This window comes from Faecalibacterium sp. IP-3-29 (assembly GCF_023347335.1).
GTDB lineage: Bacteria > Bacillota > Clostridia > Oscillospirales > Ruminococcaceae > Faecalibacterium > Faecalibacterium duncaniae.
The window spans coordinates 1,260,262-1,317,932 of record NZ_CP094471.1; the positions used below are offsets into that span (position 1 = coordinate 1,260,262).

Here is a 57,671-nt window from a genome sequence, read left to right on the forward strand (position 1 = left end):
ACCGATGTGGAAGGCGTTTACACCGCAGACCCCCGCAAGGTGCGCAACACCCGCAAGCTGGAAGAGATCACCTTTGACGAGATGCTGGAGCTGGCCTCTCTGGGTGCGCAGGTGCTGAACAACCGCAGCGTGGAGCTGGCAAAGAAGTATAATGTGGAGCTGGAAGTGCTGTCCAGCCTGAATCCCGTGCCCGGTACGGTGGTCAAGGAGGTTACAAAAGACATGGAAGGTATGCTGATCAAGGGTGTTGCAAAGGACACCGATGTTGCCGTTATCACGATCCTGAACGTTCCCGATGAGCCGGGCACCAGCTTCAAGATCTTTGGCCTGCTGGCCCAGAAGAACATCAACGTGGATATCATCCTGCAGTCCACCGGCCGCGACGGCAAGAAGGATATCTCCTTCACCTGCGCCGAGGGCGAGGCTGAGACCGCCATGCGCGTGCTCAAGGAGAGCGGCAAGTTCAAGGATGCCACCTGCGACGAGACCTGCGCAAAGGTCTCCATCGTGGGTGCCGGTATGCAGAGCCACAGCGGCGTTGCCTCCAAGATGTTCGAGGCACTCTCCAACAACAACATCAACATCAGGATGATCTCCACCAGTGAGATCAAGATCTCCTGCATCATTGCCCGTGACGACGCTGACAAGGCGGTCAGCGCCATCCACGATATGCTGTTTGACTGATTGACAGGACTGCTGGTGCTCCGGGGCAACCCCCCAGTCTCGCTTTGCTCGACAGCCCCCCTAGTAGTGGGGCCCTTGGCATGGCGTAAAGCTTTGCCATTTTGCCAAGGCCGCCCCTATCAGGGGCGGTGGCATTGCGAAGCAATGACGGTGGGGTTTTCCGGAGCGCCGCAGTCCTTTTTTGCAAAAGCGAGGGGAAAGTACTATGTTGGAATCGATCAAATGCAGCACCTCGGGTGCATACTACCTGCGGGGGCAGTGGGTGCCCGACGACGCGCAGGCTCCTGCGGCACTGGCAGCCGCGGGCGTGACTGCGGAGCAGGCCGGCCAGGCCTACAAGGGCACCATGGCCTACGGCATCCTCACCGCCCACAACACCAGCGGCAGCGACCGGGATCTCCGGATCAAGTTTGATGCCATGGCAAGCCACGACATCACCTTTGTGGGCATCATCCAGACGGCCCGGGCCTCGGGGCTGGAAAAGTTCCCCATTCCCTATGTGCTGACCAACTGCCACAACAGCCTGTGCGCCGTGGGCGGCACCATCAACGAGGATGACCACCGCTTCGGCCTGTCCGCTGCCAAAAAGTACGGCGGCATCTTTGTGCCGCCCCACATGGCGGTCATCCACCAGTACATGCGCGAGCGCTTTGCGGGCTGCGGCAAAATGATCCTTGGTTCCGATTCCCACACCCGCTACGGCGCACTGGGCACCATGGCCATCGGCGAGGGCGGCGGCGAGCTGGCAAAGCAGCTGCTGGGCCGCACCTACGATGTGGCCCGCCCCGGCGTGGTGGCCATCTGCCTGACCGGCGCTCTGCCCGCAGGCTGCGGCCCCCACGATGTGGCCATTGCACTGGTGGGCGAGCTGTTCAAGAGCGGCTATGTCAAGAACAAGGTCATGGAGTTCGTGGGCCCCGGCATCGCCTCCCTGCGGCAGGACACCCGCAACGCCATTGATGCCATGACCACCGAGACCACCTGCCTTTCCTCCATCTGGGAGACCGATGAAAAGACCCGGCAGTTCCTCACGGTCCATGGCAGGGCAGGGGACTACAAGCCCCTGCACCCGGCAGAGCTGGCCTATTACGACGGCGTGGTGAGCGTGGACCTTTCCAAGATCCGGCCCATGATCGCCCTGCCCATGCACCCCTCCAACGCCTTTCCCATCGAGGAGCTGAACGCCAACCTCAAGGACATCCTCCACGAATGCGAGGAGAACGTCCAGAAGCTGGTGGGCCGTTCTGACGTAAAACTGGATCTGTGCAGCAAGATCGAAAACGGCAGGCTCCGGGTGGATCAGGGAGTCATCGCGGGCTGCGCGGGCGGCCTGTTCGACAGCATCTACGAGGCCGCTTCCATCCTCAAGGGCCATACCGGCGGCTGCGGGGATTACGCCCTCAGCGTTTACCCCGGCAGCCAGCCCATTATGATGGAGCTGAACCGCACCGGCGTGCTCACCGACCTGATGGCCAGCGGTGCCACCATCCGCACGGCCTTCTGCGGCCCCTGCTTCGGCGCGGGCGATGTGCCTGCCAACGGGGCGCTGTCCATCCGCCACACCACCCGCAACTTCCCCAGCCGCGAGGGCTCCAAGCCCGGCAGCGGCCAGCTGGCAGGCGTGGCCCTGATGGATGCCCGCAGCATTGCCGCCACCACGGCCAACGGCGGCATCCTGACCCCCGCAACGGAGGTGGATTACGACCCCACCGTGCCCGAATACCACTACGACCCCTCCAGCTACGAGGCCCGGGTGTATCAGGGCTTTGGCCACGGCGATTATGATGCCCTGCTCAAGCTGGGCCCCAACATCAAGGACTGGCCCGAGATCGCCCCGCTGGGCGACAACCTGCTGCTGAAGGTGGCCTCCTACATCACCGACCCCGTCACCACCACGGACGAGCTCATCCCCTCGGGTGAGACCTCTTCCTACCGCTCCAACCCCCTGGGTCTGGCCGAGTTCACCCTCAGCCGCAAGGACCCCGCCTATGTGGGGCGCGCCAAGGCCGTGCAGGCCGAGGAAGCCGCCCGCCGGGCAGGGCAGGGGGATGCCGCCCTGCTGGCAAAGATCCGTGCCGTGCCCGGCTGCGAGGCCCTGACCTGGGACGATGTACAGCTGGCCTCCACCATTTTTGCCGTCAAGCCCGGCGACGGCTCTGCCCGTGAGCAGGCCGCCAGCTGCCAGCGTGTGCTGGGGGCCGGGGCCAACATCGTCAACGAGTACGCCACCAAGCGTTACCGCTCCAACCTCATCAACTGGGGCATGCTGCCCTTCCAGCTCAACGGTGCGGCTCCCTTCGGCCTGGGGGACTACATCCTCATCCCCCGTGTCCGGGAAGCCCTTAAGGGCGATCTGCAGAACATCCCTGCCTATGTGCTGGGGGAGGAAGTGAAGCCCTTTGCCCTCTATATGGCACCGCTGACCTCCGATGAGCGGGAGATTTTGGCAGACGGGTGTTTGATCAATTATTATAAGCATTAAATAAAGCTCCCCGGGACTAAACCCCTCAGTCACGCTCCGCGTGCCAGCCCCCCTAATAGTGGGGCCCTTGGCATGGCGTAAAGCTCTGCCTCTTTGCCAAGGCCGCCCCTATTAGGGGCGGTGGCATCCCGCAGGGATGACGGTGGGGTTTGACTCCGGCAGCCGCTTACGGCTCAACCCCCCAGTCGCCTGCGGCGACAGCCCCCCTAATAGTGGGGCCCTTGGCATGGCGTAAAGCTCTGCCTCTTTGCCAAGGCCGCCCCTATTAGGGGCGGTGGCATTGCGAAGCAATGACGGTGGGGTTATCCGTTTTATTCTCAGGAGGTTCCATCCCATGCCCGGCGATCTACACAACCACACCACCTATTCCGACGGTTCCGTGCCCGTGGCCCGGCTGCCCCTGATGGCAGCCCGGGTGGGGCTGGATGCCATGGCCATTTCTGACCACGATACGCTGCGCAGCGTGCAGTATGCCTACGACCACCCGGTGCAGGATGGGGTAAAGCTCATCCCGGCCACCGAGCTCACCGGTTACGATTACGAGCGCCAGCACCGGGTCCACCTGCTGGCCTACTGGCCCGACCCCGAGAGCGAGGCCCTGCGCCGCCACTGCGATATCATGCGCCAGCGCCGCAACGAGTGCTGTTTGCAGAGCGCCCGGGAGCTGGAAGCCATTTTCCCCCAGTTCCGCACCGAGCAGGCGCTGGAATACGCCAGAGACAGCGGCGTGCTCTATAAGAGCGGCATCATGCAGGCGCTGCGGGAGCTGGGCCTTGCCGACAGCATCTACGGCGAGCGCTACCATGAGCTGTTCGGCTGGAACCCGCGGGGCAGGGTGCTCCACTCGCCCGAGTATATCCCGGTGCGGGAGGTGCTGGCCACGGCCAGAGCCGCCGGTGCCGTGGTGGTGTTCGCCCACCCCACCGTGTACAAGAGTATGCCCCTGCTCCGGGAACTGGTCAGGGAGGGGATGGTGGACGGCATCGAGATCGACCACCCCAGCAACAGCCCCGAGGACAAGGCCGAGTGTGCCGCCCTCTGTGGGCAGTATCACCTCATCCACACCGGCGGCACCGACTTCCACGGGGCCAACCACAAAAAGGTCTACCCCGTGGGCACCTGCACCACCCCCGATGACCAGATCGCGCGGATCGAGGAGCTGGCGAGGAAGAGAAAAAAGTAAACCGATTTGAGCATTCTTATGAGAACTGCCAAGGCCTCGCCCTTCGGGAGAGGTGGCATTGCGTCAGCAATGACGGAGAGGGTGAGTTCGGTAAAGTCCGTGAGCATCCTCACCCTCTCAGTCTCGCTTTGCTCGACAGCTCCCCCGAAGGGGGAGCCCTTGGCAAAGAGGGCAGGTTCCGCCCCTTGCAGGAACGTTGTTTTTGTAGTATAATGCAGGCAAGTCAAAAAGAGAGGATGTTTTCCATGAGCAAATCTTTCAGCTTCCCCAATGTGGGCACCTGTTCCAAGCAGACCAACATCGTGCTGAACGATGACCACACCATCGAGTCCGTTGAGGTCATCGGCGGCTGCAACGGCAACCTCAAGGGCATCAGCCGCCTGCTCAAGGGCATGAAGGCTGAGGATGCCATCGCCCGCATGGAGGGTACCACCTGCGGCCCCCGTCCCACCAGCTGCCCCGACCAGATCGCCAAGAACCTGAAAAAGGCCCTGGCAGAGATGTAACCATCAACGCAGAGAAAGCGTCGTGCATTGCACGGCGCTTTTTTGCTGTGCAGCGCGATCCATCCTCTCTGCGGGCTGCTGGCGATGTTAAACCCCACCGTCATCCCTGCGGGATGCCACCGTACGGGTTGCGGCTCCCCGCGTCCGCTTCGTGCAAGGTCTTGCACTTGCGTCCTGCTGGCCGCTGCCCCAACAACTCCTCCCTGCTTCCGCCACTGGCGGCGGTCGTCATTGTTGCCTACTAGGGGCGGCCTTGGCAAAGAGGCAGAGCTTTACGCCATGCCAAGGGCCCCCCTACTAGCGGGGGCTGTCGCCGCAGGCGACTGGGGGGTTGAGCCCCAAAGCTTTACCTTTGCGGCCCGACAAAAACAACTGATTTTTTTCCATTCACCGGTCCTATACTTTGCTGTGTATGAAACAATACAGCAAGGAGCAGAGCATGAGCATTTGGGAAGCATTCGGCATGGGCAGACACAAGGGTTTTTCGCGGGAGGCAGGGCTGCTGCTGGACGAAGCCGTGGAGCTTGCGGGCAGCATGGGCTGTGCCCGGGCGGATACCGGGCACCTGCTGCTTGCCATGCTGCAGACCGACCGCGGCCCGGCGGGGCGGTTTCTGGCGGGCAAGAACATCACCGAGCCCGCCGTGCGCCGCCAGCTGGCCGAGGGCCGCACCAGCCCGGCCCGCCAGCTGGACAGAAAGGCGCTGGCCCCAGATCTGCGCCGGGCTATGGATTATGCCCTCATCGGGGCACAGAACGCCCACCTGCCCAAGGCGGAGCCGGAGCACCTGCTCTGCGCCATGCTGGAGGATACCGACTGCGCGGCGGGGGTGCTGCTGGCCTCCATGGGGGTGCAGCTGGCCGAGGCCGTGCGGGAGTGCCGCCAGATCTCGGGGCAGTTCATCCTGCCCGGTACGCCCCGGGCCAGCGCCATGCCCCGGGGCAGCCGCGCCAGCGATAAGTATTGCCGCGACCTGACCCGCCGCGCAGTGGACGGCGAGCTGGACCCGGTGTTCTGCCGGGATGCGGAGCTGGACCGGATGGTGGAGATCCTGTGCCGCCGCCAGAAGAACAACCCCTGTCTGGTGGGGGAGCCGGGCGTGGGCAAAACGGCCCTTGCCGAGGGCCTTGCCCAGCGCATCGCCAGCCGGAACGTGCCCCGGATGCTGCAGGGGCGGCGGCTGCTGGCGCTGGATATGGCCAGCCTTGTGGCGGGCACCAAGTACCGGGGCGACTTTGAGGAGCGGTTCAAGACCCTTCTGGAGGAGCTTGTGCGGGACGGCAGCGCCATCCTGTTTGTGGACGAGTTCCACACCATCGTGGGAGCAGGCGCGGCAGAGGGAGCCATTGATGCGGCCAGCATCCTGAAGCCCGTGCTGGCCCGGGGGGAGCTGCAACTCATCGGGGCCACCACCGATCAGGAGTTCCGCACTCATATCCAGAAAGATGCCGCACTGGAGCGCCGCTTTGGCCGGGTGCAGATCGAGGAGCCCACCCCGGCGCAGGCCGCGGCGATCCTGGAGGGGCTTGCCCCCCGCTACGAGCGCTACCACAGCGTGCATCTGCCGCCCGAGACGCTGCGGGAGGCCGTGGAGCTCTCTGTGCGGTACCTGCCGGGGCGCTTCCTGCCCGATAAGGCCATCGACCTTGTGGACGAGGCCTGTGCCGCTGCCCGCATCCGCGCCGAGCGGGAGGGGAAAGCAGATCCCACCCTCACCCGGGAGGACATTGCCCGGGTGGTGGCGCAGGCCAGCGGCGTGCCCGTGGAGCGGGTGGGGGAGAAGGAGCGGGAACGGCTGGACAAGCTGGAATCCCGCCTCAACGCCGAGATCGTGGGCCAGCAGAAGGCCGTGGCGGCGGTGGCCGGGGCCATCCGGCGCAGCCGCACCGGGCTGGGGGAGCCGGGCCGCCCCATGGGAGCCATGCTATTTCTGGGGCCCACCGGCGTGGGCAAGACCGCCCTTGCCAAGGCCCTTGCCGCCAGCTGGTTCGGCAGCGAGAAGGCCCTGCTCAAGTTCGATATGTCGGAGTATCAGGAGCAGCACACCACGGCCCGCCTGCTGGGCGCGCCTCCGGGCTACCTTGGCCACGATGAGGGCGGTCAGCTCACCGAAGCCGTCCGCCGCCGCCCGTACAGCGTGGTGCTCTTTGACGAGATCGAAAAGGCCCACCCGGATATCCAGAATATCCTGCTGCAGATCCTGGAGGACGGCCAGCTCACCGATGCCATGGGCCGCAAGGCCGATTTCCGCAATACCATCGTCCTGCTCACCTCCAACCTGGGGGCACGCTTTCTGGCCGGGCAGAGCGCCCCGCTGGGTTTTGCAGCGGGCAGCGAAGCCGTGTTCGAGAAGCAGTCGGCCCAGGCCATTGAGGAAGCCAAGAAGTGGTTCCGGCCCGAGCTGGTGGGGCGGCTGGATGAGCTCATCGTGTTCCGTCCCCTTGCAGAGGACAGCCTGTGTGCCATCGCCGAGAAGCTGCTGGGCCAGCTGGAAGCCCGTGCCGCCCGCAATGGGTATCAGCTGACCCATACGCCCCGGGTGGGGGCAGTGCTGGCCGCAAGGGCGCGCTCGCCCTATGGGGCCCGGGAGCTGCGGCGGCAGGTGGACCGCGCCGTGGAACAGGCCCTCGCCAACCAGATCGCCTCCGGCACGGCCCACACCGGCCAGCACTGGACCGCCGACTGCACGGTGGATGGGGCAATCGTGTTGGAAGAGGGGGAAGCAGTAGAGCAAACCATCGGCTAAACCTCTCAGTCACGCTCCGCGTGCCAGCCCCCCTAATAGTGGGGCCCTTGGCATGGCGTAAAACCCTGCCTTTTTGCCAAGGCCGCCCCTACTAGGGGCGGTGGCATCCCGCAGGGATGACGGTGGGGTTTGACTCCAGCAGCAGCTTACGGACTTAACCCCCCAGTCGCCTGCGGCGACAGCCCCCACTAGTAGGGGGGCCCTTGGCATGGCGTAAAGCTTGCCCTCTTTGCCAAGGCCGCCCCTATTAGGGGCGGTGGCATCCCGTAGGGATGACGGTGGGGTTTGACTCCAGCAGTCGCTCCCGGCTCAACCCCCCAGTCGCCTGCGGCGACAGCCCCCACTAGTAGGGGGGCCCTTGGCATGGCGTAAAGCCTATCCTCTTTGCCAAGGCCGCCCCTATTAGGGGCGGTGGCATCCCGTAGGGATGTCGGTGGGGTTTGACTCCAGCAGCAGCTTACGGACTTAACCCCCCAGTCGCCTGCGGCGACAGCCCCCACTAGTAGGGGGGCCCTTGGCATGGCGTAAAGCCTATCCTCTTTGCCAAGGCCGCCCCTATTAGGGGCGGTGGCATTGCGAAGCAATGACGGTGGGGTTGATCATCCCCCTTGCATCCTCCGGCGTTTTCGTTTATCATAGAGAAAGCGAAACGCCCCAAGGAGGAAACCATGCGCTATTTGTTTTTACTGAATCCCGCTGCGGGCAAGCAGGACTGCACTGTCCAGCTCATCCCGCAGATCAGAGCCGCTGCCGCCCGGGCCGGGTGGAGCGAGGCGGATTATACCATCCACACCACCGAATATGCGGGCCACGCCCGGGAGCTGGCCCGTGCCGCAGCCCAGGAGGCCGCGCGGGCAGGGGACAGCCTGCGCATCTGGACAGCGGGCGGCGACGGAACCTTCATGGAAGCCATGACCGGCGTGCAGGGCTTTGCCAACGCCGCTGTGGGCTGCCTGCCCTACGGCAGCGGCAACGACTTCCTGCGCACCTACGGCACCCGGGCAGAGTTCACCGACCTCGATGCCCAGCTGGCGGGCGGGGAAGTGACCATCGACTTGCTGGAGACCAATCTGGGCCTGTCTGCCACCATCTGCGCGGCGGGTCTGGACGCGCAGGTGGCCTACGGCATCCCCAAGTTCCGGCGCATCCCCCTGTGCGGCGGCGAGGTGTCCTACCTGCTCTCCATTGTGGAGCAGCTCTGCGGCCACATCGGCCGCAGGGTCACCTTTACCATCGATGACGAGGAACTGACCGTGGACTGCCTGATGTGCGCCATCTGCAATGGCCGGGCCTATGGCGGCGGCTTCCTTGCCGCCCCCGAGGCCGACCCCGCCGACGGCTGGCTGGACGTGATGATCGTCCGCAGGGTGGGGCGGCTGACCATTGCCAAGCTGCTGGGGATGTACAAGAGCGGTCGGCACTTTGTGAACGGCCAGCTCACCGAGGAGGCAAAGCCCTACTTCCTCTACCGCCGTGCCCGGCGGGTGGCGCTGCGCCCCGCCGATGGCCGCGGCCCTATCGTTGCCACCGCCGACGGCGAGTGCGCCCCCTGTGATGCGGTGGAGGCTGTTCTGCGCCCCCTGAGCGGCCGCATCCTCCTGCCCGCCCCGGCGTATGAGCGGTTTGTGGCGAAACACGCCGTGGTATAAAATTTACAGAAATACGCTTGATTTATGAAGAATTCTATGATAAGATGAACCCGTAAGAAGATGTTTGGAAAAAGCAGGAGGGATGGGGCTATGAACTGGTCGGATGCAGAGAAAAAAGAAAAGCGGCATCAGGAAGACCTTGACCGTCTGCGCAGCTTTCGCCCTATGGATGATACCTTTATGCGAGGGCTCTTTAAGGAAAATCTTCCGCTGGCAGAGTTGGTGCTTCGGATCATTACCGGAAAGCCTGATCTGATCCTGACAAAATGCGAGACACAGGCTGATATGAAGCGAGTGACCGGTGCGCGTTCAATCTGTCTGGATGCCTATGCAACCGACAGTGCGGGCAAGAAGTATGACATTGAGGTCCAGCGCGCGGACAATGGCGCAGACCCGCACCGGGCAAGATATCATTCCAGTGTGATGGACGTGGAAAATCTGGACGAAAAGCAGGATTATAAAGAACTGCCGGATACCTATGTTATTTTCATCACGGAAAATGATTACTACAAGGCTGGCGAGCCGGTCTATACGATCCAGAACATGAATCTGACGCTGAACCGCCCGTTCAATGATGGTGCCCATATCCTGTATGTGAATGGGGAATACCGGGATGATTCAGAGATCGGCAGGCTGATGCACGATTTCAATTGCACCAGCGCGGATGAAATGAATTTTGAACTGCTGGCAGAGAGAACACGCTATCTGAAAGAAAACCCGAAAGGAGTGAGCGAAATGTGTAAAGTGATGGAAGACCTGAGAGTGGAAAGCTATACGGAAGGCCGGGAAGAACAGGCCAGAATGATGGCACAGAAATTGTACCGAAAGGGATACTCCATTGAGGAGATCGCTGATATGGTGGAGTACAGCACCGAGAAGGTGGAGGAATGGCTCACGCCGAAAGCAGGTTGAAACAGGAGAAAAAGCGCCCGGGTATCGCAACGAAAAAATACGATATCCGGGCGCTTTTGCGTTGTCATAAATTCTTAACAAACAAATTTTGAGAAAACCCTTGATTTTTACCCCTGAGATGAGTACAATACACTTAGCACTCAGAGAAAAGGAGTGCTAAACAACCGGAAGCCCGGCAGAAACGGGCCGAAGGTGCCAAAAAAGTTTTCATTATATTTTATTATAGGAGGGCAAGAACTATGAAGATCATTCCTCTTGCAGACCGTGTTGTTATCAAGGCCGTTGAAGTCGAGGAGACCACCAAGGGCGGCCTCATCCTGACCGGCAGCGCCAAGGAGAAGCCCCAGGTGGCTGAGGTCGTGGCTGTTGGCCCCGGCGGCATCGTGGACGGCAACGAAGTCAAGATGACCGTGAAGGTTGGCGATAAGGTCCTGACCAGCAAGTACTCCGGTACTGAGGTCAAGGTGGACGGCGAGGAGTGCACCATCGTGCGTCAGGGCGATATTCTGGCCATCGTGGAGTAAGTTTCCCCTCTGAAATTGAAATTTGAGCTTTGAAGGAGCGATTTGATTATGGCAAAACAGATCAAGCAGGGCGAGGATGCCCGCAAGGCACTGTGTGCCGGTATTGATACCCTGGCAAATACCGTGAAGATCACCCTGGGCCCCAAGGGCCGCAACGTGGTGCTGGGCAAGAAGTTCGGCGCACCCGTCATCACCAACGACGGCGTGACCATTGCCAAGGAGATCGAGCTGAAGGACGAGTTCGAGAACATGGGCGCACAGCTGGTGCGTGAGGTCGCAACCAAGACCAACGATGCCGCAGGCGACGGCACCACCACCGCAACCGTTCTGGCACAGGCCATGGTCACCGAGGGCATGAAGAACGTTACCGCCGGTGCCAACCCCATGGATATCCGCCGCGGCATGAGCAAGGCTGTTGCCAAGGCTGTTGAGACCATCAAGGCCCACAGCCAGAAGGTCAAGGACAGCAACGATATCGCCCGCGTCGGCACCATTTCTGCCGGTGACCCCGAGATCGGCCGCCTGATCGCCGAGGCTATGGAGAAGGTCACCTCCGACGGTGTCATCACCATCGAGGAGAACAAGACCACCGCCGAGACCTACAACGAGATCGTGGAAGGCATGCAGTTTGACCGCGGCTACCTGACCCCCTATATGGTCACCGATACCGACAAGATGGAGGCTGTTCTGGACAACGCCGCCATCCTGATCACCGATAAGAAGATCAGCGTCATCCAGGATCTGGTCCCCCTGCTGGAGCAGGTCATGCAGAACGGCATGAAGCTGCTGATCGTGGCTGAGGACATCGAGGGCGAGGCTCTGTCCACCCTGATCGTCAACCGCCTGCGCGGCACCCTGAACGTCTGCGCTGTCAAGGCTCCCGGCTTTGGCGACCGCCGCAAGGAGATGCTGCAGGATATCGCTACCCTGACCGGCGGTACCGTTGTGTCCGCTGATCTGGGCTATGAGCTGAAGGACGCTACCGTCCAGATGCTGGGCCATGCCCGTCAGGTCAAGGTGACCAAGGAGAACACCACCATCGTGGGCGGCGCAGGCGATAAGGATGCCATTGCAGCCCGCATTGCACAGATCCGCAACCAGATCGAGGCTTCCACCAGCGATTTCGACCGTGAGAAGCTGCAGGAGCGCCTGGCAAAGCTGGCCGGCGGCGTTGCAGTCATCAAGGTCGGTGCTGCTACCGAGGTCGAGATGAAGGATAAGAAGCTGCGCATCGAGGACGCTCTGAACGCAACCAAGGCTGCTGTTCAGGAAGGCGTTGTCGCTGGCGGCGGCACCGCTCCCATCAACGCCATCCCCGCTGTGCGCGCCCTGTGCGACACGCTGGAAGGCGACGAGCGCACCGGTGCCAAGATCGTCCTGAAGGCTCTGGAGGCACCTCTGCGCCAGATCGCCAAGAACGCCGGTCTGGAAGGCAGCGTCATCATCGACAAGATCGTTTCTGCCAACAAGCCCAACTACGGCTTCGACGCTCAGAACGAGGTCTTTGTTGAGGATATGATCGCCGCCGGCATCGTTGACCCCACCAAGGTCACCCGTTCCGCTCTGGAGAACGCAGCATCCGTTGCTGAGATGGTGCTGACCACCGAGAGCCTGGTCGCTGACCTGCCCGAACCCCCTGCTGCTCCCGCAGCCGGTGGTGACATGGGCGGCATGGGCGGCATGTACTAATAACTGCCTGAAAACCGCATGAATCCTTGATTTTTGGAGCACGCAAAAGCGGATTTACGCCAAACTTACGCCACTTACGCCAAAAATCAAAGCGCGCTATAGGGTAACAAAATCGGCACTCGCTGAAAAGCGGGTGCCGATTTTTTGTGTCTAGGGGATTTGAAGACTCATGAAACCCACTGATGGATTCTGCGAGCGGCAGACTGTCAGCGGCTTTATTGTTGACGAAGAACAAAGGTAGGGATACAATAAGCCAAAATCCTAAAATGCCAAACAACCCAAGTGTCTGAAGGAAAAAGAGAATGCCATTGTGGATGCGTTGGAGCATTTTAAGATGGTATAAAAAGAAATCCCACGATTTACAAGTACTTGCCTGCCTGCAAATCGTGGGATTTTGTTTTAATGTGAATTGTTCGACCCAAGTTTTCTTTGTTGGCTCAAAAGAACTAGATGTTAAAAAGGAAGTTCATCGTCATTAATTTGTACGCTAATTGTTGAGAGGCGACCGTAAATATTATCAAACAATACCTTTTGCTTGCTGGGGGAAAGACTTGTTACCATTTTATAGAAATCTATTACAGATTGGACATCTATATCTCTTTGGGCGTTGTAATTATAATCGCACGAGATAAAGCAGTCAATCAACTTCGTATTATTTTGAACATAATACTCTAAAGAAGAAGATTTAATGAACTCCTCCAATCTTGATAATGTAACCGATATATTATTGATTGGAGAATATTTATTTAGATAGTGATTGATGTGGCTCGACAATATATCTGCAAAATGACGATATATTTCTTTTTGACGGTTTGAGAAGTTTATTTGACTCATTACACCGGCCGATATATCATTCGTGATATCATGAAAAGATACATATCGTTGGTGAGGGTCTACTTTTACCATCTTTTCAATGATATGATGAAACTGAAAATCCCGAGTATCTTCCTTGAGAAGATGTTCAAACAATATTCCTACGAAATAAATTTCTGTCTGCTCATTATAGTCTCCACTCAATTTTACTTCATCTGGCATTTCCGTAGCAGGCCAATTGAGTACGATGCTGTTTTCATCCTTGCTTGTACTCTCTAAATGCTTTCCAAATCCGAAATCAATAATCTTAGCGTTTTCATTTTTGTCGATAAGAATATTTGCTGGTCGGATATCTCTGTGCAATATATTATGTTGTTCGAGATATTCAAAAGCTGATATTACTTCTCGAAATATGTCATTCCAATCTTTTCCCCATGGAGTAGGTTCAAACTTGTCAATGGTGGTACCATCAACATATTCCATTTGAAGATAGCCTGTCTTTACTTCAGGGAAGAGATAATAGTTGTATATCCGTACAATGTTAGGATGCGAGATGTTGAAGAGAATGACAATCTCATCGACAAATCTATTGTAGTATTCATCAACGTGTCGGTAATCTTTTGGAACATATTTTTTGATTGCAAATTGGATACCTGTTGTTTCATCGAGAAACAAATGTGTATCACCCGTGCCTCCAGCTCCTAATGGCTTTATATATGTAAGGTTCTTCTTGGTATTAAAAGTAATAATATCGCCATTATTCATATCGACAAACCTCCTCTATTGTTGAGTATTATAACACATAATATGAAAGAATTCCACGAAAGAATTCATAAGTATACAATTTTACTGTTAAAAAACATAATAGATATGATGCAAAGAACATACAACAACAGCCGCCCAGCGACCTTGCGGTCTCGCTGGGCGGCTTATTTTTTGCGTTTCCAGAGCAAATATTCTTCGTAGCGGTGCATCTCGTTCTGTTCTTCTTCGGTCAGGCGCTGGCGCTGTTTGCGGGCTTCGTCCGATGGGTCGATGTCGGTCAAGCCCAGCAGGTAGTCGGCGGAGGTGCCGTAGAGCTTGCAGATGGCAAGCAGCACATCGCTGGGCGGCGAATTGCGCCCCTGCTCCCAAGCGCTGACAGCCCAAACGGTAAGCCCTAGCTTATCCGCAAGGCTCTTTTGGGTGTCATGGTAGTTCTTTCGGATCTCTGCCAGTCGCTCTCCAAGCATTATCAATACCACCTTTCCTGTTACTAGTATAGGGAATTCTACTAGTTTTTGACGAAAGACGCACTTAAAATGCTGGACACGATGCAAACAAGTAGTTATAATGCTAGTATAAGGCGGAACTAGTACAAAAATACTACTTCCGCCGCAACGCTAAGGCAAAGCGAGGGAATCCCCGTTGGAACAACTGATCGATTTTCACGCACCGGAAGTGCAGGCGGTGCTGGAGACACTACTAAAAGATAAATCCACCGGTAAAAACATCATCTGGGCCACCGACCCGCCGGAAGAACTGCAAACGGTGATGTACGAGCCGGTGACGGATAGATCGCAGATCACCACCCAGCAGCTCGGGCTGACCCACTACGAGGTGGTGCTGCCCCGGATGATGAAGCAGACCGATACCCAGCAGCAGCGCACCCGCAAAAAAGGCGAGGTGTTCAGCCCCGCATGGGTCTGCAACAAGATGAACAACGCACTGGACGCCGACTGGTTCCGTGGGCTGGGGGCAGGAGAGACCGCCGGGCAGTTTACGGTGGAGCTGCCCCAAGGCTGGCAGACGGTGGAAACGCCGGTGCAGTTCCCGGTTTGCGGGGGCAGGACCCCGGCATGGGTGCGGTATGTGCAGAGCCGCCGCTTGGAGGTGACCTGCGGCGAAGCCCCCTTTCTGGCGTTCCGGTACGATGCCGCCACAGGCGAGATGATCCCGGTAGCCCGGCGCATTGGCATTCTGGACCGCAAGCTGCGTGTGGTAAGCGAGAACGCCGCCACAGAGGACGAATGGCGCAAATATGCCACCCATGCGGTGCAGTCTACCTACGGCTATGAGTATCAGGGAGATAATCTTTTGCTGGCACGGGTCAACCTTCTGCTGACCTATGCAGAGCACTTGCAAGCCCGGTGGCAGCGCAAACCCACAAAAGAAGAGTTACAGCCTATCGCCACCATCATCACCTGGAACCTGTGGCAAATGGACGGCCTGCACCTCTCTGTGCCCGGCGGCAAGCCTCAGCCGGAGGCAGAACAGCTCGACCTCTTTTCCATGTTCGGGGCGGCAGAGCCGCAGCCGCCCACGGTATCCTGTAAAGTGAAAAACTGGCGCAAGGGCAGCCATGGAACCGCCCAGAACTTTGAAACCATTCAGGAAGGGAGTACCAGCATGAAGTTTGATTATGTCATCGGAAACCCGCCGTATCAGGATGAAACTCTTGGCGATAACAAAGGCTTTGCACCGCCGGTATATAACAAATTTCTGGATGCGTCTTATGAGATTGCAGAAAAAGTAGAGATGATACATCCGGCACGCTTTCTGTTCAATGCTGGTTCTACGCCGAAGGCATGGAATGAGAAGATGCTGAGTGACCCGCACTTTAAGGTTTTGCACTATGAAGCTGATGCAAGCTCGATTTTCCCGAATACTGACATTAAAGGAGGAGTGGTTGTTTCATATAGGGATAGCTGTTCGGATTTTGGAGCAATCGGAGTGTTTACTAAATATGCAAAACTGAATGCGATTCTCCGTAAGATCACAGAAACGGCTGATTTTATTTCGTTAAGCAATATTGTGGTGACGAGAACAGCATATAGATTGACCGACAAAATGCACGAGGATCATCCAGAAGCAATCGGTCAGTTGAGCAAGGGTCATGCTTACGATATGGCAACAAATATATTTGACCGATTGCCACAAATATTTTTTGATGCGAAGCCAGCAGATGGAAACGATTATATTCGAATATTAGGACGAACAAACAATGAACGTGCATATAAGTATGTGAGAAGGGATTATGTCAACAAGGTGAAAAACCTTGATAAATTCAAGCTGTTTATTCCGAAAGCAAATGGAATAGGTGCGTTTGGAGAAGTAATATCGTCACCAATCACGGCAACACCCGGAGTTGGTTCAACTGAGACATTTCTGAGCATTGGTATCCTAGACTCCGAGTATGAGATGGATGCAGCATTAAAATACATAAAAACAAAATTTGCACGGGCATTATTAGGTGTTTTGAAAACTACACAAGATATTACACCAGACAAATGGAAATACGTTCCCCTTCAGGACTTTAACGCCCATTCCGACATTGATTGGAGCAAGTCGGTGGCGGAAATTGACCGGCAGCTTTACCGCAAGTATGACCTGACCGCGGACGAGATCGAATTTATCGAGACTCATGTAAAGGAGATGGCATAATGGCTGGCATAACCCTGCGCACTGCCCGGCAGGTGGTGCCCATGATCTACGCCTATACCACCCCGGAAATTGCCCGGCACAACGGCTGGACGAAGATTGGCTACACCGAGCAGTCGGTGGACAAGCGCCTGAAACAGCAGACCCACACCGCCGATGTGCTGTTTCACGAGGAGTGGCGGGGCAATGCCGTCTACGATGACGGCAGCGGCGAGGTGTTCACCGACCACGATTTCCACGCCTACCTCCGCAAGCTGAACGTGGAGAACGACCGCAAAAACGAGTGGTTCCATCTGGATGGGCAGCAGTCCCGGCGGTATTTTCAGGATTTCCGCATGAACCGGGGGCGCGTGCAGCTGGATGCCGCCATCGCCTACACCCTGCGGGAAGAACAGGAAAGGGCTGTCCACGACACCAAAATCTATTACCAGAGCCACCCCGGCGGGGAATACCTCTGGAACGCCAAGCCCCGCTTTGGCAAGACCCTCTCCGTCTACGATTTCTGCAAACAGGTCGATGCACAGACAGTGCTTATCGTTACCAACCGTCCAGCCATCGCCAATAGCTGGTACAGCGATTATGTGCGCTTTCTGGGCAGGGAGTCCGGCTATCTGTTCGTCAGCCATGTGGATGCCCTTGCCGGGCAGCCCCATGTGCTGGACGAGCAAGGCTATCTGGATGCCGCCGCACAGGGCGAGAAACTGTATAAGCGCATTGAGTTCGTCAGCTTGCAGGATATGAAAGGCTCGAAATATTTCGGCGGCGAGTACGACAAGCTGCGCCACCTGACCGAGCTGAACTGGGATGTGCTGGTCATTGACGAAGCCCACGAGGGCGTGGACACCTACAAGACCGACCTTGCCTTTGACCGCATCCGCCGCAAGTTTACGCTGCACCTGTCCGGCACGCCTTTCAAGGCGCTGGCGAACGACAAGTTTGCCGGGGATGCTATCTTCAACTGGACCTACGCCGACGAGCAGGCCGCCAAGCGGAACTGGCAGGGCGCACCGGGGCAGCAGAACCCCTACGCAAACCTCCCCATGCTCAACCTCTACACCTACCAGATGTCCGAGATCATCCGGGACGAAATTCAGCAGGGCGTGGAGATCGACGGCGAAACGCAGGAATTTGCCTTTGATCTGAACGAGTTCTTTAAGGTAAAGCCCAATGGCGGCTTTGAGCATGAGGCCGAGGTGGACCGCTTTCTGGATGCCATGACCACCCAGAACAAATTTCCGTTTTCCACCCCGGAGCTGCGTGCCGAGCTGAAGCACACCTTCTGGCTGCTGAACCGGGTGGACAGTGCCAGAGCGCTGGCGAAAAAGCTGCAGGCGCACCCGGTGTTCCGGGACTATGAGGTGATCCTTGCTGCAGGTGACGGCAAGCTGGATGACACGGACGAGAACCAGAAGAGTTTTGACCGGGTAAAAGCCGCCATCGCCCATCACGAAAAGACCATTACCCTGTCGGTGGGGCAGCTGACCACCGGTGTCACCATCCCGGAGTGGTCGGCGGTGCTGATGCTCTCCAACCTGAAAAGCCCGGCGCTGTATATGCAGGCGGCGTTCCGTGCCCAGAACCCCTGTCTTTTCCACGAAAACGGCACCTTCCGCCGCAAAGAGAACGCCTATGTGTTCGATTTTGACCCCGCCCGCACCCTGCTGATCTACGAGCAGTTCGCCAACGACCTTTCTCAGGACACCGCCAGCGGCAAAGGCGACACCGAGGAGCGCAAGGCACACATCCAGAATCTGCTCAACTTCTTCCCGGTCATCGGCGAGGACGAGGAAGGAGAGATGATCCCGCTGGATGCAGAAAAAGTCCTCAGCATCCCCCGGAAGATCAAATCCAAGGAAGTGGTGCGGATGGGCTTCCAGAGCAACTTCCTGTTCCAGAATATTTCCAACGTGTTCAGTGCGCCGCAGGAGGTGCTGGACATTTTGCAAAACTTCCAGCCTATCAGCGAAGCCAAGGCAAAGCCCATCCAGATCACCCCGGAGACCGGCGCAGACCTCTCCCTGAACGACAAGGGCGAGGTGGATTTGGACGAGGGCTACGTCATCGGAAAGGCGGCGGATGTATTCGGGGCAAAGATCTACGAAAGCACCCCGGCACTGGACACCGCCCTGCAAGACCTGACCGATGCCCCGGCTCCTGCCAAAGAAGAGCATCTGGAACCCCTGAAAAAGAGCATCACCAAGGAGATCATCGCTCCTATGGTGGAGCAGGCAAAGCAGGAGTATGGGCGGGATTTGAAGCTGTCCGACCAGAAGCGGTTTGAGAGCGCCGCCAAGGCAAAAATGGACGCGGCGGTGAACAAGGTGGTGGACAACTACCGCATCGACCAGAGCCAGCTGGAGACCCAGCGCACCCAGCAGTTACAGAACTGCACCACTGTCCAGCAGCGCCAGCAGGTGAACCGGGAGTTTGACGCAAAGCAGCAGCAGAGCACCGCCGCCCTGATGGAGACCTTGCAATCCACCATCCAGCAGACGGCGCAGGAAATGCAGCAGACCATCGTGCGCACCGTGGAGACCAACCAGAAAGAGCAGGAGAAAAAGGGCTACGAGGACACCGTCCGTGACCATCTCCGGGGCTTTTCCCGCACCATCCCGTCCTTCCTCATGGCCTACGGCGACGAGACTGTGACGCTGGCAAATTTTGACCAAATCATCCCGGACAAGGTCTTTCAGGAGGTCACCAGCATCACGTTGGAACAGTTCCGCTTTTTGCGGGACGGCGGACCGTACATCAACCAGACTACCGGACAGGAGGAGCACTTTGCAGGCCACCTGTTCGACCCGGTGGTGTTTGACGATTCGGTGAAGGAATTTCTGAACCTGAAGGTCAAGCTGGCAGATTACTTTGACGAGAGCCGTACCGAGGATATCTTCGATTACATCCCGCCCCAGAAGACCAACCAGATCTTCACCCCCAAATGGGTGGTGAAAAAGATGGTGGACCTGCTGGAACAGGAAAACCCCGGCTGCTTCGATGACCCCGGCAAGACCTTTCTGGACCCCTACATGAAGTCCGGCCTGTACATTACGGAAATCGTCAAGCGCCTTTACCGCAGCGAGAAGATGCGGCAAGCCTTCCCGGACGATAACGCCCGGCTGGAACATATCTTTGCCAAACAGGTCTATGGGCTTGCGCCTACTGAGATCATCTACCGCATTGCCATCAGCTACATTCTGGGTTTTGCAAAGGGTCACGGCATCACCGCCCACCATATCCGTCAGGCCGATACGATGGAATTTGCCAAGGCGGGCACCATGGAAAGGGCACTGGATAAGATCTTCAGAGATTGACCAATAGAATACGGCATAAAACCAAAGGCGGCTGTCTGCATGGGTGCAGATGGCCGCTTTTTTGTGCTATACGATTACGAAAACAGACGAATTTGTCAATTCTCGTTACATCGGAGCCGGACGAGCTGCCCATTCCAGGACAGCTTGCCCGGTGCAGGAGTGCAGAGGACGCAGTCCTTTGCCCCAGTGATATGATGCTGTGCGTCATATCCTACTGGGTATTATCTGGCGCAAAATGGCGGCAGATCCAGCAGCTCCGCTGCTGCGCACTCTCCCGGCAAGCTGTTGAAATGAAAGAAGCCTCCGCTAAACTTTATACCAAAATCGGGGAAAAGTAATCAAAACAGGTTCACTTAGGGGGCCAATAATAGGCCTACGAAGCCCACGACTTTTGCAATTTCAGGTGCTATGATAATTACAGAGATGCAGCATCTTAATGATTCCCCGCAAAGAAAGAATAGCGATGCAACAAGAAATGGGAACGATGCTTCCTACTTTCACCGAAAATTAGGAACTCTCAGTTCCTGTTCGATTCCAAGTTTCTCTGTTATACTTTTCTTGCAGAGCGAAAGCAAACTCTTCTAAGCGGAAAGCGACAAACGCCATGATCTCCCACTGAGGGAAGGAGCGATAGGTCACTTTCTTTGCAGTATGACAACCACATAAATCCTTTTCTGAAAGGACTACCTCTCGATTCCGAGAGAAGATTTCAAGACACGGTCTTGAAATGCGAGACCCGTTGCTTAGAAGAATTGTATCACTCCTGTGATTTGATCGCACGAGTGACCGTACAAAAAAATATAGGAAAAGAGGGATGTCTATCTGAAATTGACACGACACAATGGACGAGCCGGAACCCACGGCACCTACAACCCCAAGCACAATGACCGGAGTTTCGACCTTGCCAACAGTGCGCATATCGACCCGGAACGAGCCAAAGGCAACATCTACTGGGACTGCTTCCACGGCTTCCGTTCGGCTCTCGATCCGCAAGACCCGGACGATCTGGCCGCGACCTTCTCGGAGGTAGAACGACAATTTTACGAGAGCAGCTATTCGGAGTTCATCGAAAAGCAGAACGAGCGCAACGCCAAAATTCGGCACACGGAACGAAACCGCAGCATTCCCGACCTACTGTCCAGCCGCAAGACCTGCCCGGAGGAGACCATCTACCAGATGGGTACGCTGGACGAACACGCCTCCGCAGAGGACTTGATGAACATCGTCACAGAGTTCATTGAGGAGTTCAAGGTCAAGTATGGCGAACACGTTCATGTACTAGACTGGGCGCTGCATCTGGACGAAAGCACACCCCACATCCACGAACGCCATGTGTTCGACTGCGAGAACAAATACGGCGAGGTGGCACCCCATCAGGAAAAGGCATTGGAAGCACTGGGCTTCGAGCTGCCTGACCCGGACAAGCCCCTCAGCCGCCGCAACACCCGCAAAATCACCTTTGATGCCGCCTGTCGGAAGATGCTGTTTGAAATCGCCAAGCGGCACGGGCTGGAATTGGAGGAAGAAGCGGAGTACGGCAACCGCAAATATCTGGAAAAGCAGGATTTCATTCTTGCCAAGCAGAAGGAACAGCTTGCCATCCAGCAGAGCAAACTGGACGAATTGACCCTGAAAGTTTCGGATATGGAGACCTTGCTGGAAGATGTTTCGGCTGCGGCCTACGACAAGGCGGTGGAGGTCGTGACGGACGTGGTACGCACCGAAACCCGCAAGGAAGATATGCGGATGATCGAGGATACGAAAAGGTGGGTACTGTCCCCAGAGCGCAAAGCACCACAGGCTACACGGGAGTACACCGCCAAGCATCTGGATACCGTGTTGGACAAGTTTCTCAAGACCATGCAGACCACCGCTGCACGTCTGCAGGAAAAGCTCCTGAGACCGGAAGTCCGGCAGAAAGGCAAAGAACAGGTCAAGGAGAAAGCACGGGATTCCGTTCTGCAACTGCTGAATCGCTTGCAGGCAGAACAGGCACAGCGGAAGCCCGGAGAACCGCATCTTGCGGAAAACTCGAAAAGTCGTTTTCAATAATAGTACGAGGTGATGTTTATTGAACAAAGAAGTCGACGAAGAACGTACTCCCAGAACCGTTGCGGACGTAAAAGAAATGCTGACCAAGCACTCCAACGGCGAGATCCAGCGGACGATCCAAAACTGCATCACGATTCTGCAGAACGACCATGTGCTGGCTGATGCCATCCGGCTGAACCTGTTGAGCGAGCGCATCGACATCGTAAAGCCTGTAGGTTGGCCCCGCTCTGGCAAGACGCTGAACGATACCGACATGAAGTATATTCTGCGCCGGATGGAGAAATACGGCATCTCCAGCGAAAAGAAAATCGAATCTGCTATCCGTATTGTTGCAAACGAGAACCGCTACCATCCCATCCGAGATTACCTGAACAGCCTAAAATGGGATGGGACTGAACGGATTCCCCATGTCCTGTACCATTTTCTCGGTGCTGCGGAGGACGAGTACACTTGCGAAGCTATGAAGATATTCCTGCTGGGAGCCATCAAGCGGGTGTTCCAGCCGGGATGTAAATTTGAAACCATGCTCTGTCTGGTGGGCGGGCAAGGTGCAGGAAAGTCCACCTTCTTCCGGCTGCTAGCGGTCAAGGATGAGTGGTTCTCGGATGACTTGCGGCGGCTGGATGATGACAACGTGTACCGCAAGCTGCAAGGTCACTGGATCATCGAAATGTCGGAGATGATCGCCACCGCCAATGCCAAGAGCATCGAGGAGATCAAGAGTTTTCTCAGCAAGCAGAAGGAAACCTATAAAGTTCCCTACGAGACCCATCCTGCCGACCGTCTGCGCCAGTGCGTCTTTGCCGGTACGACCAATCGGCAGGATTTTTTGCCCCGTGACCGCACAGGCAACCGCCGCTTCATCCCTGTTCCGGTGGATGCGGAACTGGCTGAGACCCACATTTTGGACAACGAGGAGGATTCCCGTGCCTATATCGACCAGCTTTGGGCAGAAGCCATGACGATTTACAACAGCGGCAACTACAAGCTGGCGTTCAGCCCCGCCATGCAGGAAACGCTGCAAGCCCATCAGCAGGACTTTATGCAGGAGGATGCACAGGCGGGCATGATCTACGCATTTCTGGAGGACTATACGGGTGACCGGGTGTGTTCCAAGCAGCTCTATGCGGAAGCACTGGGCAACACCAATATCCCGGCAGAGTGGGAGACCCGCGCTATCTGCGAGATCATGAACACCGGCATTTCGCGCGGCGATATCCAAGGCTGGCAGGCGCACAAGACCGCCAAGCGTTACCCGAAGTACGGTGTTCAGAAAGGCTGGGAGCGCGTAACCAGCCCCGAAACCGGGGCTGAAGATTTCTCCGAAATAACGGATGCGGAAGCCCAGCAACTGGGATTTCCCTTCTGATGGACAGCGGTTACACGGTCAGTTACAGGTTTGGTTACGCTGCAGTTACAGCGCAAAAACCGCATGATTGCTGCGTTTTTCGCTTTCTGTAACCATGTAACCTTAAAAAGATAAGAAAAAGTATAAAGTCCACCGAATGTCCTGCGTACAGAAAAAGAGAGTTTTCCTGCCTGGTTACAGGCGTTCGGTTACAAGGAATTGGAGGTCTGCCTATGAAGGAAGTTCGCGTTTGCAAAGCAATGAAGTCCCCGGTGGGGACTTTAAGCGATGAAATGGTCTTGCATCAGCAAGATGGAGGGACCAAGTCCCGACAAGTTCCGATCTGGGAAAAGAGCAATCTGACGCTGGAAGAAGCTGCGGCTTATTCCGGCATTGGCATCAATAAACTGCGTGAGATCACCAACGAGGATAAGTGCAAATTTGTCCTTTGGGTGGGCAACAAGCGTTTGATCAAGCGCCGTCTGTTTGATTGCTTTATCGAGCAGGCGTATTCTATTTGAGAATGATGCAACGTCTTTTCTATTCGATATCGGTGGAAATCGCATGGTCGGTATGGTATACTAAAATTAACCCCTATATGCGCTTTTCACAGAAAGGAGTTTCTAAATGTCTGAAAAGCGCAAAGATAGCAAGGGCCGTGTTTTGAAGGATGGCGAAAGCCAGAGAGCAAACGGCACCTACGACTATCGTTATACCGATATCCACAAGAAACGGCGTTGTATTTACGCTAAATCCCTGACAGAGCTGCGGAAAAAAGAGGAAGAACTGTGGCGCGATCTGGCAGACGGGATCGACTACATCGCCGGGGAGATGACAGTGGCTGATCTGGTTGACCGCTATATGAACCTGAAACGTGGGTTGAAACCCAATTCACTTCGGTCGTACAACACAGCGGTCAAGCGGATTCATGCTGACCCTTTCGGGCAAAAAGCCATCAAAACGGTAAAATTGTCCGATGCGAAAGGCTGGTTCGTGTTTCTGCATGACAGCGGTTTCAAGCAAAACACCATAGGAATCCTGCAAAGCGTTGTCAGACCGGCGTTTGAGATGGCGGTAGAGGATGACATTATCCGCAAGAATCCGTTCAAGTTCAAGCTGTCGGACGTTGTGCCGAAGGACGCTTATGTGCGCAATGCCCTGACCAGAGAGCAGCAGGAGAAATATCTGCAATTCGTTCAAGACTATGGCGGCAACTATTATGATGATATCGTCATTCTTATGGGAACCGGCTTGCGTGTGAGTGAGTTGTATGGCCTGACACGAGCAGATATCGACTTTGAACGGCACTGTATCCATGTCCGGCGGCAGCTTTGTCGGACGGCTGAAAAGCCCTATTTTGTCACACCGCCGAAAACAAAAAGCGGTATCCGCAATGTTCCCATGACAGATACCGTTTGTGCAGCGTTGCGGCGTGTAGTAAAAGCCAGAGCGTCCACGAAAGTGGAAGCGCTGGTAGATGGTTGCAGCGGATTTCTCTTTCTGGACAAGTCCGGAATGCCGAAGGTGGCAATGCACTTGGAAAACTATATGCGTGGCGTGCAGGGAAAGTTTGAGAAGGCATACGGCAAACCTGTTCCGCGCATTACACCTCACGTGCTGCGACACACCTTCTGCACCAATGTTCAGCAGGCCGGGTTGGATGTGAAGAGCCTGCAATACCTGATGGGACACTCCAATGCCAGTGTGACGCTGGATGTCTACACGCACAGCAGCTTTGAATCGGTTGAAAGGGCCTTTGAACAAATCGCCGGCAACCTGTGATTTTCGACGTATGAAGCGGAATTGCTTACGCCAAAACTTACGCCAATCACCCGGTAAGTGGCGTAGATTTGCGTAGAAAAGCGTGGATCATGCAAAAACGGAGAATCTGGAAAAATCGGCTTGTGGCCTTGATAATTCTACAAAAGTCTACGTTTCCCGATATTCGTGATTCGGCTCCAAAAGTGTGGTTTGGAAGGGCGGCATGTACTAAGCCGCACCGGCTCCCCATACCAATTCAATACGCCGCAGAAGGCAGAACTTCCCACCCGGGAGGCTCTGCCTTCTTTTTTGTTGACACCCTTTCCAAACAAGAGTACACTTAGAAAAATTGTTTTTGGGAAAGGAAACACCAATGAACACTGCCGCTTTTACCGCCTACCGCGAAAAAGTTGTGTCCAACTGTGCCCGCGTCATTGTGGGCAAGGAGGATGCTACCGAGAAAATTCTGGTCAGCTTCCTCTGCGGAGGCCATGTATTGCTGGAGGATAAGCCCGGCACCGGCAAAACCATGCTCCTGCGTGCATTTGCGCGCACGGTGGGCGGGGGCTTCAAACGGGTGCAGTTCACACCCGACCTGCTGCCCTCCGATCTGACCGGCATCAATTTCTACAACCAGAAGTCCGGTGAGTTCGAGTTCCGGCCCGGCCCGCTCTTCACCAACTTTGTGCTGGCGGACGAGATCAACCGTGCCACGCCCCGTACCCAGTCGGCCCTGCTGGAAGCCATGGAGGAAAGGCAGATTACCGTGGACGGCGTGACCAGCCGCCTGGCTGAGCCCTTTATGGTGCTGGCCACCCAGAATCCGCTGGAATCCTTTGGCACCTTCCCGTTGCCAGATGCCCAAATGGACCGTTTTTTCATGCGGCTGTCGCTGGGCTATATGACCCGGGAGCAGGAGCTGGAGGTGCTCTCCCGCCCCTCGGCCCAGACCGTGCTGAACGAGCTGCAGGCCGTCGTCACTCCCGAGGAGACCGCATACGTCCGCACGGCTTACCGGGAGGTCAAGGTCTCCGAGGAGGTCAAGCACTACCTTATGGACATCGTGGAAGCCACCCGCACACAGAGCGGCTTTGTCAGCGGCGTATCTACCCGCGGTGCGCTGGCGCTCTATCAGGCTGCGCAGGCGTATGCCTCCTTGCAGGGCAGGGAATACGTCATCCCCGAGGACATCAAAGGGCTGGCCCCGGCGGTGCTTTCTCACCGCATTTCTCTGGGCAGCAGCATGAACGCCGAAGCCGCCGCTCTGCGGATGCGCAAGCTGTTGGCCGAGATCACTGTGCCGCTGGAGAGTGCGGAATGAGCGCCGTCATCTTCGCGCTGCTATTGGTGGCCACAGCCCTTGGGCTGGAGCGTTACAGCACAGTCCACAGCCTTGACGATGTGCAGGGGCGGCTGGAAGTGGAGGATCATCTTGTGGAAGCCGGGGAGCCCGCCGTGATCCACCTCGTTGTCCGGAACAGCGGCCCCCGTTGGAAGATGTTCCTGGCGGCAAAGCTCCACCTGAACAAGGAGTTTCTTCCCTGCGCGGAGCATCACATTACGCAGGATCAGACAGGTTGGGGCCACACGGTGCGGTTCACCACCTGGCTGCGCCCGGGGCAGGAGGCAGATTTCTCCACCGCTCTCAGGCTGGAACGCCGGGGCCGCTATGTGCTGGAACCGATGCAGGTCATCGGCGGCGACTTTCTGGGTCTTGTGGAACAGTCCCGCACCGAGCGGGGCTTCCACGAGCTCATTGTTCCACCCAGGGAGTGCACTCTGCCGGAACTGGAAGAGATGCTGGGCGGTTTTCTGGGCGAGCTTTCGGTGAACCGCTATCTCTACGAGGATCCTATTCTCACGGCGGGTTACCGTCCCTACACCAGCGGTGACCCCATGCGTTCCATCGCCTGGAAGCAGAGCGTCCGGGGGCAGGGGCTTATGGTCAAAAAGTGGGATTACACCACTGAGCCCCGGGCAGTGGTGCTAGTCCATGCGGATACCAAGGATTACGACCACCCGGAACCAGCGGAGCTCTGCTACTCCATGGCCCGCACAATCTGCCGGAGGCTGGAAGAAAAGGCGGTGTCCTACCGCTTTGCGGCAAACGCTGCCTTTGATCTGCTGCTCAATGCGGCTCTCTCCGGTGAGGAGTGGAGAAAGCCGCTGGAAACCCCGCAGGGCTACGGCCCCGAACACTACCGCAGGGTGTTGGAAATTCTGGGCCGCGCCACCGGACAGACCGCCCTTTCCTGTGCGCGGTTCTGCGCCGAATACTACCACCCGCAGGAGCAGGTCGGCTGCATCGTGGTGACAACGGAGCCGGAAGAAGCTGTGCGTGCTGCCGTGCGGCCCCTGCCTGGCATTCCGCTGCTGGTGCTCACTCCGGAAATGGCCGTAGAGACGGTCCAGACAGGGGAGGCGGGCGCATGATGTTCTTACATGCCCTGCGCCTGGCAGGTGATCTGAGCTTTTACTATGCCTTTGCGGGCTTTTTTGCCGCCAGCTTCGGTGGGACACCCATGCCGCTGGTGCTGGTCTGGCCTGCCCTCTGCTTTGGTCTGGCCTCCTGCTTTGAGGGCAGCCGCCCCCTCCGCACCACTCTTGCGGCCCCGAGCGCGGCGGCGCTGCTCCTCCTGCCTACAGGGGCGGACAAGTTCTGCTATTTCCCGGCGGCAGTCTATCCGGTGCTGCTGGCCTACACCGGCGATTTTACCCTTTCGCCGATGCGGCAGGCCGAGCGCCTGCGCTGGCTCTGCCGGGTATGGCCCTTCTTTGCAGTGGCAATGTTGCTGTGGAACGCCAACGCGGTGCTTTCGGCGGCCCTGCCCTTTGCAACGGCGGCAGCGGTGCTTCTGGTGGGGTTCAACCGCACCACCCGGCAGGACCCGGAGATCTCCACCCGGCCGGGCTATCTGCTGCTTTCCGGCGGCGTGCTGGCGGCGGTGTGCGCAGGGCCGTTCCTGCTCAGCCGCAGTGTTGTGGTTGCCGGTGCAAAGGAGGCTGCGTCTGCCGTTTACTTTGACGGGATCGTGCCGGTGCTGCAGCTGTTTTTGAACAACATTGTGGTGCAGGGTGTGACTTGGCTGTTCCACGGCATCCTGCAGTTTATCCACTGGCTCTTCACCCTCTTTCCGCCCAAACCGTTGGAGCGCACCGAGATCGTTTCTACCGATGAGGTCATCGCCAACGCCCAAAAAGCCGCCGAGGACGCAGAACCGCTCATCGACGGGATGTTGATGCTGACCGTGCTCGGTATCCTGCTGGCGGTCCTCTGTGCGGTGCTGGCGGTGCGGCATTTCCTGCGCCAGAAGTTCCGGCACACGGACACTGCCTGCACGGACACCACTGTGCGGCGTAGCACCCATAAGCGTACCCGCCGCTGGCCCGGGCTCTTCCTCAGCCCGGTGGACAAGGTGCGGCGGGAGTATGCCATCTATCTGGACCACTGCCAGCGCCACGGCGTGACCATCCTGCGGGGCGATACCAGCCTTGACCTGACCGGCCGCGCTTTCGGTATGGACTTTGCCGCCGAGGCCGAGCTGCGCCAGATCTACCTCAAAGCCCGCTACAATGGCACCGCCACGGCCGAGGATGCCGCCCGCGCCGCTGAGCTCGTCCGAAAAATCTGCTCCTGAACGCATCAATGCCCCCTTTCCTGCCCATCCTAAGCGGGAGAGGGGGCGTTTTCATGTCCGGCAAACGGGTGCTGGCCCTGTATGGGGCCTTGCTGTTCTGCTTTGCGGCGGTGGTCTGCCGCCTGTACTGGCTCTGCTCCGACACGGCCTACGGGGTCCGGGCGGCGGCGCAGAGCGTGGTCACCCTCCACCTGCCCGCCCGGCGGGGCAATTTTTATGATCACAGGGGCCAGCTCCTCACGGGGCAGACCACCCGCTGGATGGCCCTCTGCGTGCCAGGCGAAGGCAGCTATGCCCGCCTGTTCGCCTACACCGATGCCGCCGGGCAGGCGACGCTCTACCAGAAGCGGAACGCCGCATCCCCGTTTCTGTTGGAAGTGGACCGGGATGTTTCCGCGCTGGGCGTTTCCTGCTGGCCAGCGGCACGGCGAAGCTCTGCCGCCCCGCTGGCAGTGCAGCTGCTGGGGTATCTCGATGGCGAGGGCCATGGTGCTGCCGGGCTGGAAGCCGCCTTTGACGAACTGCTCACCGGCAGCGGGGCGGGGGATACCCTGCTCTGCACCGTCAACGCCCAGGGAAAGCTGCGGGCCGAGCCTGCCCTCATCCCCGCCGACAGCGGGGCCGTGGGGGTGCAGCTGACCCTTTGCCGGGAGATCCAGCAGACCGCCGAAGCTGTGGCCAACGAGACGATGCAGAGCGGCTGCATCCTGGTGCTGGACACCGCCAACGCCAAGGTGCGGGCCTGCGTCAGCCGCCCCGGCTATGACCCGGAGAACATTTCGGCCAGCCTGAACGCCCCGGACAGCCCCCTGCTGGAACGGGCGTTCCAGTGCTATGCCGTGGGCTCGGTGTTCAAGCCGGTGGTGGCGGCAGCGGCGCTGGAGGCAGGGGAGAGCGGCTTTGTCTACACCTGCCCCGGCTGGTGCGCGGTGGATGGCCGGATCTTCCGCTGTGCGGGCGGCATCCCCCATGGCGAGGTGGATCTGGCCGGCGCGCTGGAAAAGAGCTGCAACGGCTACTTCATCCGGCTGGGGCAGGCGCTGGGGGCCGATGCCGTCCGCGCCATGGCAGAGCAGCTGGGCTTCGGGCAGGCGATCCCGCTCACCGATGCCCTGCACACGGCGGCGGGGGTCCTGCCGGAGCGGGAGGCTCTTGCGTCCAGCGGGGCCTACGCCAATTTCTGCTTCGGGCAGGGGGAGCTGCTGGCATCCCCCCTGCAGGTCGCCGCCATGATGAACACCATTGCCTGCGGGGGGATCTGCCGCACCCCGCTGCTGCTGGAGACCACTCTGGACGAGACCACCGGCACACCCCTCACGGCGCTTTCCCATGTCCGGAGCAGGCGGGTGCTCACAAAGCGCACCGCCGCCGCCCTGCAGGCCCTGTTGGCGGGTGTGGTGGCCGGGGGCACCGGCCATGAGGCCGCCCTGCCCGGCCAGACCGCGGCAGGCAAGACCGGCACGGCCCAGACCGGTCAGTTTTCCAGCGGCACAGAGCTGAAAAATTACTGGTTTGCGGGTTTTGTCCCGGCAGAGCAGCCCCGCTATACCATCGTGGTGCTGCAGGACACGCAGGCCGAGCCTGCCTTTTCCAGCGCGGCCATCTTTGCCCGGGTGGCGGCAGGGCTGGAAATTCTGGCCCCGTAGCCCACGGTTTTTCTTGCATTTCCCGGGTTTTTGTGCTATCATACACTTGTATTTGTATGCAGTCTCTATGAAACTAAAGATAAAAGGAGCGTTCCATCCATGTCTGTCATTGAAATCGTCGGCGGTGCCATCCTGCTGGTCGTCTCGGCCGTCATCATCCTCCTCACCCTGATGCAGCACACCCACGGTCAGGGTCTGGCCGGTGCCATCAACGGTGGTGTGGGCGGTGCCAACAATGCACGCCTGACCCCTGCGGATCAGATGCTGGCCAAGGTGACCCGCATTGCAGGCATCGTGTTCTTTGTGGTGGCTATCCTGGCCTGTGTGTTCGCCAGCCGTCTGGCCTGAGCACCCGTGTACAGCCCCGTGTAAGGCGGGGCTGTTTTTCTGTCTGCAACCTTTAGTGGGAAAGATGTCGTCCGGGTTCCGTTGGAGAATGCCGGAAAAGTGTTAAGGAGAAAAATATGTCATTACGCGATAAAATTGAACATGCCATCCAGAACCAGCCCTGCATGGTCAAGGACCTCAAGGCAAAGTTCGGCGGCGACCGTTCCGCTGACCGCAAGGTGATGGAGGCTCTGGACGAGCTGGTGCACGACGCTGTGGTCTGCCAGAAGTCCGGCGTGTTCTTCACTGCCCGCTCCGGCCGTGCCGAAAAGGCCCTGCTCTGCAAGGTGGTCAAGTTGGGCAAGAACTTTGCCTTTGTGATGCTGGAGGATGAATCCGGCGATATCTTCATCCCGGGCCGCTTCACCCGCGGTGCCATGCCCGGCGACTCCGTTCTGGTGGAAAAGTTTGCCCACCCCCGGGTGGAGGGCAGCGATGAGGGCGAGATCCTTGCCGTGCTCGAGCAGAAGAACGACATGGTGGGCACTGTCCGCCGCATCGAGGGCCGCCTGAAGTTCGTGCCCGATGACTGCCCGGCCATCTCCATGACCATCCAGCGCGACTGCGAGGGCGGCGCGAAGGACGGCGACAAGGTGGCTGTGGAGATCCTGCAGCGCGGGACCCGGCAGGAGGATCACCGCGTGGGCGTTTCCATGCGCTTTGGCAGCTGCGAGGAGGCCAAGCGCTGCGCCAAGGCCCTGCTCTATGCCAAGGACATCCACACCCGTTTCCCCGAGAAGGTGCGGGACGAGGCCAAGAAGTTCGAGGACATGACCGTGTCTGAGGAGGACTGCAAGGGCCGCATGGATCTGCGCGCTCTGCCCATCTTCACCATCGACAGCGCCGAGACCAAGGATATCGACGATGCCGTCAGCCTGACCCGGCTCCCCGGTGGCGGCTATGAGCTGGGCGTTCACATCGCCGATGTCTCCCACTACGTCAAGCCCGGCAGTGAGCTGAACGAGGAAGCCTTCAACCGCGCCACTTCGGTCTACTATGCGGATCAGGTCGTGCCCATGCTGCCCAAGAGCCTTTCCAACGGCATCTGCTCCCTGAACGAGAAGGAGCTGCGCCTGGCGTTCTCCTGCCTGATGCGTCTGGATCAGGACGGCAACCTGACCGACTACAAGTTCGTCAAGTCCATCATCTGCAGCCGGGTCAAGGGCGTGTATTCTGAGATCAACGCCCTGCTGGCCGGCACTGCCGATGCCGAGACGCAGGCCAAGTACGCCGAGGTGCTGGATCAGCTGCCCGCCATGAAGGAGCTGTACGCCCACCGCGCCCGCCTGCGCAAGGAGCGCGGCTGCATCGATTTCGAGAGCGGGGAAGTCAAGCTCATTCTGGATGAGAACGGCCACTGCATCGATGTGAAAAAGCGCACCTCCGGCGAGAGCGAGGCCATGATCGAGGAGTTCATGCTGCTGGCCAACCAGTGCGCCGCCCACTTTGCCCGGGTCAAGCAGATCCCCTTTGTCTACCGTGTCCACGAGGAGCCCAACGGCGAGAAGCTGGAGCGCCTGCACAGCCTGCTGCAGGCCTGCGGCATCAACGACCACTTTGCCAAGGAAGTGCCCACCCCCAAGGAGCTGAGCGCCATTCTGGAAGGTGTGCGCGGCACCCCGTTTGAGCAGATCGTCAACACCGGAATGCTCCGCTGCATGTCCAAGGCCTGCTATGAGGAAAAGCCCAAGGGCCACTATGGTCTGGTGCTCAAGGATTACGCCCACTTCACCAGCCCCATCCGCCGCTACCCGGATCTGGCCATCCACCGCATGATGACCGACCTGCTCAGCGGCACCGACAAGGAGACCATGATCGTCCGCTACACCGATTTCGCGGAGAAGGCCTCCAAGCAGTCCAGCGAGCGGGAAGTGCTGGCCGTTCAGATCGAGCGCAAGGCCGAGGATTACTACAAGGCCGAGTACGCCCGCCGCCATCTGGGTGAGTGCTACGAGGGCATCATCTCCGGCGTGACCCAGCGCGGCATCTTCGTGGAGCTGGAGAACGGCGTGGAGGGCTTTGTGCCTGCTTCCAGCCTGACCGCCACCGGCACCACCCTCACCGAGGGCATCCGCCTTTCTGACCCCGCCTCCGGCAAGACCTGGAGCCTGGGCGACAGCATGATGATCACCATCGTCCGCGCCGATATCAACCTTGGCAAGGTCGATTTTGAGGTGGCACCCGAAACAAAATAACTGATAAAGAAACGCAAGCGTTCACCTTCCCTGGAGGGTGAGCGCTTTTTTTGTTGGACTAAACCCCTCAGGCGCTTTGCGCCAGCTCCCCTAGTAGGGGAGCCCTTGGCATAATGGTGCAGTCTGTGCGGAAAGGGGGACTTGCAAAGCTTTATGCAATGCCAAAGGCCCCCCTATTAGCGGGGGCTGTCACCGCAGGTGACTGGGGGGTTATACACAGTTTCGCCATATTTCCGACAATGGTTGTGTTTTGTATAAATTTTATACACTGTTCAGGATTTGTTTGTTGTTCTGAAAAAACCACTGGGGTATACTAGGCACAACGAAAGGGAAGACGACACAGAACCATGAACGCGGTCTTCCCAATACGATTTACAGGAGGTTCCCAGTATGTATTATTCCAGTGGCAACTACGAAGCATTTGCACACCCCAAAAAGCCTGAGGGCGTTGACAATAAATCTGCTTACCTCATCGGCTCCGGTCTGGCGGCCCTGACTGCCGCCTGCTACCTGGTCCGTGACGGCCAGATGCAGGGCGACCACATCCATGTGTTTGAGAAGGACCCGCTGCCCGGCGGTGCCTGCGACGGCTACAAGTACGATATCGGCTATGTCATGCGCGGCGGCCGTGAGATGGACAACCATTTCGAAGTCATGTGGGATCTGCTCCGCTCCATCCCCTCGCTGGAGACCGAGGGAGCCAGCGTGCTGGACGAGTATTACTGGCTGAACAAGGAGGACCCCAACAAGTCCCTCTGCCGTGCCACCGTCAACCGCGGCCAGGATGCCCACACCGACGGCAAGTTCGCCATCTCCGATCAGGGTGCCATGGAGATCATGAAGCTCTTCTTCACCCCGGATGAGCAGCTGCAGGACAAAAAGATCACCGATATCTTCGACGATGAGGTGTTCTCCTCCAACTTCTGGATGTACTGGCGCACCATGTTCGCCTTTGAGAACTGGCACAGCGCGCTGGAGATGAAGCTTTACCTCAAGCGCTATATCCACCACATCGGCGGTCTGCCCGATTTCACCGCCCTGCGCTTTACCCGCTACAACCAGTACGAGTCCATCATCCTGCCCATGGTCACCTACCTGAAGGATCACGGCGTGGACTTCCAGTACGAGACCAAGGTCACCGATGTCCAGTTCCGGATCGAGGGCGGCAAAAAGCAGGCCAGCAGCGTGACCGTGGATCACAAGGGTGAGAGCAGGACCATCGACCTCACCGAGAACGACCTGCTCTTCATCACCAACGGCGGCTGCGTGGAGAGCTGCACCATCGGCTCTCAGGACAAGGCCGCAGGCTTTGATCCCACCATCAGGCCGGGCAACGGCTGGGATCTGTGGAAGAAGATCGCTGCACAGGATCCCTCCTTCGGCCATCCCGAAAAGTTCTGCTCTCAGCCGGAGCTGTCCAACTGGGAAAGCGCCACCATCACCACCCTGGACGACAAGATCCCCCAGTATATCAAGAAGATCTGCAAGCGTGACCCCTTCAGCGGCCACACCGTCACCGGCGGCATCGTCACGGTCAAGGATTCCAGCTGGCTGCTCAGCTGGACCCTGAACCGCCAGCAGCAGTTCCGTGACCAGCCCAAGAACCAGCTCTGCGTCTGGGTCTACGGCCTGTTCAGCGACAAGCCCGGCGATTACGTCAAGAAGCCCATGCGCGACTGCACCGGCCGCGAGATCTGCATGGAGTGGCTGTACCACATCGGCGTGCCCGAGGAGGACATTGCCGAGCTGGCTGAGCACAGCGCCAACACCGTGCCTGTGATGATGCCCTATATCGATGCCTTCTTCATGCCCCGTGCCTTCGGCGACCGCCCCGACATCGTGCCCCAGGGCGCTGTCAACTTCGCCTTCCTGGGCCAGTTTGCCGAGACCGGCCGTGACACCATTTTCACCACCGAGTACTCCATGCGCACCGGCATGGAAGCGGTTTACACCCTGCTCAACATCGACCGCGGCGTGCCCGAGGTCTGGGGCAGCACCTATGATGTCCGCAGCCTGATCGATGCAACGGTCAAACTGCGTGACGGCAAGAAGATCACTGATATGGATCTGCCCTTCATCCAGCGGGTGGCCCTCAAGGAAGTGCTCAAGAAAATCGAGGGCACCGACCTTGAGAAGTTCCTCAAGGAATACCATGCCATCTGATGCTGTCTGAGAATCGTCCCCCGATCCTCTGACCCTCTTTTCTGAATGCGGCAAAGCCCTGCACCCTTTCCATGGGATGCGGGGCTTTGCCCTTTTTCTCGGAATTTTCAAATGTTTTACCAAAACAGTATGACTGTTGTGGGATTTCTTGACACGAATTTTACAAAAATCCCTTGCGGAAACTGGGGTTCTATGTTAAGATTTAGGTAACAAACAGCCTTCTCGGTCTTGCTGAAGCCCGCCAGTTCCCCAAAAGGGAAAACAACGCTGCACGGCATTGACGGAGAGGGCTGAAAGAGCGTATTGAATCAAAGGAGGTCTTTCCCTGTGAAACAGTTCATTACCCGCCGCAGCTTTATCAAGGCTGCCGGTGCTGCCACGGCACTGACCGCAGTTTCTGTCGGTGCACCCGCCGCCTTTGCGGAGGAGACCAATTGCTTCTTTGGTGACAAAGCGGATGTGACCATCCTCTACACCAACGATGTCCACACCTATATCGACAACAAGTCCCCCAAGCCCACCTATGCTGCCATTGCTGCCCTGAAAAAGAGCATCGAGGACACCGGCCGGGATGTGCTGCTGGTGGATGCAGGCGACCATATCCAGGGCACCGCTTACGGCTCCATGGATGACGGCGCTACCATCATCGAGCTGATGAACGAGGCCGGTTACGATCTGGCCACCCCCGGCAACCATGAGTTCGACTACGGCATGGACCGTGCCAAGGCTGTGATCCAGGAAGCCGACTTCCCCTATGTCTCCTGCAACTGGGTCGATCTGCGCACCGGCTTCAACGTTCTGCCCAGCGTCAAGTTCTTCTTTGTGGGCGGCCGCAAGATCGCCTTTGTGGGCGTGACCACCCCCGAGACCTTCACCAAGTCCACCCCGGCCTACTTTATGAACGATGCCCAGACCAGGTACATCTATGACATTCTGGGCGGCGAGGATGGCCAGAAGCTCTACGATGCCGTTCAGAAGGCCATCGACAAGGCTGAGTTCTGGGGCGCTGACACCATCATCGGTCTGGGCCATCTGGGCGTTGACCCCTCCTCCTCTCCCTGGACCAGTGAGGAAGTCATTGCACACACCCACGGCTTTACCGCTTTCATCGACGGCCACTCCCACACCGTGATGGCCAACAAGCAGGTCACCGATGCTTCCGGCAAGGCAGTCACCCTGACCCAGACCGGTTCTTACTTCAAGAACATCGGCAAGATGACCGTGGGCGCGGACGGCACCATCACCACTGAGCTCATCGACACCTACGAGGGTCTGGATGCTGCCGTGGCCGCCACCGCCTCCAACTGGATCAGCGCAGTGGACGATATGCTGGGCGAGGAGATCGCAGTGGGCGATACCAAATTCTACATCAACGATCCCGCCACCGGCAAGCGCCGCATCCGCTCCGGCGAGACCAACCTCGGCGACTTCGTGGCCGACGGCATCTACACCTACTTCAACGAGATCGAGGAGCTCCACTGTGATATCGCCATTATGAACGGCGGCGGCATCCGCACCGATGTGGAGGCTGGCCCCTGGAGCTTCAAGACCTGCAAGACCGTCAGCCCCTTTGGCAACGTGGCCTGCCTGATGTCCGTGACCGGCCAGCAGATCCAGGACGCTCTGGAGTTTGGTGCCCGCTTTGCCGGTGCTGAGGGCAAGGAGAACGGCGGCTTCCTGCAGGTGGCAGGTGCCAGGTACACGATCCACCCCATGATCCCCAACACCGTTCAGACCAACGACAAGAATGTCTGGACCGGCAGCGCCGCCACCCCGCGTGTCAGCAATGTGGAGATCTACGACAAGACCACCGGTACTTATCAGCCCCTTGACCCGAACGCCACCTACGCTCTGGCCGGCATGAACTACACCCTGCGCAATCTGGGCGATGGCTTTGCCATGTTCGATGGCGCGACCCTCATCAAGGACTATGTCTCTGAGGACTACCTTGTCATGTCCAGCTACGCAGCCATGTTCGGCGGCGTGGATGCCAACGGTCTGCCGCATCTGGCAAGCGCCAACAGCCCGCTGGCCGATTACCCCGGCTACCTGCTCAACTACGAGGACCCGTACGGCGCAGGCCGCATCCAGATGATCTGGTAAATTAAGGATACGACCCTCTCTGTCAAAGCCTGCGGCGTTGACGGAGAGGGTTATTTTTATGCAGCATTGTCAGCAGGAAGCGAACCCGGCTTGTGGATCAGGATAGGGGAAAGTTGCACAAATCCGGCAGAACATCCTTGTATACTACGCCAAAGTTTGTAACTTTTTTTATTTGTTTGCTTGCGAACGATCTGCGCTGGAAGTATAATAAACAGGCAAGTAATATATCAGCTGTGCTGTGGCAGGCACAGAGACAAAGGAGAAACATTATGCAGACACGGTATACCAGCGCCGACCAGTGGGCAGAGGCCAAGGACGGCGTGATCCCTGCACCCTACGCTCTGGAAGAGGGCGAGCAGATCATTGACCAGTATCTTGAGCCGGTCATCTTCCACAACGTCAACGGCCCCGACATCGGTGTGACCACCTGCGGCGTGATCGTCAAGGACGGCCTGTACTTTAAGGATCTGGACAACAGCGGCGAGCTGGCCCCCTACAAGGATTGGCGGCTGAGCCCTGAGCAGCGCGCTGAGGATATGGTCAAGCATCTGCGGCTGGATCAGCAGGCAGGCCTTGTGCTGAACACCCTGTTCAACACCCCTGTGGTGCCCACCCGTGCCGAGGCCACCAACGCCGAAGGCAAGCTGGAGCTGGGCAAGATCTACAAGCACCACAACCCCGGTGAAAAGCCCATGCCCGGCCCTCTGCCCGGCATGACCGTCAGCATTGATGACAGCCATGTTCTGGAAAAGCACATCGCCGCCGGTGTTTACCGCGGTGACATGCGCTGCGAGGCCGGCATGGTGGCCCTGTACCACAACGCCGGCACCCAGATGCTGGAATACGAGGCCTGCAAGGGCGGCGTGGCCATTCCGTACTCTCTCCACACCAACCCCATCAACATTGGTTACCCGGACTCTCTGGGCATCGGCGCGGCTGTCATTGGCGACGGCAACACCGACATGGTCTATGAGATGGCCCAGACCGACCGCAAGATGATGAAGGCCGAGGGCCTGAACATCATGTACGGCCCTCAGGTCGATGTGACCTCTGACCCCCGCTGGCCCCGTACCTCCGGTACTTACGGCGAGCGTCCCGATGTCACCAGCGATATTGCCGAGGCTCTGGTCAAGGGCTATCAGGATGGCGACAACGGCCTGAACGAAGGCTCTGTTGTTCTGACCATCAAGCACTTCCCCGGCGATGCTCCCTCTGAGAATGGCTTTGAGCCTCATGTGCCCATCGGCCAGTGGCGCATCTACCGCACCCCCGGCTCGATGGAAAAGTATCATCTGCCCCCGTTCCAGCGCGCCTTTGACCACAAGGTCTCTTCCATCATGCCGGACTACTCCCGTATTGCCACCGATGGCCGTGCTGTGCCCCAGACCTATCGGGGCGAGATCACCAGCACCGAGGAAGTGCCCAGCGCTTACAGCAAGGAGCTGATCACCGATCTGGCCCGGAACAAGATGGGCTTTGACGGCTATGTCAACTCCGACTCCGGCATCACCACCGTTCAGATCTATGGCGTGGAGAACCTCACCGAGCCTGAGCGCTACGCCAAGGCCATCTCTGCCGGTACCGATGTCATCGGCGGCAACACCGACCCCGAGAACATCGTCAAGGCTGTGGAGGATGGTCTGCTGCCCAAGGCAGATCTGGACCGCGCCAGCTACAACCGTCTGCTGAGCCTGTTCCGCACCAAGCGGGTGGATAACCCCTACCTTGACCCCGACAAGGCCGATCAGGCCCGCGTGGATAACTTCGATGGTGCCAAGAAGAAGGCTTACGAGGCCAACCAGAAGGCTGTTGTTCTGGTCAAGAACCACGAGAAGCTCCTGCCTCTGGCCAAGAGCCAGAAGGTCTGCATCGTCACCTTCAAGGGTGTGGACTCCGGCTTTGCACAGATGGCACAGGCCATGGGTGCCGGTCTGGGAAACACGGACGAGGATGCCGCTCTGCGCAAGACCCTGACGGAAGCCTTTGAGAAGAAGGGCTACACCGTGGTGGCCACCCCGGAGGAAGCCGATGTGCTCTACCTGCACGTCTGGCCCATCAGCAACGGTCTGGTGTTCAACCAGTATGCAATGCCCGTCATCGAGATGGGCGAGATCGTCACCGACGAGCGCGAGCGCAACAAGAGCCAGAAAAAGACCGGCAGCAAGGTCACCATTGTCACCCTGAAGGACGTGGAGAAGATCAAGGAACTGGCCGATGCCATCCATGCCCGCGGCGGCAAGGTGGTTGGCACCTGCGTGGTCTGCAACCCCTGGCTGCTGGACAAGCTGGAGCCCTACTGCGATGCACTGACCATCCAGTACACCGTCAGCACCGTTGCCCTGAACAACGCCCTGAACGCTCAGGTCGATGTCATCAGCGGCGACTTTGCCCCCACCGGCAAGCTGAGCCTGACCATGGTCTCTGACCCCGCCGTCATTGCCATCACCGAGCAGGAGATCGACGGTGTGGTGCGTGAGATCTGCGCCTCTCCCAACGACGTTCCCGGCTACGATAAGGATCAGTACATCGATCCCGCTATCCTCGCCAACGTCAAGGGCGGCAGCTACGCCTACTGCGATGCCGACGGCAATTACTACCGCAGCGGCTTCGGTCTGAATTACTGATTACCGTTAACGAAAAAAGAGCGATACAGCGTTTGCTGTATCGCTCTTTTGCTTTCTCTATGAACAAAGAACAAAAAAGACATCCGAACAGTTCGGATGTCTTTTGGTTGGGGATGAGAGAATCGAACTCCCACAAGTAGAGTCAGAGTCTACCGCACTACCACTATGCAAATCCCCATCAGCTTGGGTCTGTCTTGCGGGGTGAACCGCTCAACGTGTGCTATTATACGGAAAAAGCGCCGCTTTGTCAAGCGCTTTTTTGAAATTTTTTGCAGAAATCGAAAAAAAGACGCACTTTCGCAGGAGTTCTTGCGGGCTGCTTGATTCCGTCATCCTTCTCATGCTCTTTGCATATACTGGAAATCAGAAGAAGCAAAGACGCACAAAGAGGAGGAACTGCTATGACCCAGACCACGCAAAAGGAAAAGACCCTGCTTTCGCCCCGCATCCCGCGGGACACCGAACACGAGCGCTACCACCCGGAGCTGGAGGAGGAACTGAAAGAGTGCCTGTTCTGCCTGCACCGGAACGAGATGATGTTCGACCTTGAGGTGGACACCGACCTCATCGAACAGCACATCTATGAGCGGCAGGCCCTTCTGGCCCGCTACCGGTACTTATTGGGAAAAGCCCGGGAGCTGGGGCTGCATACAATATTGGAAAAGTATCAGCCGGTGGGGTAAGGCTTCGTCTTTGTACAGCTTACAAAATACTGCCCACAGAAGATGCGACAAAAATCTTGACAGAATCCCTGAACCGTGCTATCCTATATCAAGATAACAATGCGCAGGTGGTTCTGCGTATCAACTATTTGGAGCTAGAGAGGTTTTTCATTATGGAACGTATTAAGACGATCGCTACTCGTGACCTGACCAAGAGCGTTGTGACCGGTGGCTGCGGCGAGTGCCAGACTTCCTGCCAGTCTGCCTGCAAGACTTCCTGCGGCGTGGCTAACCAGAAGTGCGAGAACAGCAACAAGTAATTTCTGCAAATCGGATGCCGCCTTTGCCGGGCGGCATTTTTTTATGTAACAATGGAATGGAGAATAAAATGGTACATCAGTATCAATTGAACGGCTATAACATCGTGCTGGATACCTGCAGCGGCTCGGTGCATGTGGTGGATGAGGTGGCGTATGATGTCATTGCCATGTACCCCGACCACACCGCCGACGAGATCGTTGCCGCCATGATGGCAAAGTACGGCGACCGTGAGGACGTGACCGAGGCCGACCTGCGCCAGTGCATCGATGATGTGGCAAGCCTGAAGGAATCCGGCAAGCTGTGGAGCCCCGATACCTATGAGAACCTCGCGTTCGATTTCAAGAACCGCAACACCGTGGTCAAGGCCCTCTGCCTGCATGTGGCCCACACCTGCAACCTGAACTGCTCCTACTGCTTTGCCTCGCAGGGCCGCTATCAGGGCGAGCGTGCCCTGATGAGCTTTGAGGTGGGCAAGCGTGCAATGGATTTCCTCATTGAGAATTCCGGCAGCCGCCGCAACCTCGAGGTGGACTTCTTCGGCGGCGAGCCTCTGATGAACTTTGATATGGTCAAGAAGCTGGTGGCCTACTGCCGTGAGCAGGAGAAGATCCACAATAAGAACTTCCGCTTCACCATGACCACCAACGGCATGCTCATTGACGATGATGTCATCGACTTCTGCAACAAGGAATGCCACAACGTGGTCCTGAGCCTGGACGGCCGCAAGGAAGTCCACGACCGCTTCCGCAAGGACTACGCCGGCCATGGCAGCTACGATGCCATTGTGCCCAAGTTCCAGGAGTTTGTAAAGAAGCGCGGCGATAAGGGCTATTACATGCGCGGCACCTTTACCCACTACAACACCGACTTCACCAACGATATCTTCCACATGGCAGATCTGGGCTTTACCGAGCTGAGCATGGAGCCCGTGGTCTGCGACCCCAGTGACCCCAGCGCTCTGACCGAGGCAGATCTGCCCATCCTGAAGGAGCAGTATGAGATCCTGGCCAAGGAGATGATCAAGCGGAACCGTGAGGGCCGCGGCTTCACCTTCTACCACTACATGATCGACCTGACCGGCGGCCCCTGCATCTACAAGCGCATTTCGGGCTGCGGCTCCGGCACCGAGTACATGGCTGTGACCCCCTGGGGCGATCTGTACCCCTGCCACCAGTTCGTGGGCGATCCCAAGTACCTGATGGGCGATATCTGGAAGGGTGTCACCAACACGGCAGTCCGGGACGAGTTCAAGCACTGCAACGCCTACGCCCGCAAGGAGTGCCAGGACTGCTGGGCAAAGCTCTACTGCTCCGGCGGCTGTGCAGCCAACTCCTATCACGCAACCGGCAGCATCACCGGCGTGTACGAGTACGGCTGTGAGCTGTTCCGCAAGCGGATGGAGTGCGCCATTATGATCCAGGTGGCACAGAATCAGGAGCTGGCCGCGCAGGGCATCGAAGTGCCCATCCAGCTGGGCTCCACCTGCAATGCCTGCGCCGACGGCGAGGCCTGCGAATAAATGACCACCCCCATCGTCGATTTTGTGCGGCAGTACGCCCAGTCCGGCACTGCCCGGCTCCACATGCCGGGGCATAAGGGGCAAAGCCTGCTGGGCTGTGAGCCGTGGGATATCACCGAGATCCGGGGGGCCGATGAGCTCTACGAGGCCGAGGGCATTATCGCGCAGAGCGAGGCCAACGCCACCCGGCTGTTCGGCACGGCCCACACCTATTACAGCACCGAGGGTTCTTCCCAGTGCATTCGGGCCATGCTCTGCCTTGCTATGCAGGGTGCGCCCTGCACCGGCAAGCGCCCGGTGCTGCTGGCGGCCCGCAATGCCCACAAAGCCCTGCTCTATGCAGCGGCTCTGCTGGACTTCGACATCCGGTGGCTCTGGCCCGCGCCGGAGGATACCGGCGCGCTGTGCAGCTGCCCGGTAACGGTGCAGGCCCTTTCCGCCGCCCTTGAGGAGCTGGCCGGGCAGGGGAGGACACCCTTTGGCGTTTACCTGACCAGCCCGGATTATCTGGGCGGGATGCAGGACATCGCGGCCCTCTCTGCCGTCTGCGATGCCCAGGGCGTGCCCCTGCTGGTGGATAACGCCCACGGGGCCTACCTGCGCTTTTTGCCCGGCGGGAGCCGCCACCCCATCGACCTGGGCGCGGCGGCCTGCTGTGACTCCGGCCACAAGACCCTGCCGGTGCTCACCGGGGGAGCCTACCTGCATCTGGGCCCCAAGGCCCCCGTGCAGGAGGAAAGTACCGTGCGCAGCGCGCTGGCGCTGTTCGGCTCCACCAGCCCGTCTTATCTGATCCTGCAGTCTCTCGATGCCTGCAACCGGCTGCTTTCCACCGATTACCCGGCACGCCTGCAGGAGTGCTGTGACCGGCTGGCCGCTCTGCGTGCCCGCCTGAATGCGCTGGCTGCCGCACAGGGCACGGCCCTGCCGCTGGCACTGGACGGTCCCGCCCGGGAACCCATGAAGCTGACGCTGGACGCAGCGGCGCTGGGCCTGACCGGGCAGGCACTGGCCGACCATCTGCGGCAAAACGGAATGGAGTGCGAATATGCCGACCCCCGTTACCTTGTGCTGATGTTCACCCCAGAGAACCCGGCGGAGGACATGGCCCGGCTGGAGGCGGCTCTGGCAGAACTCTGTGCGCGGGGCATCCCCCCGGCAGAACCCCCTGCCGAGCACCGGGAGGCGTTTTGTGCGCTGGCCCGGCAGGCGGAGCCCCGCCTGACCGTGCGGCAGGCTGTGTTTGCCCCGCAGGAGACCATCCCGGCAGGGTCTGCGCTGGGCAGGGTCTGCGCTCTGCCCACTGTGTCCTGCCCGCCCGCCATTCCCATCGTGGTCAGCGGCGAGGTGATCGGCCCGGCGGCGCTGGAGCTTTTCGCAGCCTACGGCGTGGAGACGGTCTCGGTGGTGAAACCGGAAAAATTTTGAAAAATCAGGGCGGATTTGCAAGATTCTGCGGCTCTGAAACGTATTAAGGATAGAACAGAGAACATAACCCCTATTCTATGCGGTAATCTGAGGTGTTCCAATGAAAATTCTTCTTGCATCAGATACATGGTCCCCAATGGTCAACGGTGTGGTGCGCTCGGTGGAGCTGCTGTACCACCAGCTGCTGGCGCTGGGCCACGACGTGCGGGTGGTGACCCTTGCCCAGAATGGCCATTCCCATGAGGAAAACGGCATCCTGTATGTGGGCAGCATCAGCGCGGAGCGGGTCTACCCGGGCGTGCGGATCAGTGCGGCGGGCGCTCTGCCCATCTCCCACTGGCTGGACGAGCTGGAAGCCTGGGGCCCGGAGGTCATCCATACGCAAAGCGAGTTTTCTACCTTTATGCTGGCACAGCGGGTGGCCCGCCGGTGCCACTGCCCGGTGGTACATACCTACCATACTGTCTACGAGGATTATACCCAGTACCTTTTCTTCAGTGAGCGTCTGGGCCGGATGACCGCCGAAAAGGCCACCCGCATCCTCTCGGGCTATTGCTCCCTCATGCTGGCCCCCACCGAAAAGGTGCGCGCCATGCTCAACCGCTACGGGGTCAGCTGCCCGGTGGTCACAGTGCCCACCGGCATCGACCTGACCGCCTTTGGCCCGGCGCAGGACAACGGCAAGGAAAAGGCCCGGATGCGGGCAGAGCTGGGCATCCCGGAAGGGGATACCGTCCTGCTCTCGCTGGGCCGTCTGGCTGCCGAGAAGAACCACGCCCAGCTGGTGCGTCTGCTGGCCGCGCAGCCGGAGCAGAGCCGCCCGTGGCTGGTGTTTGTGGGCGACGGCCCCGCCCGGCCTGACCTGGAAGCACTGACAAAGGAGCTGAAGCTGACCGACCGTGTCCGCTTTGTGGGCATGGTCAAGCCCGATGAGGTACCCCGGTGGTACCGCGTGGGCGATATCTTCGTCAGCGCCTCCCAGAGCGAGACCCAGGGCCTGACCTACTTCGAGGGCATGGCCTGTGGTCTGCCTGTGCTCTGCCGTGCGGACCCCTGCCTGGATGGCGTGGTGGAAAACGGCTTCAACGGCTGGCAGTGGAAGGACGAAGCCGAGTTTGCATCGGCACTGAACACCATCATCTCGGACCCCGCCCTGCGCGGGCAGCTGCACCAGAACGCTCTGGCCACCGCGGCCCGCTACTCGGCAGAGCATTTCGCTCAGCAGGTGCTGGATGCTTACCAGCAGGCCATTGCGCTGAAGCGGTACGAGTCTGAACACAAAAGCATCCTCAGCTGGGTGTGATCCCAATCCCCAAAGAATCCAGAAAAAGCAGCAGCGCCCTGTCTCCCGCAATGGGAAACAGGGCGCTGCTTTTTGCGCATCCGTTATTCGATGCCGGTTACCTTGTAGTCCTGATCCTCAACAGCCTTCTTCAGGTCTGCGTCGGAAACTTCGGCGTTCAGGGTGACGATGGCGGTACCGGTCTCGTGGCTGACCACGGCCTCGTCCACAGCGGGCAGGGCTTCCAGCGCCTTTTTCACGCGGGCTTCGCAGTGGCAGCACATCATACCTTCAACATGCAGGGTCTTTTTCATGGCATTGTCCTCCTTGACAACGGGAGCCGAAACGGGTTCGGCAGTATTTTCAGCCGCTGCAGGCTGCACGGGGGCAGCGGGCAGGGCGGCGGACTTGGGTTTGCGGTCGTGTTTGGTGCTGTGCAGGTCGAACAGGTTCAGCCGCAGGGCATTGCTCACGACACAGAAGCTGGAAAGGCTCATGGCTGCAGCCCCGAACATGGGGTTCAGGGTCAGGCCGAAGGGGATGAACACACCGGCGGCCAGCGGGATGCCGATGATGTTGTAGATGAACGCCCAGAACAGATTTTCGTGGATGTTGCGCAGGGTGGCGCGGCTCAGCCGGATGGCGGCGGGCACATCGGAGAGCCGGGAGTTCATCAGAACCACATCGGCCGCGTCAATGGCAACATCGGCACCGGCACCGATGGCGATGCCGGTGTCCGCGCGGGTCAGGGCGGGGGCATCGTTGATGCCGTCGCCCACCATGGCCACCTTGCCGCTCTCCTGCAGCCTGCGGATCACGGCCTCCTTGCCGTCGGGCAGAACGCCTGCAATGACCTCGTCCACGCCCGCCTGTCGGCCAATGGCATCGGCGGTGCGCTGGTTGTCGCCGGTCAGCATGACCACCCGGATGCCCATGTTCTGCAGCTCCCGGATGGCGCGGGGGCTGTCCTCCTTGAGGGTGTCCGCCACAGCGATCACGCCCATCAGGCGGCCTGCACCGCCAAAGAAGAGGGGCGTTTTGCCCTCAGCGGCCAGCCGGGCGGCTTCGGCCTGGAGTTCGGCGGGTACGGATGCCTTGGTGGCGATGAACTCTGCATTGCCGCCGTAGATCTCCATGCCGTCCAGCCGGGCGGAAAGGCCATTGCCGGGCAGGGCGGCAAAATCAGTCACATCGGGGCAGGCGATGGTCTCGGTCTCGGCATAGGCCAGCACTGCCTTGGCCAGCGGGTGCTCACTCTTCTGCTCCAGCGAGGCCGCCAGCGTCAGCAGCTCGCTCTCGGAAACGCCCTCCGCGGGCAGGATGTCAGTGACCCGGGGCTCGCCGCTGGTGATGGTGCCGGTCTTGTCCAGAGCTACGATCTGGGTACGGCCTGCAGCTTCCAGCGAGGCGGCAGTTTTGAACAGGATGCCGTTCCTGGCCCCCAGACCGTTGCCCACCATGATGGCCACAGGCGTTGCCAGACCCAGCGCGCAGGGGCAGCTGATGACCAGCACCGAGATGCCCCGGGCCAGCGCGTAGCCGAACTCCCGGCCCAGCAGCAGCCAGACAAGGGTGGTCAGCACCGAAATGGAGATGACTGCGGGCACGAAGAAGCCGGAAACGGTATCGGCGATCTTGGCAATGGGGGCCTTGGTGGCGGCGGCATCGCTGACCATCCGGATGATCTGGGCCAGCGTGGTATCCTCGCCCACACGGGTGGCTTCACACTTCAGGAAACCGGACTGGTTGGTGGTGGCGGCGCTGACCTTGTCTCCCGCAGCCTTGTCCACCGGGATGCTCTCGCCGGTCAGGGCGCTCTCATTCACGGCGCTGGAACCTTCCAGCACAAGGCCGTCCACCGGGATGTTCTCACCGGGGCGCACCACAAAGAGGTCGCCTTTTTTCACCTGTGCAATGGGTACAGTCACTTCGGCCCCTTCCTGCAGCAGGGTGGCGGTCTGGGGGGCCAGCTTCATCAGGCTCTTGAGCGCGTCGGTGGTCTTGCCCTTGGAGCGGGCCTCCAGCATCTTGCCCACGGTGATCAGGGTCAGGATCATAGCGGCAGATTCAAAGTAGAGCTCCATCATGTAGTGCATGACGAGCGCATCGTTGCCGTCTACCTGAGCGCGGGTCATGGCGAACAGGGCGTAGGTGCTCCAGAGAAAGCTGGCCGAGGAACCCAGCGCCACCAGTGTATCCATGTTGGGGGCACGGTGGAGCAGGCCCTTGAAGCCGCTGATGAAGAACTTCTGGTTGATGACCATTACGATGCCCGCCAGCAGCAGCTGGACCAGACCCATGGCAACGTGGTTGCCGTCGAACCAGTGGGGGAGCGGCCAGCCCCACATCATGTGGCCCATCGAGAAATACATCAGCACCGCCAGAAAGACCAGTGATGCGATGAGCCGTTTTTTCAGCCTGGGTGTTTCGTGGTCAGCCAGGGCATCCAGCTCGGCGCTGGGGGTCTCGGCGGCAGCAGCCTTGGGGCTTGCGCCGTAGCCCGCCTCCTGCACTGCCTTGACGATGGCTGATGCGCTGGCGGTGCCCTCCACTCCCATGGAGTTGGTCAGCAGGCTCACCGAGCAGCTGGTCACACCGGGCACAGCTTTTACGGCCTTTTCCACCCGGGCAGAGCAGGCCGCGCAGCTCATGCCCGTAACAGTATACTGTTCCATTGTTTCCCTCCGATAAAAACGCTGCGTGAATGGGATCAAACGAGCTTGTTCAGGATCCACAAAAACTCCTGCAGCTTCTCCTCACCGCCGTTTTTCAGGTCCTCAGCCACGCAGGTGCTCAGGTGCTGGTCGATCAGCTCCCGGGTAAAACCGTTCAGGGCGCTTCTGGCGGCAGCGGCCTGCACCAGAATATCCGTGCAGTACACGTCCTTTTCCACCATGCTCCGGATGCCCCGGATCTGGCCCTCGATGCGGTTCAGCCGGGTGATGAGGTGTTTGTACTCCTCCTCGGTGCGCTGCTTGTGGCGGCAGCCGCAGCCGGTGCTTCCCTCAGCCGGGGCACAGCAGGGTGCTTCTGCCGGGGCGGGGGAGCAGTGGGGGCAGCTTCCCTCCGGGATCTTGTTCACATCGCTCATGTCTATTCTCCTTTCATTACCCCTTGGGGGTATCTTGCTCCATAGCTGCATTATAGCACGGCGGTCCTGTTTCTGCAAGTAGGGCTGGGGGGTATCATTGTGAATTTTTTATGAACAAAGAAGATAAAACAAAAGGCTCTGCGCCCCAAACGGGGAACAGAGCCTTTGAAGCATCCAAAACGATCAGTAGGCGAATCTGCGCATAAAGGCAAGGTCGCTTGCGGCGCGGGCGGGCACAGCTTCCTCCCGCAGCACGGGCAGGGAAGCCTGCGGCATCTGCCGCAGCATCTCAAAGCCGCCGGCGTAGTCCACACAGGAATCCTCCAGGCTGGTGGAATAGAGCGTTCCATCCGGCTGGAAGTTCTGGCCCTTGAAATGGACCGCCGTGATCTTGTCGCCGTACCAGCTGCCTACTTTGTCCCAGATGCGGCGCTGTGCATCCACAGACGAGGCCTCCGGGCCCACATAGTTGGCAAAATCGCAGATGACGCGCAGGTTGGGGCTTGCCATGGTGTCCAGCACCATCCGCACCGCCTCGGGGGTATTCATGGCATGGTAGTAGACGCACTCCACGGCAAAGAGCACTCCCTGCTCCTCGCAGGCGGGCAGGATCTCGCCCAGACTGCGCAGGAGCGCTTCCTGCGCCTCCTTCCGGGTCACACCGGGCTGTTTGGCCATGTTGGTGGTCTCGCTGCCCATGCAGCCTGCACCCAGCGCCTTGGCAACAGGGATCTGGCTCAGCACCTTTGCCACCTCGGCACGGCGCTTGTCCTCGTCGGCATAGCTCAGCTCCACATAGGTGCCGTCCACGGCAATGCCTACGCCGGACGCTGCCGCAGCTGCTCTTGCCCGCTCCACCAGCGCAGGGGTCACATCGGCATAGCTCTTTACGCCTTCCACCGCCTTGGTAAAGGCCAGCTGGGTGCAGGCAAAGCCTGCCTGCCCGATGGAGGAAAAGAGGGTCTCGGGGTCATGGCGGCCAAAATCGTGGCCGCGTGCACCAAGAATGAATTCAGGCATCCTCCACCTCCATCAGCCGAACACACGGGCGGCAAAGAGATTCAGCTCCTTGCCCCACCAGTACCAGTCGTGGGAGACATCGCTGCCCCACACTTCCAGATGCACGGGCAGGCCGCAGCCGGTCAGTGCATCGGCCATGGCCTGGGTGTCCACCAGCGCGTCGCCCTCGTAGCTGCCCTGACCGGCACAGAGGAGAAGGGCATTCTCCTCAGCCTTTTCCAGCAGCTTTTTGTCCACAAGGCCGTCCTCTGCCAGATAGGCCAGGGGGGCATTGCGCAGGACCAGGTCATCTGCTGCATTGCCCAGGAAACGGCGCACATCGTACAGGCCGGAAAGGCCGATGGCACCCGCGAACACCTTGGGGCGGCGCAGGCGGCAGTTCACTGCCTGATACGCACCGGTGTCCACGCCCACCGCCCAGAGCAGGGTGTCCTTTTTGGCACCGTTCAGGGTCAGGATGCGGGGAGCCAGCTCACCTGTCAGGTAATTGAAATACTTTTCCTGCATCTCGGCCCGGCGGCGGGGAGCCGTGTCCCCGGCCAGCAGGCTCTCGGCATCGATGCTGTCGGCGCAGAACAGCTGCACCTTGCCCTCATTCAGCAGCGGGGCAATGGCATCCGGCATTCCGTTGTTTTCCCAGTCGTAAAAGCGGCCGCCCCGCGCGGGCAGAGCCAGCACCGGCGTACCGGCATGGCCGTAGACCTTGAACTCCATGTCGCGGCCCAGCATCCGGCTCCATTCCTTATAATACGTCCCTTGGATCATGCAGCATCCTCCTGTTGTCACACAAATTGATTGCGCTGGGGGTCATAGGCGTACCCCACAGCGGAAAGCCTGGCACACAGCGCGGCCTTGTCCTCATCCAGATCCTCGCACAGCGCGTCCAGAGTGGGGTAGAAGTCCCGCAGCTTCAGGTTGATCATGCTCAGCAGCATGATCGGGTCATTTGGCAGAGCCATCGTCGATCCCTCCAGAAGATAACAAAAAAGCCGGCCACTCGACAAAGTGACCGGCAGATGCAGCTACTTAGACAGCGCGGGTAACCTTGCCAGCGCGCAGGCAGCGAGAGCATGCGTAGATATACTTGGGAGAGCCTTCCACGACCGCCTTGACACGACGGACATTCGGCTTCCAGGTACGGTTGGAACGGCGATGAGAGTGGGAAACCTTGATACCAAAGGTAACACCCTTGCCGCAGCATTCACACTTAGCCATGGTACTTGCACCTCCTACAGTGAAGTATGGAATTCAAAATAATCAGCTTGACTATTTTACCAGAGATGCGGAGAAAAAGCAAGAGCAAATTTGATTTTTCCGCAACTTTTTTCTTGCAGGGCCAAACCCTTGCCCCAAAAGCGAAAAAATAGTACAATAGGATAAAAACCAACTGAGGGAGAAACGAATGACCGCACAAGGAATGTATTATCTCATCCGGGCACTGGTGACCCTGATCGCCATCCCGTTCCATGAGGCGGGCCACGCGCTGGCCGCCTGGCTGCTGGGCGACCCCACCGCAAAGCGGGAGGGCCGCATCAGCCTGAACCCGTTCCGCCACTTTGACCTCGTGGGCACCCTCTGCATGATCTTTGCGGGGGTGGGCTGGGCAAAACCTGTTTCCACCGACCCCCGCAATTTCAAAAACCCCAAGTGGGGCATGGCCCTCACCGCGCTGGCAGGCCCGGCGGCCAACCTGCTGCTGGCCTACCTCGGCATGGTGGCGTGGAAGATCCTGTATTATTGGGCCCCTACCACCATGATCACGATTTTCGCAGCACGCTTCCTCCAATACTTAGTGATGATGGATGTGGGCCTTGCGGTGTTCAACCTCATCCCCATCCCGCCGCTGGACGGCAGCCGCATCCTGCTGGTGGTGCTGCCCCAGCGCATCTACTTCCAGATCATGCGGTACGAGCGCGTCATCTTCGTCATCCTGCTGGCGGCTGTCTGGGCCGGTGTGCTGGATGGCGTGCTGGGCACCTTCAATGATGTGGTCTGGGATCTGCTGGATCTCGGCACCGGCTACATCGACCAGATCGCCTATTCTGCGTATTATGCAGCCATCGGGACGGTGATCTGAGTGGCAGAAGAACTGACCTTCCGTCTGGAGGATTTTGAGGGCCCGCTGGAGCTGCTGCTCACGCTGGTGCAGAAGCACAAGATGGACCTGCACAACATCCCCATTCTGGAGCTTATCGACCAGTACACCCGCGCGGTGGAATCGGCCGAGAGCACCGACCCTGAAATTTCCAGCGCCTTTATCGAGATGGCCGCCCACCTGGTGGAGATGAAGAGCTATTTGCTGCTGCCCCGCAGTGAAGAGGGCGAGCGGATGAAGCAGGAGCTCACCGGCCAGCTCATTGAATATGACCAGTGCCGCCGGATGGCCGCCCGTCTGCGGGAGCGGGGAGAGGAATATACCGTGTTCGTGCGCACCCCGGCCCGGCTGGAATGGGACAACACCTATGATCTCTTCCATTCGCCGCAGGTGCTGGCAGACTGCTGGCAGGCCCTGATGGGGCGCACCACCGTCCGCAAAATGCCCACCCAGCAGCAGTTCGAGCCGCTGGTGTCGGCCCCGCAGGTCTCGGTGAGCAGCCGGGTGGTCTACATCCTGCGCCAGCTCATTGCAGGCGGTGCAAAAAAGATGGACCAGCTGTTTTCCCGCCGCCAGACCCGGGAGGCCAATGTGGCCACCTTTCTGGCGCTGCTGGAGCTGGTGCGCGGCGGCCGTGTGACGCTTGGCCCGGAGGGCGAGCTGAAGATGCGCCGGGGCCGCATCGACCGCACAAAGGAGGAGCAATGAATCAGAAACAAATTCGTGCCGCCGTGGAGGCAATGCTCTTTGCCTACGCGGAGCCCATCGGGGCCGACAAGCTGGCCCAGGCGCTGCAGCTGCCCACCGCCAGCGTGGAATCTGCGCTGGAAGCACTGCACGAGCGCTGCCAGAAAGAGGACAGCGGCCTGTGCCTGCTCCACCTGAACACCCATTGGCAGCTGGCCACCAAGACGGAATTTGCGGAGTGCGTCCGCCGTGTGCTGGACACCCGCCGCTCCATCCCGCTGGGCCCCGCGGCCATAGAGACCCTGACCGTCATCGCCTACAACCAGCCTGTCTCCCGCGCCTTCATCGAGCAGGTGCGCGGCGTGGATTCCTCCTCCAGTGTGTCGGGCCTGCTGGAAAAGGGGCTCATTGAAGAAGCAGGCCGTCTCGACCTGCCCGGCAGACCCGTGGCCTTCCGCACCACGGACGTGTTCCTGCGGTGCTTCGGCCTGTCCAGTCTGGAGGATCTGCCCCCGGTGCGGGGCACGGAAAGTGAGGCGGCCCAATGAGTGTCCTGTGGAGTATTCTCGCTGGTATCGGTACGGTGCTGCTGTTCCTCTTAAAAGGAGTGGGCATCCTGCTGCTGGTGGTGCTGGTGTTGGGTCTGCTGCTCATGTTCTGCCCCTTCTGCGCCGATGTGCAGTGGGCGGAGGGCATCTTTCAGGTAAAGGCCGGTGCACTGGGCATCACCTTCCCGGTGTTCCGGTATCCCGCGCCGGAAAAGCCTGAGAAAAAGAAAAAAGAAAAAAAGAAGAAAGCGTCCGGCGCACAGAAGCCCCAAAAGGAAGCCCCGCCCCGTCAGAAGGCGAAGCTGACCCTGCAGATCGTCTGCACCATCTTAAAAGGGGCGGGAAAGCTCACCCGGGCCATCATCGGCTCCCTGCGCTTCACACGGATCGACGTTGTCCTCGGTGTCCGGGGCGAAGACCCTGCCGAGGCTGCCCGCAGCTATGGCAGGCTGAACGCCTGGCTCTACCCGACGCTGGGCTTTCTGGACCGGTTCCTCTATCTGGACTTTGAGCAGCTCCGGCTCCTGCCGGATTTCGGCAGCGCCGAGCCCACCGTAAAGGATCACGTCTCCTTCCGGGTCACGGCCCGGGCCTATGCCATTGTTTTCACGCTTCTGCGCGTTCTGTATGCGTTCTGGCGCGAAAAGGTACTGGACGTTTTTATCTAGCTCGGGTATAATATTTTTGTATGGTGCGTCCGCGTCCCGGCCCGTACAGGGCAGGGAAGTGGTTCCGTGGGAGCGGCGTTCCGCTCCCTGATATAGAAGTAAGGAGGCCGAATTTATGGCTGAGCATCCCATTCAAAACCTGATGAACGTTACAATGGACAAGATCCGTCAGATGGTGGATTCCAACACCATCGTCGGCAAGCCCATCACCACCGATGACGGCACCACCATCCTGCCGGTGTCCAAGGTGAGCTTCGGCTTTGCCTCTGCCGGCACCGATTTCGACGGCAAGAACGCCGCCAACAAGGATCTGTTCGGCGGCGGCTCCGGCGCGGGTGTCAATATCCAGCCCGTGGCATTCCTGGTGGTCAAGGATGGCTGTGTTCGCACCATCCAGCTCTCTGACGGCAACAACACCGTGGACCGCGCCCTGACCATGATCCCCGAACTGGTGGAAAAGGTCAGCGCACTCATTAAAAAGGACGAGCCTGCTGCTCCTAAAAGCGAGCAGTAACGGCCAGCCGTCCTCCAACACACCGCCGTAACTGCAAGATTCCAACTTGCAGTTTTTTCAGCGCATGCTCCGGCGTGCGCTTTTGAGCGCCGGGAGGCGCACAAGGAGTTTTATTATGGCAGAAGAACGTATTCAGAAGATCATGGCCGAGCAGGGCTTGTGCTCCCGCCGCGCGGCCGAGCAGATCATTGCCGAGGGCCGTGTCAAGGTCAACGGCCACCCCGTCAAGGTGGGCGACAAGATGGACCCCAACCGGGATGTGCTGCATGTGGATGACGAGCGCATCTACATCCAGAAGAACCAGCAGCTCTACTATCTGGCCCTGTACAAGCCCCGCGGCTATGTGACCACCGCCAGCGATGAGCTGGGCCGCAAGACTGTTATGGAGCTGGTCAGTGATATCCCCGCCCGCCTGTACCCGGTGGGCCGCCTGGACAAGGACAGCGAGGGCCTGCTGCTGATGACCAACGACGGTGCCTTTGCGCAGGCTGTCACCCATCCGTCGGGCGGCATCTCCAAGCTGTACCGCGTCACCGTGCAGCCCCGGGCCGATGAGAGCCAGATCCTGAAGATGAGCTCCGGCGTTGTTCTGGACGATGGCACCAAGACCATGCCCTGCGCCATCAACGTCGTCACCGATGAGCCCGGCCGCACCGTGATGGAGATGACCCTGAAAGAGGGCAAGAACCGCGAGATCCGCCGCATGTGCGAAGCCGTTGGTCTGGAGGTCGTCCGCCTGAAGCGCAACGCCGAGGGCGTGGTCAAGCTGGGAATGCTCAAGCCCGGCACCTATCGTGAACTGACCAAGGCAGAGGTCAACGGTCTGCGTGCCGCCGCCGCCAAGGGCCGCGCCCAGACCCGCAGCGCATCGCTGCAGTCCAAGGCTGCCGCTCGCCGCCCCAAGGGCCCTGTGGGCAGCGGCAATGCCCCCGCAAAACGGAGAAAGTGATCGTTTTTTCAGCTTTCACGGCGCAAAAACCGTCTGATCCTGGAAAAGATTGTGAAATTTTTCCGCAAAATGGGCCTTTCAGCCCTTGTGAACGCTCTCAAAATAAGGTATAATAATACTAATTTTGAAAGCTCAAAATAAAAAGCTCAAAATAGAAAAGCAGGAGGTCTTACCATGGCTTCAAAGAGTAACAAAGGAGAAATCCTCGCCAAGTTTTTCGATGACGGGGAGTATACCGCACTGTTTGCGGACGGCGCAGTGAGTGCTGCCTGCGGCTATGCGGCTGGTCAGCAGGCTTATGCTGTTTACCAGAACGGCGAGGCTGTCTCTGTCAAGGACGTTGAGAAGAACATCAAAGTCCTGGAGATGGCTGCTCAGACCGGCTGCCCGGTGGTCACGTTCTACAACTCTGTCGGCGCTAAGCTGGCTGAGGGTCTGGACGTTCTGACCGCCAGCGCCAAGCTGAACGCCACCATCGCCAAGGTTTCCGGTGTCATCCCCCAGATCGCAGTCGTCACCGGCGTGTGCGGCGGTACCAGCGCACTGAGCGCTGCCAATGCTGACGTGTGCGTCATGGCTGAGGATGCAGAGCTGTTCTTCACCGCTCCGTTCACCTCCGCCGCCAAGGGCGACAAGGTCCCCGGCGCAGGCACTGCCGAGGCTGCTGCCAAGGCTGGTGTGGCTACCATCGTGGCTGCCAACGCTGAGGAAGCTGCCGAGAAGGCTGCCCACATCGTGGGTCTGCTGCCCGCCAACAACCTGACCGGCCCCGCCATCTTCGAGTTCGAGCAGCCCACCAGCGTTCTGAGCGCCGGTGCTGCCCCCGAGAAAGCTGCCGCTGCCCTGATCGACAAGGACAGCGCTGTGGAGCTGTACGCAGGCTTCGGCAAGCACGTCTACACCGCATTCGCAACCATCGGCGGCAACGCTGTGGGTATTGTGGCCACCGGCGAGACCCTGTGCCACAACTGCGTGGCCAAGGCTTCCCGCTTTGTCCGCCTGTGTGATGCTTTCAGCGTGCCCGTGCTGACCATCGTCAACACCAACGGCTTTGTACCCAGCGCCACCGATGACATCGCAGGCGGCATCCGTGAGGCTGCCCGTCTGGCTGCTACCTATGCCGATGCTACCACCGCCAAGGTGGCTCTGCTGTCCGGCAAGGCTGTGGGCCCTGTCTACACCGCTCTGGCCAACGCTGACCTGAAGATCGCCGTCAACGGTTGCACCGTCAGCGCTCTGGAGCCCAACGCTGCCGTCTCCGTCCTGTACAAGGCCGAGATCGACGCTTCCGACAACATCATTGCCGCCACCAACGCCAAGGCTGCCCAGTACACCGCTGAGGTGTGCAGCGCTGCCAACGCCGTTGCCGCCGGTGCCGCTGATATGACCTGCGACGCTGCCAACGCCCGTGCAAGCGTGGTTGCCGCCTTTGAGCTGCTGAGCACCAAGCGTGCCGCCCGCCTGCCCAAGAAGCACGGCAACATGGCTCTGTAAGCGGTTCCGGAACGTAAACCGTACATCGAATCCATACATTGATTTTGTTCAGGAGGATCCTTCCATGAAGTACTACAATATTACCGTCAATGGCGTTGCTTACAGCGTTTCCGTTGAGGAGACCGCCGCAGGCGCTGCTCCCGTTGCAGCTCCCGCTGCTCCCGCCGCACCCAAGGTTCCGGCTGCTCCCGCTGCCGCTCCCAAGGCTGCTGCTCCCGCCGGTGCTGCCGGTGCTGTCGCCGTCAAGGCTCCCATGCCCGGCAACATTCTGGATGTCAAGGTCGCAGCCGGTGCTTCCGTCAAGGCCGGTGACGTGCTGGTCATCCTCGAGGCCATGAAGATGGAGAACGAGATCGTTGCTCCTCAGGATGGCACTGTGGCCTCCGTCAACGTCAACAAGGGCGACACCGTCAACTCCGGTGACGTTCTGGTTTCCATGAACTGAGAACTGAGGAAGAGGTGACAACCATGGCCAAAAAGCCGATCAAGATTACGGAAGTCGTCCTGCGCGATGCTCACCAGTCTCTGCTGGCCACCCGTATGACGATGGATGAGATGCGTCCCATCCTGCCCGAAATGGATAAGATCCCTTACTTCTCTGTCGAGTGCTGGGGCGGCGCTACCTTTGATAGCTGCATCCGCTTCCTCGATGAGGACCCCTGGGAGCGTCTGCGCATCCTGCGCAAGGAGCTGCCCCACCAGAAGCTGCAGATGCTGTTCCGCGGCCAGAACATGCTGGGCTACCGCCCCTACGCCGATGATGCTGTCGAGTACTTTGTGCAGAAGTCCGTTGCAAACGGCATCGATGTCATCCGCATCTTCGACGCACTGAACGATCCCCGCAACCTGCAGACCGCCATCAAGTCTGCCAACAAGGAAGGCGCACATGTTCAGGGCTGCATCAGCTATACCCTGAGCCCCGTGCACAACAACGAGTACTTTGCAGCCTACGCCAAGACCCTCGAGGAGATGGGTGCAAACTCCATCTGCATCAAGGACATGGCTGGCCTGCTCACTCCCTACACCTGCTATGATCTGGTCAAGAAGCTGAAGGAGACCGTCAGCATCCCCGTGGATATCCACAGCCACTACACCGCAGGTCTGGCTTCCATGTCCATCCTCAAGGGCATCGAGGCAGGTGCTGATATCATCGATACTGCCATGAGCCCCCTGAGCCTTGGCACCAGCCACATGCCCACCGAGAGCCTGGTCGCTGCCCTGCAGGGCACCGATTACGACACCGGCCTGGATCTGAAGCAGCTGAACGTTGTCCGCGCTTACTTTGCAAAGCTGCGCGAGAAGTACATCGCCAACGGCCAGATCAGCCCCAAGAGCCTGGGCGTGGATGCCAACACCCTGCTGTATCAGGTGCCCGGCGGCATGTTCTCCAACATGCTCAAGCAGCTGAAGGATGCAGGCAAGGAAGATAAGCTGGACGAAGTGCTGGCTGAGATCCCCCGCGTTCGTGAGGACGCAGGCTATCCTCCGCTGGTCACCCCCACCAGCCAGATTGTTGGCACGCAGGCTGTGTTCAACGTCATCCTGGGCGAGCGCTAC

The 57,671-nt window shown here is 59.0% G+C and carries 46 protein-coding genes and 1 tRNA gene (2 of these 47 only partly in view); 38 read left to right on the forward strand and 9 right to left on the reverse strand.

What is annotated here, in order from left to right:
• The 9 genes from MTP40_RS06055 to groL all read left to right on the forward strand — a co-directional run.
• On the forward strand, positions 1-684 hold the 3' portion of the coding sequence (locus tag MTP40_RS06055; protein ID WP_154276317.1) for an aspartate kinase. 516 nt of this gene lie to the left of the window's left edge; 684 of the gene's 1,200 nt are visible here — the last part of the coding sequence; the start codon falls outside the window, past its left edge; the stop codon is at positions 682-684.
• 205 nt (positions 685-889) lie between these two features.
• Positions 890-3,166: a hydratase gene (locus MTP40_RS06060; RefSeq protein WP_249259998.1), complete on the forward strand. Its 2,277-nt coding sequence runs from the start codon at positions 890-892 to the stop codon at positions 3,164-3,166.
• 334 nt (positions 3,167-3,500) lie between these two features.
• Positions 3,501-4,349 carry a PHP domain-containing protein gene (locus tag MTP40_RS06065; RefSeq protein ID WP_097770749.1) on the forward strand — a complete coding sequence of 283 codons (849 nt, stop codon included), beginning with the start codon at positions 3,501-3,503 and terminating at the stop codon, positions 4,347-4,349.
• 245 nt (positions 4,350-4,594) lie between these two features.
• The gene (locus tag MTP40_RS06070; protein ID WP_035394508.1) at positions 4,595-4,855 is read left to right on the forward strand and encodes a TIGR03905 family TSCPD domain-containing protein; all 261 of its coding nucleotides are present in this window, start codon (positions 4,595-4,597) and stop codon (positions 4,853-4,855) included.
• A gap of 439 nt (positions 4,856-5,294) precedes the next feature.
• Positions 5,295-7,601, forward strand: a complete 2,307-nt coding sequence (locus MTP40_RS06075) for an ATP-dependent Clp protease ATP-binding subunit (protein WP_117504427.1) — start codon at positions 5,295-5,297, stop codon at positions 7,599-7,601.
• A 668-nt stretch (positions 7,602-8,269) separates the two neighbouring features.
• Positions 8,270-9,250: a diacylglycerol/lipid kinase family protein gene (locus MTP40_RS06080; RefSeq protein WP_207684672.1), complete on the forward strand. Its 981-nt coding sequence runs from the start codon at positions 8,270-8,272 to the stop codon at positions 9,248-9,250.
• Positions 9,251-9,340: 90 nt separating this feature from the next.
• A complete protein-coding gene (locus MTP40_RS06085; protein WP_117533065.1) occupies positions 9,341-10,162 on the forward strand; it encodes a PD-(D/E)XK nuclease family transposase in 822 nt (273 codons plus the stop codon).
• Between the two features lie 239 nt (positions 10,163-10,401).
• Complete coding sequence (locus tag MTP40_RS06090; protein WP_005932536.1) at positions 10,402-10,686, forward strand: co-chaperone GroES; 285 nt, start codon at positions 10,402-10,404, stop codon at positions 10,684-10,686.
• A 48-nt stretch (positions 10,687-10,734) separates the two neighbouring features.
• A complete protein-coding gene (gene groL, locus MTP40_RS06095) occupies positions 10,735-12,375 on the forward strand; it encodes a chaperonin GroEL (protein ID WP_005932539.1) in 1,641 nt (546 codons plus the stop codon).
• A 453-nt stretch (positions 12,376-12,828) separates the two neighbouring features.
• Here groL and MTP40_RS06100 read toward each other — a convergent pair whose 3' ends face one another.
• Positions 12,829-13,953, reverse strand: a complete 1,125-nt coding sequence (locus MTP40_RS06100) for a serine/threonine-protein kinase (RefSeq protein WP_249259999.1) — start codon at positions 13,951-13,953, stop codon at positions 12,829-12,831.
• A gap of 164 nt (positions 13,954-14,117) precedes the next feature.
• Positions 14,118-14,420: a helix-turn-helix domain-containing protein gene (locus tag MTP40_RS06105; protein WP_015538063.1), complete on the reverse strand. Its 303-nt coding sequence runs from the start codon at positions 14,418-14,420 to the stop codon at positions 14,118-14,120.
• A gap of 175 nt (positions 14,421-14,595) precedes the next feature.
• On the opposite strand from MTP40_RS06105, the gene MTP40_RS06110 reads away from it, so the two are divergent.
• The 15 genes from MTP40_RS06110 to MTP40_RS06180 all read left to right on the forward strand — a co-directional run bounded on the left by MTP40_RS06110 (position 14,596) and on the right by MTP40_RS06180 (position 39,836).
• Entirely contained in the window at positions 14,596-16,611 is a 2,016-nt protein-coding gene (locus MTP40_RS06110; RefSeq protein ID WP_249260000.1) for an Eco57I restriction-modification methylase domain-containing protein, read from the forward strand.
• Entirely contained in the window at positions 16,611-19,919 is a 3,309-nt protein-coding gene (locus MTP40_RS06115; protein WP_249260001.1) for a DEAD/DEAH box helicase family protein, read from the forward strand. The genes MTP40_RS06110 and MTP40_RS06115 overlap by 1 nt, the downstream gene beginning before the upstream one ends.
• A gap of 828 nt (positions 19,920-20,747) precedes the next feature.
• Positions 20,748-21,971 (forward strand): hypothetical protein, encoded by a 1,224-nt coding sequence (locus tag MTP40_RS06120; protein WP_249260002.1) that lies wholly within the window; start codon positions 20,748-20,750, stop codon positions 21,969-21,971.
• A 76-nt stretch (positions 21,972-22,047) separates the two neighbouring features.
• Complete coding sequence (locus MTP40_RS06125) at positions 22,048-23,340, forward strand: virulence-associated E family protein (RefSeq protein WP_249260088.1); 1,293 nt, start codon at positions 22,048-22,050, stop codon at positions 23,338-23,340.
• A 212-nt stretch (positions 23,341-23,552) separates the two neighbouring features.
• Positions 23,553-23,840 (forward strand): excisionase, encoded by a 288-nt coding sequence (locus tag MTP40_RS06130; protein WP_442900445.1) that lies wholly within the window; start codon positions 23,553-23,555, stop codon positions 23,838-23,840.
• A gap of 106 nt (positions 23,841-23,946) precedes the next feature.
• Positions 23,947-25,101, forward strand: coding sequence for a site-specific integrase (locus tag MTP40_RS06135; protein WP_249260003.1), 1,155 nt, complete (start codon positions 23,947-23,949; stop codon positions 25,099-25,101).
• Positions 25,102-25,453: 352 nt separating this feature from the next.
• Positions 25,454-26,401 (forward strand): AAA family ATPase, encoded by a 948-nt coding sequence (locus MTP40_RS06140; RefSeq protein WP_098922558.1) that lies wholly within the window; start codon positions 25,454-25,456, stop codon positions 26,399-26,401.
• The gene (locus tag MTP40_RS06145) at positions 26,398-27,513 is read left to right on the forward strand and encodes a DUF58 domain-containing protein (RefSeq protein ID WP_249260004.1); all 1,116 of its coding nucleotides are present in this window, start codon (positions 26,398-26,400) and stop codon (positions 27,511-27,513) included. Before MTP40_RS06140 ends, MTP40_RS06145 begins: the two co-directional genes overlap by 4 nt.
• Positions 27,510-28,718, forward strand: a complete 1,209-nt coding sequence (locus MTP40_RS06150; protein WP_249260005.1) for a hypothetical protein — start codon at positions 27,510-27,512, stop codon at positions 28,716-28,718. The genes MTP40_RS06145 and MTP40_RS06150 overlap by 4 nt, the downstream gene beginning before the upstream one ends.
• A gap of 53 nt (positions 28,719-28,771) precedes the next feature.
• The gene (locus MTP40_RS06155) at positions 28,772-30,364 is read left to right on the forward strand and encodes a peptidoglycan D,D-transpeptidase FtsI family protein (protein WP_249260006.1); all 1,593 of its coding nucleotides are present in this window, start codon (positions 28,772-28,774) and stop codon (positions 30,362-30,364) included.
• A 99-nt stretch (positions 30,365-30,463) separates the two neighbouring features.
• Positions 30,464-30,712: a preprotein translocase subunit SecG gene (secG, locus tag MTP40_RS06160; protein WP_005932601.1), complete on the forward strand. Its 249-nt coding sequence runs from the start codon at positions 30,464-30,466 to the stop codon at positions 30,710-30,712.
• A 116-nt stretch (positions 30,713-30,828) separates the two neighbouring features.
• A complete protein-coding gene (gene rnr, locus MTP40_RS06165) occupies positions 30,829-32,946 on the forward strand; it encodes a ribonuclease R (protein WP_156066139.1) in 2,118 nt (705 codons plus the stop codon).
• 390 nt (positions 32,947-33,336) lie between these two features.
• Positions 33,337-35,109, forward strand: coding sequence for an oleate hydratase (locus MTP40_RS06170; RefSeq protein ID WP_156066137.1), 1,773 nt, complete (start codon positions 33,337-33,339; stop codon positions 35,107-35,109).
• 327 nt (positions 35,110-35,436) lie between these two features.
• Complete coding sequence (locus MTP40_RS06175; protein WP_249260007.1) at positions 35,437-37,212, forward strand: bifunctional metallophosphatase/5'-nucleotidase; 1,776 nt, start codon at positions 35,437-35,439, stop codon at positions 37,210-37,212.
• 269 nt (positions 37,213-37,481) lie between these two features.
• A complete protein-coding gene (locus tag MTP40_RS06180) occupies positions 37,482-39,836 on the forward strand; it encodes a glycoside hydrolase family 3 protein (protein ID WP_249260008.1) in 2,355 nt (784 codons plus the stop codon).
• Between the two features lie 104 nt (positions 39,837-39,940).
• On the opposite strand, the gene MTP40_RS06185 is transcribed toward MTP40_RS06180, so the two are convergent.
• Positions 39,941-40,014, reverse strand: a tRNA-Gln gene (locus MTP40_RS06185).
• A 223-nt stretch (positions 40,015-40,237) separates the two neighbouring features.
• On the opposite strand from MTP40_RS06185, the gene MTP40_RS06190 reads away from it, so the two are divergent.
• The 5 genes from MTP40_RS06190 (at position 40,238) to MTP40_RS06210 (ending at position 45,069) form a co-directional block, all read left to right on the forward strand.
• Positions 40,238-40,519, forward strand: a complete 282-nt coding sequence (locus MTP40_RS06190) for a DUF2508 family protein (protein ID WP_005932624.1) — start codon at positions 40,238-40,240, stop codon at positions 40,517-40,519.
• A gap of 152 nt (positions 40,520-40,671) precedes the next feature.
• The gene (scfA, locus tag MTP40_RS06195) at positions 40,672-40,818 is read left to right on the forward strand and encodes a six-cysteine ranthipeptide SCIFF (protein WP_015563834.1); all 147 of its coding nucleotides are present in this window, start codon (positions 40,672-40,674) and stop codon (positions 40,816-40,818) included.
• A 68-nt stretch (positions 40,819-40,886) separates the two neighbouring features.
• On the forward strand, positions 40,887-42,338 hold the full coding sequence (gene scfB, locus MTP40_RS06200) for a thioether cross-link-forming SCIFF peptide maturase (RefSeq protein ID WP_197036594.1): 1,452 nt from the start codon (positions 40,887-40,889) through the stop codon (positions 42,336-42,338).
• Positions 42,339-43,766, forward strand: coding sequence for an amino acid decarboxylase (locus MTP40_RS06205; RefSeq protein ID WP_207684682.1), 1,428 nt, complete (start codon positions 42,339-42,341; stop codon positions 43,764-43,766).
• Positions 43,767-43,866: 100 nt separating this feature from the next.
• The gene (locus tag MTP40_RS06210; protein ID WP_249260009.1) at positions 43,867-45,069 is read left to right on the forward strand and encodes a glycosyltransferase family 4 protein; all 1,203 of its coding nucleotides are present in this window, start codon (positions 43,867-43,869) and stop codon (positions 45,067-45,069) included.
• Positions 45,070-45,152: 83 nt separating this feature from the next.
• On the opposite strand, the gene MTP40_RS06215 is transcribed toward MTP40_RS06210, so the two are convergent.
• From MTP40_RS06215 to rpmB, 6 genes are all read right to left on the reverse strand, one after another.
• Complete coding sequence (locus MTP40_RS06215; protein ID WP_249260010.1) at positions 45,153-47,723, reverse strand: heavy metal translocating P-type ATPase; 2,571 nt, start codon at positions 47,721-47,723, stop codon at positions 45,153-45,155.
• Positions 47,724-47,758: 35 nt separating this feature from the next.
• Entirely contained in the window at positions 47,759-48,139 is a 381-nt protein-coding gene (locus MTP40_RS06220) for a metal-sensing transcriptional repressor (RefSeq protein WP_097770768.1), read from the reverse strand.
• Between the two features lie 183 nt (positions 48,140-48,322).
• Positions 48,323-49,159 (reverse strand): sugar phosphate isomerase/epimerase family protein, encoded by an 837-nt coding sequence (locus MTP40_RS06225; RefSeq protein WP_249260011.1) that lies wholly within the window; start codon positions 49,157-49,159, stop codon positions 48,323-48,325.
• Positions 49,160-49,171: 12 nt separating this feature from the next.
• Positions 49,172-49,924: an esterase family protein gene (locus tag MTP40_RS06230; RefSeq protein ID WP_249260012.1), complete on the reverse strand. Its 753-nt coding sequence runs from the start codon at positions 49,922-49,924 to the stop codon at positions 49,172-49,174.
• Positions 49,925-49,941: 17 nt separating this feature from the next.
• Positions 49,942-50,118 (reverse strand): DUF4250 domain-containing protein, encoded by a 177-nt coding sequence (locus MTP40_RS06235; RefSeq protein WP_005932644.1) that lies wholly within the window; start codon positions 50,116-50,118, stop codon positions 49,942-49,944.
• 67 nt (positions 50,119-50,185) lie between these two features.
• A complete protein-coding gene (gene rpmB, locus MTP40_RS06240) occupies positions 50,186-50,374 on the reverse strand; it encodes a 50S ribosomal protein L28 (protein ID WP_005932647.1) in 189 nt (62 codons plus the stop codon).
• A 187-nt stretch (positions 50,375-50,561) separates the two neighbouring features.
• On the opposite strand from rpmB, the gene MTP40_RS06245 reads away from it, so the two are divergent.
• From MTP40_RS06245 to MTP40_RS06285, 9 genes are all read left to right on the forward strand, one after another.
• Positions 50,562-51,236: a site-2 protease family protein gene (locus MTP40_RS06245; protein ID WP_097770771.1), complete on the forward strand. Its 675-nt coding sequence runs from the start codon at positions 50,562-50,564 to the stop codon at positions 51,234-51,236.
• Positions 51,237-51,962: a segregation and condensation protein A gene (locus MTP40_RS06250; RefSeq protein ID WP_156069708.1), complete on the forward strand. Its 726-nt coding sequence runs from the start codon at positions 51,237-51,239 to the stop codon at positions 51,960-51,962.
• Entirely contained in the window at positions 51,959-52,489 is a 531-nt protein-coding gene (gene scpB / locus MTP40_RS06255) for an SMC-Scp complex subunit ScpB (RefSeq protein WP_097772239.1), read from the forward strand. Before MTP40_RS06250 ends, scpB begins: the two co-directional genes overlap by 4 nt.
• Complete coding sequence (locus tag MTP40_RS06260; RefSeq protein ID WP_173016422.1) at positions 52,486-53,157, forward strand: DUF2953 domain-containing protein; 672 nt, start codon at positions 52,486-52,488, stop codon at positions 53,155-53,157. Before scpB ends, MTP40_RS06260 begins: the two co-directional genes overlap by 4 nt.
• 115 nt (positions 53,158-53,272) lie before the next feature.
• Positions 53,273-53,671 carry a GerW family sporulation protein gene (ytfJ, locus tag MTP40_RS06265; protein ID WP_005932665.1) on the forward strand — a complete coding sequence of 133 codons (399 nt, stop codon included), beginning with the start codon at positions 53,273-53,275 and terminating at the stop codon, positions 53,669-53,671.
• 115 nt (positions 53,672-53,786) lie between these two features.
• Positions 53,787-54,620 carry a pseudouridine synthase gene (locus MTP40_RS06270; protein WP_097770775.1) on the forward strand — a complete coding sequence of 278 codons (834 nt, stop codon included), beginning with the start codon at positions 53,787-53,789 and terminating at the stop codon, positions 54,618-54,620.
• A 174-nt stretch (positions 54,621-54,794) separates the two neighbouring features.
• The gene (locus MTP40_RS06275) at positions 54,795-56,114 is read left to right on the forward strand and encodes a carboxyl transferase domain-containing protein (protein ID WP_249260013.1); all 1,320 of its coding nucleotides are present in this window, start codon (positions 54,795-54,797) and stop codon (positions 56,112-56,114) included.
• Between the two features lie 64 nt (positions 56,115-56,178).
• Entirely contained in the window at positions 56,179-56,559 is a 381-nt protein-coding gene (locus MTP40_RS06280; protein ID WP_154276294.1) for a biotin/lipoyl-containing protein, read from the forward strand.
• A 23-nt stretch (positions 56,560-56,582) separates the two neighbouring features.
• Positions 56,583-57,671, forward strand: the 5' portion of a protein-coding gene (locus MTP40_RS06285) for an oxaloacetate decarboxylase subunit alpha (protein ID WP_097770778.1). The gene runs 315 nt beyond the window's last position; the window shows 1,089 of its 1,404 coding nt (coding positions 1-1,089); its start codon is at positions 56,583-56,585; the stop codon falls past the right edge of the window.

Coding starts and splice junctions, on each gene's coding strand:
- MTP40_RS06245 (WP_097770771.1), top strand. CDS start 50,562: ATGACCGCACAAGGAATGTATTATCTCATCCGGGCACTGGTGACCCTG.
- scpB (WP_097772239.1), top strand. CDS start 51,959: ATGAATCAGAAACAAATTCGTGCCGCCGTGGAGGCAATGCTCTTTGCC.
- MTP40_RS06100 (WP_249259999.1), bottom strand. CDS start 13,953: ATGAATAATGGCGATATTATTACTTTTAATACCAAGAAGAACCTTACA.
- MTP40_RS06275 (WP_249260013.1), top strand. CDS start 54,795: ATGGCTTCAAAGAGTAACAAAGGAGAAATCCTCGCCAAGTTTTTCGAT.
- MTP40_RS06075 (WP_117504427.1), top strand. CDS start 5,295: ATGAGCATTTGGGAAGCATTCGGCATGGGCAGACACAAGGGTTTTTCG.
- MTP40_RS06230 (WP_249260012.1), bottom strand. CDS start 49,924: ATGATCCAAGGGACGTATTATAAGGAATGGAGCCGGATGCTGGGCCGC.
- MTP40_RS06235 (WP_005932644.1), bottom strand. CDS start 50,118: ATGGCTCTGCCAAATGACCCGATCATGCTGCTGAGCATGATCAACCTG.
- MTP40_RS06090 (WP_005932536.1), top strand. CDS start 10,402: ATGAAGATCATTCCTCTTGCAGACCGTGTTGTTATCAAGGCCGTTGAA.
- MTP40_RS06270 (WP_097770775.1), top strand. CDS start 53,787: ATGGCAGAAGAACGTATTCAGAAGATCATGGCCGAGCAGGGCTTGTGC.
- MTP40_RS06155 (WP_249260006.1), top strand. CDS start 28,772: ATGTCCGGCAAACGGGTGCTGGCCCTGTATGGGGCCTTGCTGTTCTGC.
- groL (WP_005932539.1), top strand. CDS start 10,735: ATGGCAAAACAGATCAAGCAGGGCGAGGATGCCCGCAAGGCACTGTGT.
- rnr (WP_156066139.1), top strand. CDS start 30,829: ATGTCATTACGCGATAAAATTGAACATGCCATCCAGAACCAGCCCTGC.
- secG (WP_005932601.1), top strand. CDS start 30,464: ATGTCTGTCATTGAAATCGTCGGCGGTGCCATCCTGCTGGTCGTCTCG.
- MTP40_RS06080 (WP_207684672.1), top strand. CDS start 8,270: ATGCGCTATTTGTTTTTACTGAATCCCGCTGCGGGCAAGCAGGACTGC.
- MTP40_RS06280 (WP_154276294.1), top strand. CDS start 56,179: ATGAAGTACTACAATATTACCGTCAATGGCGTTGCTTACAGCGTTTCC.
- MTP40_RS06170 (WP_156066137.1), top strand. CDS start 33,337: ATGTATTATTCCAGTGGCAACTACGAAGCATTTGCACACCCCAAAAAG.
- MTP40_RS06125 (WP_249260088.1), top strand. CDS start 22,048: ATGCTGACCAAGCACTCCAACGGCGAGATCCAGCGGACGATCCAAAAC.
- MTP40_RS06115 (WP_249260001.1), top strand. CDS start 16,611: ATGGCTGGCATAACCCTGCGCACTGCCCGGCAGGTGGTGCCCATGATC.
- MTP40_RS06135 (WP_249260003.1), top strand. CDS start 23,947: ATGTCTGAAAAGCGCAAAGATAGCAAGGGCCGTGTTTTGAAGGATGGC.
- MTP40_RS06060 (WP_249259998.1), top strand. CDS start 890: ATGTTGGAATCGATCAAATGCAGCACCTCGGGTGCATACTACCTGCGG.
- MTP40_RS06205 (WP_207684682.1), top strand. CDS start 42,339: ATGACCACCCCCATCGTCGATTTTGTGCGGCAGTACGCCCAGTCCGGC.
- MTP40_RS06150 (WP_249260005.1), top strand. CDS start 27,510: ATGATGTTCTTACATGCCCTGCGCCTGGCAGGTGATCTGAGCTTTTAC.
- MTP40_RS06140 (WP_098922558.1), top strand. CDS start 25,454: ATGAACACTGCCGCTTTTACCGCCTACCGCGAAAAAGTTGTGTCCAAC.
- scfB (WP_197036594.1), top strand. CDS start 40,887: ATGGTACATCAGTATCAATTGAACGGCTATAACATCGTGCTGGATACC.
- MTP40_RS06190 (WP_005932624.1), top strand. CDS start 40,238: ATGACCCAGACCACGCAAAAGGAAAAGACCCTGCTTTCGCCCCGCATC.
- MTP40_RS06070 (WP_035394508.1), top strand. CDS start 4,595: ATGAGCAAATCTTTCAGCTTCCCCAATGTGGGCACCTGTTCCAAGCAG.
- MTP40_RS06145 (WP_249260004.1), top strand. CDS start 26,398: ATGAGCGCCGTCATCTTCGCGCTGCTATTGGTGGCCACAGCCCTTGGG.
- ytfJ (WP_005932665.1), top strand. CDS start 53,273: ATGGCTGAGCATCCCATTCAAAACCTGATGAACGTTACAATGGACAAG.
- MTP40_RS06065 (WP_097770749.1), top strand. CDS start 3,501: ATGCCCGGCGATCTACACAACCACACCACCTATTCCGACGGTTCCGTG.
- MTP40_RS06220 (WP_097770768.1), bottom strand. CDS start 48,139: ATGAGCGATGTGAACAAGATCCCGGAGGGAAGCTGCCCCCACTGCTCC.
- MTP40_RS06210 (WP_249260009.1), top strand. CDS start 43,867: ATGAAAATTCTTCTTGCATCAGATACATGGTCCCCAATGGTCAACGGT.
- MTP40_RS06225 (WP_249260011.1), bottom strand. CDS start 49,159: ATGCCTGAATTCATTCTTGGTGCACGCGGCCACGATTTTGGCCGCCAT.
- MTP40_RS06130 (WP_442900445.1), top strand. CDS start 23,553: ATGAAGGAAGTTCGCGTTTGCAAAGCAATGAAGTCCCCGGTGGGGACT.
- scfA (WP_015563834.1), top strand. CDS start 40,672: ATGGAACGTATTAAGACGATCGCTACTCGTGACCTGACCAAGAGCGTT.
- MTP40_RS06180 (WP_249260008.1), top strand. CDS start 37,482: ATGCAGACACGGTATACCAGCGCCGACCAGTGGGCAGAGGCCAAGGAC.
- MTP40_RS06260 (WP_173016422.1), top strand. CDS start 52,486: ATGAGTGTCCTGTGGAGTATTCTCGCTGGTATCGGTACGGTGCTGCTG.
- MTP40_RS06215 (WP_249260010.1), bottom strand. CDS start 47,723: ATGGAACAGTATACTGTTACGGGCATGAGCTGCGCGGCCTGCTCTGCC.
- MTP40_RS06085 (WP_117533065.1), top strand. CDS start 9,341: ATGAACTGGTCGGATGCAGAGAAAAAAGAAAAGCGGCATCAGGAAGAC.
- rpmB (WP_005932647.1), bottom strand. CDS start 50,374: ATGGCTAAGTGTGAATGCTGCGGCAAGGGTGTTACCTTTGGTATCAAG.
- MTP40_RS06105 (WP_015538063.1), bottom strand. CDS start 14,420: ATGCTTGGAGAGCGACTGGCAGAGATCCGAAAGAACTACCATGACACC.